Here is a 57,671-nt window from a genome sequence, read left to right on the forward strand (position 1 = left end):
AGCATCGGGTTCGACTCGGCCAGTGCGTCCACCTTGTTCTTGATTACCTCGTAGGAGACCTTCATTTCCGCTGCCATGTCGCGCATCTCCTTTTCGAAGTGCGGTACGAATTCGTGCAGGGGCGGGTCGAGCAGGCGCACCGTTACCGGATGGCCGTTCATCGTTTCGAACAGCCCTTCGAAGTCGCCGCGCTGCATCGGCAGCAACTTGGCCAGCGCTTTGCGGCGTCCCTCCTCGTCGTCTGCGAGGATCATCTCGCGGACGGCTTTGATGCGGTCGCCCTCGAAGAACATGTGTTCGGTACGGCACAGGCCGATGCCCTGCGCGCCGAAGCGGAATGCGGTTTTCGCATCGCGCGGCGTGTCGGCGTTCGCACGCACCTTCAGGTGCGCGAACTCGTCGGCCAGTTCCATCAGTTTGGCGAAATCGCCGCTCACTTCCGCGTCTTTCGTGGCTACCTTGCCTTCGTAGATCACGCCGGTCGAGCCGTTGAGCGAAATCCAGTCACCCTCTTTATAGGTCTTGGTGCCGACGGTGATCGTGCGGTTCTTGTAGTCGATCACCAGGTCGCCGGCTCCCGATACGCAGCACTTGCCCATGCCGCGGGCTACGACGGCAGCGTGCGAGGTCATACCGCCGCGTGCGGTCAGGATGCCTTCCGACAGGGTCATGCCCTTGAGGTCTTCGGGTGAGGTTTCGATGCGGACGAGGATCGTCTTTTTGCCTTCGGCAGCCCATTTTTCGGCGTCGTCGGCGAAGAATACGATCTGGCCCGTGGCAGCGCCCGGAGAGGCGGGGAGTCCTTTGCTGATGATAATGGCCTTTTTCAGTGCGGCACTGTCGAATACCGGATGCAGCAGTTCGTCGAGTTTGGCCGGCTCCACGCGAAGTACGGCGGTCTTTGCATCGATCATGCCCTCGGCGAGCATATCCATCGCGATCTTGACCATGGCCGCACCGGTACGCTTGCCGCTGCGGGTCTGCAACATCCACAGTTTGCCGCTCTGGATCGTGAATTCGATGTCCTGCATATCCTTGAAGTACTCTTCGAGGTGTTGCTGGATCTCATTCAGCTCGGTGAATGCGGCGGGCATCACCTCTTCGAGGGACGGATATTTCGTCGCACGTTCGCTTTCCGAAATGCCTTGCAGTTCGGCCCAGCGGCGCGATCCTTCGATCGTAATCTCCTGGGGGGTACGGATGCCGGCTACCACGTCTTCGCCTTGTGCGTTGACGAGGTACTCGCCGTTGAAAATGTCCTCGCCCGTTGCGGCGTCACGCGTGAAGGCTACGCCGGTTGCCGAGGTTTCGCCCATGTTGCCGAAAACCATCGACTGTACGTTCACGGCGGTGCCCCATTCGGCCGGGATGTTGTTGAGTTTGCGGTAGAGGATCGCGCGCTCGTTCATCCAGCTGCTGAACACGGCGCAGACGGCACCCCAGAGCTGTTCCCACGGGTCGGTGGGGAAGTCTTTGCCGGTCACTTTCTTCACGGCGGCTTTGAAACGCTTCACGAGTTCCTTGAGGTCGTCGGTCGTCAGGTCGGTATCGAGCTTGACGCCCTTTTCCTTCTTCACCGCATCGATGATCTCCTCGAACGGATCTTCGTCCTCTTTGCTCTGCGGCTTCATATCCATCACCACGTCGCCGTACATCTGTACGAAACGGCGGTACGAGTCCCATGCGAACCGGGGATTGTTCATCTTTTTGGCCAGTCCTTCGACCACCTCGTCGTTGAGTCCGAGGTTCAGGATCGTGTCCATCATGCCCGGCATCGACGCGCGCGCGCCGGAACGGACCGATACCAGCAGCGGGTTGGCGCTGTCACCGAACTTCATATTCATGATCTGCTCGACCCCCTTCATGGCGGCTTCCACTTCGGGTTTGATCAGTTTGACGACGCCCTCTTTGCCGAGGGTATAATATTCGGCGCACACTTCGGTCGTGATCGTGAAACCCGGAGGCACCGGAATGCCGATCAGGTTCATCTCCGCCAGGTTGGCTCCCTTGCCGCCGAGCAGCTCTCTCATCTTTCCGTTGCCTTCGGCCTGCTTGTTGCCGAAGGTATAGACTCTCTTCGTTTTTGGCATATGGTTGCGTTTTTTGATTTAAAAGGGCTTTTTAAAATTTTTTAATAAAATGGTGGCTGTATTGTTAAAATTTACACTTTCTACCGGGGAAGCAAAGGTAGCACTTTATTCGGATTTGCCAAAAAATAGACCCGGTAACGTCTTATCATTCTTGTTTTTCATCGTTTACCGGGATCGTATTCTTCCGTTCGAGTACAATCCAGACCGGCAGGTGGTCGCTGTAGCCGGCCGTGTATGTGTTCCCGTCGAAGGTGCGCAGCGGATACCCCCGCTTGGATCCCGACATGTTCAGCTGGTATTCCCGCACGAAAATGCCGTAGGTGCCTCCGAAATGCAGTTCAGTATCTGTCCCTGTTCCGGCCTTCGGAACTTCCCTCAGGTTATGGCTCATCATAATAAAATCGTACAGCAGCCTGCGGTCCCGGTAAACGTACGAACCGTATCCGCGCCGTTCGCTTTCGGTAAAAGGCGTGAAGAACCTTTCGCCCGTTACGGTGCGTCCGGCCTGGGAACGAGGCGTCGCATTGAAGTCGCCCATCACGATCACTTTGCGTTCCGGGTTCAGCCGTGCCAGCGAATCGGCCGCCGCGTGCAGCGCATCGGCGGCACGGTTGCGCAAAGCGGCGTCGTTTAGCATCGACGGCATGTGGCACACCACAACGCAAACCCGCTCTCCGTATAAGTCGCCGTCTACCACCAAAAATTGACGGCGTACCGCATTTCCGCCAACCTGGTTTACCCGTTGCGGAACGAAAGCGCTTCCGCGATAGAGCAACGCTACATCGATACCGCGAGGGTCGTCGGTATTGCGGTGGATGTAGTTGTAATCCTGACGCATCGCAAACATCAGGTCGCGCACTACCGCTTCGTTTTCCACTTCCGCGAGTCCCACGATGTCGGCATTCAGTTCGTCGAGCACTCGGGCGATACGGCCGATTTTGCATGCGTACCGCTGCGTGTCCCAGTGCCGTGCTCCCTGCGGGGTGTACTCGCCGTCCGAGATCAACGGATTGCGGATCGTGTCGAACAGGTTTTCGGTGTTGTAAAAAGCCACCTTCACCCGTTCTGGACCTCCGCTCGATGCCGTGGCCGGAATACCGGCACCCGTACAAACCGCCAGTACCGTACTCGCAGCAATGGATGGGAGTCTTTTACAAAAGCCCGTTGCATGCCGCCGGACAAGCCGGCGGATCGGTTGGGATGACAGAGGTATCGGCATAGCTTGAAATAAAGATAATAATTTTTTGCTTTCGGTGTGCGGGGCCGTGTGAAAATTTGGCGGATTTTCCGGGTTACGGGTGACGACCTGTTTCCGTGTGTTTCCGGTACGGGGGAGCGTGATATGCAATACTTAAAAAGTAATGCCATGGCTTGCACAGTATGTTGTATAAAACAGTGAGTTGTACAAGTCGCATCATATAAAAATACGTTTAATCGACCTTATAATAAATAGGTGTATCAACCGGGGGGCGATTATGTGTGGTTGTGGATGATCCGGAGTGCTGAAGCGAAGTCGGTTTTTGCCCCTTTTTAGGCGTTTTTAAGGCCTTTGGAACGAATCTTTCCTGAGGTGGAAAACCGCTTCGGCGAAAAGATGCCCCGGAATCGCATTTTAAAGGCCGTTTTTTGGTAGTTCGCCAAAAAAGCCGTAATTTAGCACAGTTATATGAATGTGAAACCATGGAAGAAACCGGAGAAAAAATTATTAAAATCAATATAGAGGAGGAGATGAAAACCGCCTACATCGACTATTCGATGTCGGTGATCGTCGCCCGTGCATTGCCTGACGTGAGGGACGGACTCAAACCCGTGCACCGCAGGATTCTCTATGACATGAGCAACGAGCTGAACCTCTACTCGGACAAGCCTTACCGTAAGTCGGCCCGTATCGTCGGCGACGTGCTCGGTAAGTTCCACCCGCACGGCGACTTGTCGGTTTACGATGCGATGGTGCGTATGGCCCAGGAGTGGAGCCTGCGCTACCGGCTCGTTGACGGACAAGGTAACTTTGGTTCGGTCGACGGCGATTCCCCGGCGGCCATGCGTTATACCGAGGCCCGCATGATGAAGATCACCGACGAGGTGATGGCCGATATCGACAAGAATACGGTCGATTTCCGTCCCAACTTCGACGAGACGATCCTTGAGCCCACGGTATTGCCGACCAAGGTGCCGCTGCTGCTGGTCAACGGCACGTCGGGTATCGCGGTAGGTATGGCGACCAATATGCCGCCGCATAACCTTTCGGAAGTGGTCGACGCCTGCTGCGCTTATATCGACAATCCCGAGATCGAGACATCCGAATTGTTGCGTTACGTCAAGGCGCCGGATTTTCCTACGGGCGGTATTGTCTACGGTTATGAGGGCGTGCGCGAGGCGTACGAAACCGGCCGCGGACGCGTGATCATGCGCTCGAAGACCGAGATCGAGCATACCTCGACCGGTCGCGAGTGCATTATCGTAACCGAGATCCCTTACATGGTCAACAAGGCCGAGATGATCAAGAAGATCGCCGACCTGATCAACGAGAAAAAGCTGGAGGGTATCGCTTATATTAACGACGAGAGCGACCGGAGCGGCATGCGTATCGTCATTATCCTCAAGACCGATGCGGTGGCCAGCGTGGTGCTGAACAACCTCTACAAATATACGCCGCTGCAGACTTCGTTCCCGGTGAACAATATCGCACTGGTGGACGGGCGTCCGATGCTGCTGACGCTACGCGACATGATCAAATATTTCGTCCGTCACCGCCACGACGTGGTGGTGCGCCGTGCGAAGTACGATTTGGAACAGGCCGAGAAGCGGGCGCACATCCTCGAAGGGTTGCTCATCGCGGTGGACAACATTGACGAGGTGATCCGCATCATCCGGGCGGCGAAAACCCCGGACGAGGCGAAAATCGGTTTGATCGAGCGTTTCTCGCTGAGCGAGGTGCAGGCCGCTGCGATTATCGACATGCGCCTCCGCGCGCTGACCGGCCTCGAGCGCGACAAGCTCAAAGCCGAATACGACGAACTGTGCAAGTGGATCGAATACCTCAAGGAGGTGCTGGTGAATACCGAACTGCAGATGAAGATCATCAAGGACGAGATGATCGAGTTGCGGGAGAAATACGGCGACGAACGCCGCACGGAGCTCGTGATGAGCGCCGAGGAGTTCAATCCGGAAGATTTCTACGCCGATGAGGAGATGGTGATCACCATTTCGCATATGGGTTATATCAAGCGTACTCCGCTGACCGAGTACCGTACGCAGAACCGCGGCGGGGTCGGCATGAAGGGCAGTGCGACGCGCGACGAGGATTTCATCGAGCATATTTATGTCACGACGATGCACAATACGATGCTCTTCTTTACCGAGAAGGGCCGTTGTTACTGGCTCAAGGTCTACGCGATACCCGAGGGTTCGCGTTCTTCGAAGGGGCGTGCATTGCAGAACGTGATCCAGATCGAGCCCGATGATAAGATCCGCGCTTACATCAACGTCCGCCGCCTCGACGACAAGGAGTATGTGGACAACAACTACATCATTATGTGTACGAAGGCGGGTATCGTTAAAAAGACCCGGCTGGAGGCATATTCCCGTCCGCGCCAGAACGGCGTGAACGCCATTACGATCAAAGACGGCGACGAGTTGATCGAAGCCAAGCTCACTACCGGTAACAGCGAAGTGCTCATCGCAGCCAAGGATGGCAAGGCGATCCGTTTCAATGAACAGGCCGTGCGTCCGATCGGGCGTACCGGGGCCGGGGTGAAGGGCATCACCATCGAGGACGGCGACGAGGTGATCGGTATGGTTTGTGTGGAACCCGATACCAAAGAGGATATACTGGTCGTTTCCGAAAACGGATACGGCAAACGTACCGACCTGGACGATTACCGCATTACGAACCGTGGCGGTAAGGGTGTTAAAACGTTGCAGATCACCGAAAAAACGGGTAAACTGATCGCGATCAAGTCGGTGACCGATGCCAACGACCTGATGATCATCAACCGTTCAGGCCTGACGATCCGCATTCCGGTAGGCGATATCCGCCTTTCGGGCCGTGCGACGCAGGGCGTCAAGGTGATCAACCTGCGCGACGGCGATTCGATCGCATCGGTGATCCCGGTGCCGAAGAGCGATGAAGAGGAGCCTGCCGGAGAAACCGGCACAACCGAGGAGCAGGCCGGTACCGGTGAAAGCGTATCTGTAGATAACGCGTCTCAGGACGGAAGCGTCTCCACACAGGATAATGCATAGGCAACACAAACAAGGAAAAATAGGTTACATTAAAAATCTGAAAATTATGAAACGATTATTGGTATTGGTTTCCGTGGCTGTGCTGGGTGCTGCCGGTACGGCTTTCGGACAGGCCGGAGTGAACGAGTCGAGCCTTTTGCAGAAGGTGGACAAGGCCGAAGCTGCGACCAAAGATCCGAAAAAGAGTGGCAAGGCTGCGACGTGGATCGCATTGGGTGAAGCCAACTATGAAGCGACTACCGCACCGACTTCCAAACTGTTTAAAGGAATGGATGAACCGACGATGAACCTGGTGCTCGGACGTCGGGATCTGACGTCCGAAACGGTGAATGATATGGAATTGGGTAAAGCTTCCTACGACTATCTCGACGTGTACCTGAAAGACGGTATCGTGGTATTTTGGAAAGAAAAGAAGACCATCAACGACGGCGGATTGGAGAAATCCCTTGCCGCTTACCTGAAGGCTTATGACCTGGACAAAGGCAATGCTTCGACGCTGAAGAAAGTGCAGGAAGGGGTGACGACGCTCTATAACGCTTACAAACAGGTCGGCGACAATAACTACACGCAGCGCTCGATGCCTGCCGCAGCGGCAGCTTTCGGCAAAGCCTACGATCTGACCAAAGGCGGTATCATCGATGTACAGGATACCACCAGCGGTTTCAATGCCGGTCTGATCTATGCGATCATTGGCGATTACGCAGACGGCGAAAAGTATCTGTCCGCAGCGCTGGACGACGGATTGTACAAGGGTGGCGATACTTACTATTACCTGAATATTTGTCAGACCGGCGAGGGTAAGAATGCCGAGGCCAAGGAGACACTGATGGAAGGTATCAAGGCTTTCCCGATGAATACGAAACTGGTCGAAGGCCTGCTGTCGGTTTATGCTGCGACGGGCGAAGATCCCAACACGATCATCCCGATCGTGGAAGAGGCTATCCAAAAAGACCCGAAAAATCCTGAACTCTATGCCGGCCTGGGCCGTGTGTACGACAAGCTGGGACAGGCCGACAAATCGATCGAGGCGTTCAACCATGCACTGAGCCTTGCCCCGGAAGATTTCGGTACCAACTTCAACATCGGCCTGATGCTGATCAAGCAGGGCGATGCCGCGAACAACATCCTCAAGGACAAACCGTTCACGAGCAAGAAGGCTTTCGACGAAGACTTGGCCAAGGTGAACAACATGTACTCCAAGGCTTTGGCTCCGCTCGAAAAGGCACATTCGCTGAATCCGAAGGATGTCAGCACGGTCGAATTGCTGAAGAACCTCTATTTCCGCCTGCGCGACGAAAGCCCCGCAAATATGGACAATTACAAGAAATACAACGAATTGCTGCAGTCGATGCAGTAACCGGACGGGATATTTTTTCAAAAAGGGCGCTCTTCGGGGCGCTCTTTTTTATTTTGGACAAAATTTTGCAGGAAAGCGGCTGAAAGATTACTTTTGTAAACCATAACTTTGGATGGAAAGCGGGTAGTTGCGGTGGGGCTGAGGTCCGCACCGGAGTACCGTTACGAAAAGCTAAGCTGGGAAAGTCACATGGAAGAACAGGATAAGATATTGTCGGAACTGACCGGTTCCGAATACAAATACGGCTTCACGACCGACATCGAGACCGAAATGATCCCGAAAGGTTTGGACGAGGAGGTGGTGCGGCTGATCTCGGCCAAAAAGGGAGAACCGGAGTGGATGCTCGAATACCGTTTGAAAGCTTTCAGGCATTGGAAGACGATGACGATGCCGCGTTGGCCGCACCTCGACCTGCCGGAGATTGATTTCGAGGATATTATCTACTACGCGGCTCCGAAACCCAAACCGAAACTGAACAGTCTGGACGAGATCGATCCGGAGTTGAAGGCTACTTTCGATAAGCTGGGGGTACCGCTCGAGGAGCAGATGATCATGTCCGGCGTGGCGGTCGATGCGGTGATGGATTCCGTATCGGTGAAGACTACTTTCCGGGAGACCCTTTCGGAAAAGGGAATTATCTTTTGTTCGATGTCCGAGGCGATCCGCGATTACCCGGAGTTGGTCCGCAAGTATCTGGGCAGCGTCGTGTCGAGTACCGATAACTTTTTCGCGTCGCTCAATGCGGCGGTCTTTTCTGACGGTTCGTTCTGTTATGTGCCTCAGGGGGTTCACTGCCCGATGGAGCTTTCGACCTATTTCCGGATCAATGCGGCCGGGACGGGGCAGTTCGAGCGGACGCTGATCGTGGCCGACGAAGGGGCCTACGTGAGTTACATGGAGGGCTGCACTGCGCCCCAGCGGGATGAAAACCAGCTGCATGCGGCCGTGGTGGAGATCGTCGTGATGAAAGATGCCGAAGTGAAATATTCGACCGTGCAGAACTGGTATCCCGGCGATAAGGAGGGGCGCGGCGGTATCTATAACTTCGTGACGAAGCGCGGCATCTGCAAGGGTGAGAATGCGCGGCTGTCGTGGACGCAGATCGAGACCGGTTCGGCGTTGACGTGGAAATATCCGAGCTGCATCCTGGCCGGCGACAATTCGGTCGGCGAGTTCTATTCGGTGGCTGTGACGAATAACCGCCAGCAGGCCGACACCGGTACGAAGATGATCCACTTGGGACGCAATACGCGCAGCCGGATCGTCAGCAAAGGGATCTCGGCGGGCGTGAGCCAGAACAGCTACCGGGGTTTGGTCAAAGTGGCGCAAAAGGCTGAAAATGCACGCAATTATTCGCAGTGCGACTCGCTGCTGATCGGCGACCGATGCGGTGCGCACACGTTCCCTTATATCGAGGCGAACAACCGTTCGGCTGTCGTCGAACACGAAGCGACCACCTCGAAAATCGGCGAGGACCAACTCTTTTACTGCAACCAGCGCGGTATTTCGACCGAGGATGCCGTCGGGCTGATTGTGAACGGATACGCTAAAGAGGTGCTCAATAAACTGCCGATGGAGTTCGCGGTCGAGGCGCAGAAATTGCTGTCGATCTCGCTGGAAGGCAGCGTGGGATAAAAATAAAACGGACGAGATATGTTAGAGGTTAAGAATTTACATGCCAGCGTAGACGGCAAAGAGATATTGAAAGGGATCGACCTGAGCGTCAAGGCCGGCGAGGTACATGCGATCATGGGGCCGAACGGTTCCGGCAAGAGTACGCTCGCGTCGGTGCTGGCGGGCAACGAGCGTTTCGAGGTGACCGGGGGCGAGGCGTGGTTCGAGGGTGAAAACCTTTTCGACAAAAGTATCGAAGAGCGTGCCCGCATGGGCCTTTTCCTCGGCTTCCAGTATCCTGTCGAAATTCCAGGCGTGAGCATGGCCAACTTCTTGCGCTATGCGGTGAACGAAAAACGCAAGTACCGCGGAGAGGAGCCCCTTTCGGCCGCTGAATTCCTGCGCATGATGCGTGAAAAGAGCGCGTTGGTCGAAATCGACAGCAAGCTCACGGGACGGGCCGTCAACGAGGGGTTCTCGGGCGGCGAGAAGAAGAAGAACGAAATCTTCCAGATGGCGATGCTTGAGCCGAAGCTGGCGATTCTCGACGAGACGGACAGCGGACTGGACATCGATGCGCTCAGGATCGTCGCCACCGGCGTGACGAAACTCAAGCGGCCCGACAACGCGACGATCGTCATCACGCACTACCAGCGCCTGCTGGACTACATCGTGCCCGATGTGGTGCATGTGCTTTATAACGGCCGCATCATTCATTCGGCAGGCAAGGAGCTTGCCCTCAAACTCGAGGAGCAGGGTTACGACTGGCTGATCAACCAATACGAGTAACGGCATGGAACCTTCGATCGAAAAAAAATTGACGGAGCTCTTCCTCTCCAACGCCGAACTGCTCGACGAGGGGCAGTCGCCGTTGCTCACGCGCCCGCGCCGGGCGGCACTCGAGGCGCTGAACCTATTGGGGATTCCGCCGAAAGGGCCGGGGAACGGCGACCGGTATCACTATACCGATTTGCGCGGGGTGTTCGGCGAAGAATGGGAGCACTATTTCACCCCGTCGCATCCCGGCGTCGCGCCCGATGACTTGCCGGGGCAGATGCACCGCATGAAATTTCTCAACGGTTTCTGCTGCGATGCGCGGCATTTGACGCGACTGGCGGACGGTGTGGTGTTCGGGTCGCTGGCCGCCGCTGCGCGCGAATATCCCGGATTGGTCGGAAAATATTACAATACCCTCCCGCACGGCCATGGCAGTGCGGTGGCCGAACTGACGGCGGCTTTCGTGCAGGACGGAGCGTTCGTCTATGTCCCCAGGGGGATTCGTGTCGAGCTGCCGTTTGCGGTCGAGTGCGGCCTCTACGGTGACGGTGAAGCGGTCGCATCGTTCGGGCGGAACCTCTTTATTTTCGAAGAGGGAAGCCAGGCGCGGCTCGTAATCGATTACCGTACGCTCTCCGGCGAGCGGAACCTGGCCTGCCGCACGCGTGAAATCTTCGTAGGGAGCGGTGCGCGGGTCGAGATGGTCGAAAGTTGCCGGCTCAACGAACGTTCGTCGCTGATTTCGGCAAGCTATGCGCGCCAACAGGGCGATTCCGTGCTGCACGGCGTATCGGTGGGACTGAGTGCCGGCCTGATGCGCAACGAGCAGACCGTCCTGCTGGAAGGGCGCGGTGCCGAAAACCACACCAACGGGCTTACGATTGCCGGAGAGCAGGAGCATCTGGATTTTGCTACGGATATCGAACACATCGCATCGGATTGTACCAGCTACCAGCTTTTCAAAGGACTGGCCGCCGACGGCGGGACGAGTGTTTTCAGCGGGCGAATCTATGTGGCGCAGGATGCGCAGCGCACGCAGGCGTTCCAGCAGAACAACAACCTGCTGTTGAGCGACGATGCGCACGTATATGCGAAACCCCAGCTCGAGATCTATGCGGACAACGTGAAGTGCAGCCACGGCGCGACGGTGGGACAGTTGGACCCCGAAGCGATCTATTACATGCGCCAGCGTGGTATCGGACTCGAAGATGCGCGACGGTTGCAGATGTACGGTTTCGTGCTCGACGTGCTCGGCGAGAGCCGCGTACAGGAGATGAACGAGTTGTTCGACCGCGAAATCGCTTCGAAGATCGAAGGATTGTAGGCGCATAGAATTCGTTGTAGGCGTATGTATCCGGATGCCGGTTTCATCGCGTACGGATGGGGATTGGAGTGATTCCCGCAAGCAGGTAAAATAGATGGCATACGATATTGCAAAAATAAGGGCCGATTTTCCGCTGCTGGGCCGCAAGGTATACGGCAGGGAGCTGGCTTATCTGGATAACGGTGCGACGGCGCAGAAACCGCTGCAGGTGATCGAAAAGATCGACTACCTGCACCGTGAGTTGAATGCCAATGTCCACCGCGGGCTGCACTACCTGAGCGAGGAGTGCACTTCGGAGTACGAGGCGGCACGGGAACAGGTGCGCGCGCTGATCGGTGCGGCATCCGTGCGCGAGATCGTTTTTACGGCCGGGGCGACCGCCGCGATCAATACCGTGGCGTACAGTTTCGGCGAGAAGTATATCCATGCGGGCGACAACGTGATTACCACCGAAATGGAACATCACGCGAACATCGTTCCGTGGCAGTTGATCTGCGAGCGTAAAGGGGCTGAACTGCGAGTCGTACCGTTCGACGATGCGGGGCGCCTGATGACCGAAAAACTGCCGGAACTGCTCGACGAACGGACGCGGATCGTCTGCATCACGCAGGCGTCGAACGTGCTGGGGACGCGGCCCGACCTGTCGCCGGTGATCGACCTGTCGCACCGGGCCGGGGTGCCGGTGCTGGTGGACGGTTGTCAGGGTATTGTGCACGGCGGGGTCGATGTGCAGGCGCTCGATTGCGATTTCTATGCCTTTTCGGGACACAAACTTTACGGACCTACCGGAATCGGCGTGTTGTACGGCAAGGAGAAATGGCTGGAACAGATGCCGCCGTTCATGGGCGGGGGAGACATGGTCGGTACGGTCCGTTTTTCGGGTACTACATACGCCGAACTGCCGCTCAAGTTCGAGGCGGGGACTTCTAACTACATCGGTGCGATCGGCCTCGGCGAAGCGATCCGTTACCTCGGTACGCTGGATGCCGGGGAAGTGGCGCGCCGCGAACACGAATTGCTGGTTTATGCGACCGAGCGGCTGCAACGGATCGACGGGTTGCGCATTTACGGCACCCAGCCCGATAAGTGCAGTATCGTTTCGTTTACGGTCGAGGGGACGCATCCTTACGATATCGGGATGATTCTCGACAAAACGGGTGTTGCGGTGCGTACCGGGACGCATTGTGCCGAACCCGTGATGACCCATTACGGCATTACGTCGATGGTGCGTGCTTCGTTTGCGCTGTACAATGAATTTTCGGAGATCGACCGGCTCGAGGCCGGATTGCAACGCGCGGTCGGGATGTTGCGGGCGTGACGCTTTTTCCGGTAGCTCCCGATGCAAGCGATCCCGTGGACAGGTAGTTCGGATCCGGTCATCTGAAAAACCGACGCCCCGGCAATTTAAGGATTCGATTTGATGCTTCAACAAAATCGGAGGGCCGGGTATACGACCGATCATCCGATCATCCGTTTCAGGAACTACATAAACCCGTTATAATATTATGCCCTTTATTGTTCTCGAAGGCCTCGACGGGGCCGGCAAATCCACCCAGGTCAGAATGTTGCAGGAGCGGCTTTCCGCCCAGGGGTTCGCATATGAATACCTTCATTTCCCGCGTTTCGACGCACCGGTTTACGGTGAATTGGTCGCACGTTTCCTGCGCGGCGAACTGGGGGCGCTCGATCAGGTCAACCCTTACCTTGTGGCGCTGATTTATGCGGGCGACCGTGCCGAAGCCGCCCCGATGATCCGCCGTTGGCTCGAAGCGGGTAAATTCGTGATCGTCGACCGCTATGTCTATTCCAATGTGGGTTACCAGTGTGCGAAGATTGACGATCCGGCCGACCGCGAGCGGTTGAGGGAGTGGATTATCGATCTCGAGTATGGGCATAACGGTATCCCGCAGCCGGACCTGTCGCTTTTCCTCGATGTGCCGTTTTCGTTTACGCAGCGCAAACTGACCGAGCAGCGCGAGGGCGATGACCGCGACTACCTGAAGGGCAAGGCGGACATTCACGAGGCTTCGCTGTCGTTGCAGGAGCGCGTGCGCCGCGTCTATCTGGAACAGGCGGCGCTCGATCCCTGTTTCTGCGTGATCGAATGCACCGATCCGGATGGGGAGATGCGTGCCCCTGAAGCGATCTTCGAACGAATTTCGGCCCGGTTGTCTCCTTTGTTCTAATTCCCAGACAGGTCGTCCGGCTCTTTTCTCAACCGGGATTTCCGTGCGGTTCCCATGCGGCGGCGTTGATCCCGATAGCCCGAATTACGTTACTGTCTTTTCTGTTGCGGTAGTTCTGGGGCGGTGCTGTTTTGCCCCTTGCTGTTTCTCCTCCCCGTAGTGTGAATTTGCCGTAACGCACCTCCTGTGCATCGTGTCCGGATGGTTCTACCGGACGGGATGGGTGAAGATTCTTTCCGTTTTCGAACGCTTTTTCGACCGTTTTGTACCGTAAAATGGCGGATAAGCTAAAAATTGGTTATATTTGTCTCAGTACAACTGTTTGACAACGAACCGGTATGCGAATCAGGAACGGATTGGTGGCTTTGTGCAGGATAGCTTTGGCGCTGGTGTTTATCTTTTCCGGCTTCGTCAAGGCGGTCGATCCGTGGGGTACGGCCATCAAGTTGGGCGAGTATTTCCATGCTTTCGGGATGGATGCGCTTTCCGGGGGCCGCTATGCCTTTTCGATCCTGCTCTCATCTGCTGAAATGCTGTTGGGTTTCTGCCTGCTTTTCCGGTTCGGTTTCGTCCGCCGGAGATTGCCGGGGCTGATGCTGATCGTGGTGGGTTTCTTCACGCTGCTGACCCTCGTGCTGGCCCTTTGGAACCCGGTTTCGGACTGCGGCTGTTTCGGCGATGCCGTGAAACTCACGAATTGGCAGACCTTCTATAAAAACCTGATTCTGTTGTTGCTGGCTGTTGTGGTTTGGTTCGGCAGCTACCGCAAGAAAGAGTGCTGGGATTGGAATCCCGACGTTCCGGAACACGATAGCGGTCACCTGATCGAATGGAGCCTCGGATTGTTGTTCCTGCTCTTTTCGCTCGGAGTGGGGCTGTATAGTTTGCGTCACCTGCCGTTGATCGACTTCCTGCCGTTCAAAGCCGGGGTAAACCTGGCCGTACAGGGGAATAAATCCGGAACCGATTTGGTCACGACGTTGATCTACAAGGATAAAACGACGGGACAAAATCACGAGTTTTCGCTGAGCGATACGACCTGGTACGATTCGACGCGCTGGGAGTTCGTCGATACGCGCTTTGTCGAACGTGCCGAACCTTCCGGCGGGGAAACCGATCCTGCGCTGGCCGAATTCTCGATTTTCAATGCGCAGGGAGACCGTACGGCCGAACTGCTTGCCCGGCCGCAGGAGTGGCTGCTCGTGACGCTGACCGATCCGGCGGAACTGTCCGGGTCATGCCGCGACAAGCTCGCGGACGCGGCCGATTACGCCCTGGCCCGGGGAGTGCTGATGATCGGCGTTACGCCGATTGCACTTGCCGATTCGGTATTGTCGCTCGGTGTCCGGCATATTCCGCTGTACAATATCGACGGTACGACGCTCAAGTCGCTGATCCGCGCGCACCAGGGGCTCGTCGTGATCAAGGAGGGAACGATCCTTGCCAAATGGAACTGCCGGGACATCCCCGATCTGAACGGGGAAAATGCGGAACAGAGCATCCTTTCGCTCGTGGCCGCACATGCCGTGCAGGTGAATATCTCCTGGTTGCTGGGCGTATGCGGTGTGGTGTTGGTGCTGCTCTACGCGGTCTATTTCATCCACCGCCGGCACGTATAAGTGCGGATTTTTGCCGCAGCAGTTGGAAGTCTCCCTGCCGGAAGCTGGAATCCGGGGAAAACCGTTATCTTTGCCTCCCGGAGCGCACGAGCGGTCCCTTACAATACCATTTTATGCACCTCTCACCCTCCGACATACCTGCTGCTTATATCCTGATGGCTTAGCTGCCTTGCAGGATGCAGGTATATCGGTTCCGCTGCCGGATTCCTCCCGGTACCGGACGTGCCCCGCGTATGCGGTCGGCCTTTGGTTATTTCTTTAATATTTTCTACGGTTTTTAATTTAATTCAGTTATTATGAACGACTGGAAAAGGAAGTTCATCATTATATGGATGGGACAGCTCTTCTCGATTCTTACGAGTACCGTCGCGCAATTCGCTATCATTCTGTGGGTCAGTGTCGAAGCCGGGCCTGCCGAGGTGCTTTCGCTGCCTGCCGTGATCGGGTTGACGGCTACGGGACTGGTGGCCGATAGTATCGGGATTCCGGCCATGTTCCTGCTGGGCGGAGTGGCTGCCTCGCTGGTTGCATTGGTCTCGTTTTTTATGCCGTCGCTGCGGGCCCTGGAGCGTTCCTGAGCCTCTTTTTGTGCCTGTTTTACGTGCCGGGGAACAACCGTTCCCCGGCACGTTGTTTTCGAATGGTACAGGAATGCCGTCCGGATACATGATCTTGGGATTGAACGATGATTTTCACCAGGATGTGGCATGATTGTTGGCTTAGCTTCAACACGATAAACCCGTCGTGGGGGACTTTAATCCGAATGAATGTATGAAACTGAAAGCTATCATGACCGGTGCACTGGCAGCCGTGCTGCTCGCAGGTTGCGGCTCGGGCGGAAAGGCTTCCGCTCCGGTCGTCCGTCCGGTCAAGGTGTATCGTGTCGAGCCGCTCGGCGCCGTGGATAAGGATTTTGCCGGGATGTCCACTGCGGATAGCGTGTCGAACCTCGCATTCCGCGTGTCGGGACAGATTATCAAGGTTTATGTACAGGACGGCCAGACGGTGCGGCAGGGGGCGATTATCGCCGAGATCGATCCGCGCGAGTACCGCCTGCAGATGGAGGCCGACAAGGCTACTTTCCTCACCGCCCGGTCGCAGATGGACCGCAACAAGCGGTTGCTCGACCGACAGGCCATATCGAGGCAGGATTACGAGATCGCCGACGCCGCTTATGTGCGTGCCCGCTCGGCCTACAATAATTCGCAGAGCATTCTTGCGGATACCAAACTGCGCGCTCCCTTCTCCGGAGCGATTGAAAAGATGTTCGTCGACAATTTCCAGCGCGTGCAGGTCGGGGAACCGGTGGCCCGGTTGGTCGATCCGCTGACCCGCACCGTCAAATACACGATGCCTGAAACGGCTTTGCAGATGCTCAAGATGCCGGGGCTTTCCTTTACGGTCTGGTTCGACGCTTACCAAAATACCCCGTTTCCGGCCCGGCTCAAGGAGTATATGAAGAGTTCGACACAAGCGACCGGAATCTCGGTGGCGCTGACGCTCGAACCGTTCGATGAAAAGAGGTACGATATCGCGCCGGGAATGTCCTGCACGATCAACATGAAGGTCGAATCGCCGCAGCACGATACGGTGACTGCCGTGCCGCTGACCGCCGTGTTCAGCCGGGATAACCGCGAGTGGGTATGGATCGTGGGAACCGGCCGCCGGGTAAAGGCGCAACCGGTCAAGCTCGGCCAGCTTTTCGGCAGCGATATGGTGATGATCGACGATGGCCTCAAGGCCGGGGACGAAGTGGTGACGGCCGGGGTGTACCAGATTGTCGAAGGTGAGGAGGTCAAACTTCTTCCGTAATTGAGCAGTCGATCTTTTTGTGCTCCGGAGACGGCAAAGATTCGGAAACCCGGAGACCCCCAGAAATTACTGACCTCCCCCGGCATGTCGTGAAATCCGGGAAATCACCGGTCGATTTTGAATTCTCTGCAGTGCTCGAATGTTTGGAAATGCCTGAATGGTAAAGAAATACTAACCGAATAGAGTCCGTAATACTATGAATCTTCCCAGATATTCCCTCGATAACGCTAAGGTGATTTACTTTTTCCTGGCGCTGTTGCTCGTCGGCGGCCTGATTTCGTTCGGCCGGCTCGGCAAGAAAGAGGATTCGCCGTTCGTCATCAAAAGCGCTTCGATCGTTACCCGTTACCCGGGAGCGACGCCCGAGGAGGTCGAAAAGCTGGTGACCGAACCGATCGGGCGTGAAATTCAGTCGATGCGTCGCGTCTATAAGATCACCTCCGAATCGTATTACGGGCTTTCGAAGATCATGATCGAGCTGGATCCGGCCACGCCGGCCGACGAGATGCCGCAGATGTGGGACGAGCTGCGCCGCAAGGTGCTCAATATACAGCCCCAGATGCCCCAGGATGCGTCGCCTATCTCCGTGAGCGACGATTTCGGCGATGTGTTCGGGATTTATTACGGCCTTTCGGCGGGAGAAGGGTTTACCTATGAGGAGATGCGCGGCTGGGCGCAGCGGATCAAAACGGCGCTCGTGACCGTCAAGGGCGTGCAGAAAGTGACCCTTTTCGGCGAGCAGAGCGGGGTGGTGAACGTTTATGTGAGCCTTTCGACGCTAAACAATCTTTTTATAACTCCGTCGGAAGTGATTCAGACGCTTCAGGCGCAGAACACGCTTGTTTCGAGCGGCGAAAAACTCGCGGGCGAAATGCAGATCAAACTGATCGAGACGGGAACTTACAAGAACCTCGACGACATCCGCGACCAGATTCTCACCTCGTCGCAGGGAAGGCAGATCCGCCTGGGGGATATTGCCCGTGTCGAACAGGGATATGCCGAACCCCCGTCGACGCTGATGCTGCTCAACGGCCGGCCCGCCATCGGGATCGGCATTTCGACCGATGCGTCGAAAGACGTGGTCAAAACCGGTAAACTGATCGAAGAGCGCCTCGGTACGTTGATGCCGCTGATCCCGATCGGGATCGACCTGGTGACGCTCTATCCGGAGAACCGTATCGCGCAGGAGGCCAACAATGCGTTTGTGATCAACCTGCTGGAGTCGGTGGCGATCGTTATCGCCCTGATTATGCTGATTATGGGTCTCCGTTCGGGAATGCTGATCGGCAGTTCGCTGATCTTCTCGATCGGCGGTACGTTGCTTATTATGCAGTTCCTCGGCGTGGGCCTGAACCGTACTTCGCTGGCCGGATTCATCATTGCGATGGGGATGCTGGTCGACAATGCGATCGTGGTGACTGACAATGCGCGTAACGGCATGCTGCGCGGCGTAGCCCGGCGCAAGGCGCTGATCGACGGCGCGACGGGCCCCCAATGGGGCCTGCTCGGGGCTACCTTCATCGCCGTCTGCTCGTTCCTGCCGCTCTACCTGGCGCCGTCGGCGGTGGCCGAGATCGTCAAACCGTTGTTCGTCGTGCTGGCCATTTCGCTGACGTTGAGCTGGGTATTGGCGCTGACACAGACGCCGCTGTTCGGCGAATTTATCCTCAAACAGGACACGGCGGCCGAACCGCGCGATCCGTATGCCGGCAAGTTTTACCGCCGGTTCGACCGACTGTTGGAACGGCTGATCGCCCGCCGTTATCTAACGGTCGGAATTGTGGCGGGCCTCTTCGCCGTATCGTTGTTGGTGATGGGGGCTCTCCCGCAGAACTTCTTTCCGAACCTCGATAAACCTTACTTCAAGGCCGACTGTTTCCTGCCCGACGGTTACAATATTCGTGATACGGAACGTAATATGGCGGGTATCGAGACCTGGTTGCGCCAGCAGCCTTCGGTCAGGAACGTGTCGGTGACGATGGGCGCTTCGCCGCCCCGCTACTATCTGGCGAGTACGTCGTTCGGGCCCAAGCCCAATTTTGCCAATATCCTGGTCGAACTGACGACGAAGGATTCCACGGCGGCCGTCGAAGAGCGCTTCAACCGTTATGTGCGGGAGAATTATCCCGATGTACTGGCCCGTTCGTCGCTGTTCAAGCTTTCTCCGGCCGTCGAGGCGGCGATCGAGATCGGGTTTATCGGCAGCAACATCGATACGCTGGTAAAATTGACGACACAGGCGCAGGAGATTATGCGGGGCATTCCTGCCGTGGGTGACATTCGTAACAGTTGGGGCAACCCGGTTCCGGTCTGGACTCCGGTTTATTCGCAGGAAAAGGGCCCGCGTATGGGTATTTCGCGCTCGGCAATGGCCCGCGAGATGAATTTCGCCACTTCCGGGTTCCCGTTGGGCGAGTACCGTCACGAGGATCAGTTCCTGCCGATCGTGCTGGCCGACGAGAACCAGGAAGGCTTCAACCTGAATAACCTGCGTTCGCTGCCGATCTATTCCGCTTCCGGGAATGTCTATCCGCTCGAATCGGTCGTGGACAGCGTTTACCTGAGTTACCACTACAACGTGATCAAGCGCTACAACCGCGAGCGGGTGATGATGGCCCAGTGCGATCCGGTGCGTGGGGCCAATACCAAAGCGGCTTTCACGGAGGTATTGAAACAGGTTCGGGAAAAGATCAGCCTGCCGGAGGGGTACCGTATGCAGGTCTTCGGCGAGGAGCAGTCGCAGGAGGAATCGAATGCGGCGCTCGCGGCCAATATGCCGCTTACGTTCATCCTGATCTTCATTACGCTGCTGCTGCTGTTCCGGGCGTATAAGAAGCCGATCGTGATCCTGCTGATGGTGCCGATGATCTTTATCGGCGTGGTGGCGGGACTCGTCGTGACGGGCAAGCAGTTCGATTTTTTCGCGATGCTGGGCCTGTTGGGTCTCGTGGGGATGAACATCAAGAATGCCATCGTTCTGGTCGACCAGATCGGCGTGGAGACCTCTTCCGGCAAATCGCCCTACGAGGCGGTAACGATCGCGACGCGTTCGCGCATCGTACCGGTGATGATGGCCTCCGGGACGACGATCCTCGGGATGCTGCCGCTGCTCTTCGACTCGATGTTCGGCGGTATGGCCGCGACGATCATGGGAGGGCTTCTGGTCGCATCGCTGCTGACTTTGCTCGTACTGCCCGTTACGTACTGTATCTTTTTCCGGATTTATCCCACTAAAGAGACAAACTCATGAACAGACCGACATATATTTCTTTGATTGCGCTGGCGTTGTTGCTCGGCGGTGCGTGGAGCGCTCCGGCGCAAGGGCCGATTTCGCTGGACGAGTACCGGGAACGGGTGCTCGATTACAGTTATACGTTGAAAATGGCGCGTGAAAACCGTGCTGCCGCAGAAGCGGGCGTCCGGCAAAGCTATACGGGATTCCTTCCCGCGCTGAGTGCGGCGGGGGATTTCTCGGTCAATTTCAAGGATCGTTATGCGGTATCGAACGGCGCAAGCCAACTGTTGCATCCTTATGCGTTTTCGTTGCAACCGGCCCTCGTGCAGAACATCTACACGGGAGGTGCGGTGCGGAACAGTTACGAACAGGCGAAGATCAGCTCTGAGATCGCGCGTTACGGCGAGGAACAGTCGCAACTCAGCGTGGCTTACCTGGCCGAGTACAACTATTGGAACCTCGCTTCGAACGAGGCACTGCTCGCCATCGCGACGCGGTACGAGGGGATCGTGCGCAACATGTACAACGTGGTACGTACCCGCTTCGACGACGGGTATGTGGCCAAAAACGACCTGCTGATGATCGAAACGCGGCTCAGGGAGGCCGAATACAGCCGGGTCAATGCCGATAACCTGTACCGTGTGTCGCTGCAGAATTTCAATATCCTGATGGGCGCCGTGCCGCTGACGCAGCACACCGTTGCCGATTCGGTGACGATGCCGGTCCAATTGCCGATGTATGCGGGCGTTCAGGAGGCGCTGAGCCGCCGTCCCGACTACCTGTCGGCCGACCGCCGGGTCGAATACAACCGGTACGGCGTCAAACTCGCCTCAGCGAAGTTCAACCCGCAGCTCTCGGCGGGTGTGCAGGGGCTTTGGCGCAACAACACTCCCAACCTCGGCGGAACCGATCTCGACGGACTGGCTTTCCTGCGGTTGAGCGTGCCCATCTTCCACTGGGGCGAACGGCGGCATGCCGTGACGGCTTCGCAGGCGGCGGTGCGGTCTTCGGAGTACGAAAAATTGCAGCTGATCGACAACATCACCCAGGAGATTATGACCGCCTGGACGAATATCGTGGAATCGGCCTCGCAGATCGACATCGCTCGGGCGAACCTCGAAGTGGCCCGGGAAAATCTCAGCCTCAATACGTTCAGTTATAACGAAGGCTTGTTGACCATTCTGGATGTGATTTCGGCCCAACTCTCGTGGTTGCAGGCTTACACGAATACGATTACCGCCAACTTTAATCAGAAAGTGGCTATTGCTGCTTACCACAAGGCCATTGCCGATACCGGCATTCAGCAGGAGTATGGTACGACTTCGGCTGTTCCCTAAGAGCCGGTGGTAAAATTCTCCTGGCGCTGTAACGCCTGATGGCAGCGCGGCGTCGCAAGCGTAACGGCAACCCAACCGCCTTTTTCGCTTTATTCTGACTTAGTCCTTCTTGACGGTCATTTTCGGCGCGCGGGTGAACGGTTTTTCGCGGTCGAACAGGTAGCGGTAGGTCGTGTGCATCTTGTGCTTTTTCGCGCAGACGAGCGTCTCTACCATGCGCATCATCAGCGGGTTGAAATCGCCGATCCAAGCCAGTTCGAGGCTCTTGTACCGTTTCAGGTGAGGAGTGTTCACCTGCTGTTCGAAGTTATAAATCATGCCCGATTCGATCCCTTTTCCCTGGAACTCGGGAATGACCCCGAAGATCAGTGCAAAAATGCGCGTCGCTTTGCGGCTTACCTTCAGCCGCCACAGGAACCGCAGCTTGTCCCAGGCTCCGAAATGCCCTTTCAGCGGTGCGATCACGCCGTTCAGGTCGGGAATCATCAGGTAGAAACCGATCGGTTTTCCATCGTAGTACGCGAAATACATGAGCCGTTGGTCGATGATCGGGCGCAGCGAATTCATCAGCGCGAGCGCATGTGCCCTCTCGATCGGCTTGACGCCGGTGAATTTCGCCCAGGCTTTGTTGTATACGGTACGGAAATCTTCGGCATACTGCTGCAGGCTCCGTTTACGCTTGTCCATGTGCTCGAAGCTGTAACGTGGCTCCTCCTGCAGGCGCTTGACACGTTCGTAGACGTTGTCCGGGAAGAGTCCTTCGGCCAGTTCACGCAGGTAGGTGTGCTGGTTGAAGTAGTTCTGGAACCCGTAGTTTTCGAACAGGCGGATGTAGTATTCGAAATTATAGGGATTGGTATACAGCGGCGTGAATTCGAAGCCTTTCGTAAGCAGGCCCCACCACTGGTCGCGGTCCCCGAAATTGACGGGGCCGTCCATCGCCTCCATCCCTTTCTTGGCGAGCCATTCTTTGGCTGCGTCGAACATCAGGTCGGCTACCTGCTGGTCGTCGATCGATTCGAAGAAACCGCAGCCACCCGTCGGCTGTCCATCTGCAGCGGCAGCCAGTTCCGGGTTATAGAACGCCGCGATGCGTCCGACGGTGCGGCCCTGCGTGTCGAGGGCGAGCCAGCGGATCGCCTCTCCGTTCCGCAACAGTTCGTTGTATTTGGGGTCGAAGCGGCGTTCGATGTCCTGGTCCAGCGGACAGATCCAATTCGGTTCGTCGCGGTAAAGCCGTTTGGCGAAGTCGAGGAATTCGCGGGCATCGTTCCGGGTGGTTACTTCTTTGAGGCTGTATTTCTCCATCTTTTATCCGTTGGGTAGTTGTAGGTTGGAAACCATGGCAAAAATAGCAATAATTTGCCGCTTTTGCACCTTTCGTAAAGTTGTTTCGTTGGCGGGACGATTCCTCACGGACGGTTCCGCGGCCATCCCGATTGTGTCGGTTTGGCGGCAAAGACCCGCCGGAAATGTCCGGTTACGGATGTTTCCTTGTTGTGTGGAATTCGTTTTCCGGTTACAGCCGGACCTCCAGTGGCACTGCCGAGGTGTAGCTTTTGCCGCGGAATTTTGCGGTGCTTCCTTGCGGCACTTCGACTTTCAGCTGGTTATCCCGCAGCCAAACCCGGATATCGCCGTACGGGGTGGGGATAGTCGCTTCGAGCGGCTGCATCGAAGCGGGAACCTGCGGGTCGATCTCGAAGGTCGCCCAACCGTCGCTCAACGGGCGGATGCCCAGCAGTTCGGACGGGATCAGCGCTGCCGGGCCGCTGCTCCAGGCATGGCAGAGGCTCTTGCCGAACGGACGCCCGTAAAAACCGTACTGTTTCACTTCGTCTTCATTCGCATCGTAGCCTTCCCAGAAACTTGTCGCTCCCTGGGCGATCATACCGCCCCAATACTCTTTCATCTGCTTCAGCATCCGTTCGGGAGCACGCATCCGGGAGAGGGCCATGTATTCGAATCCGGCCATGTAGGGGGTTCCGACCGCTGTCACGGTCGTATCCCCCAAAATGTTGAGGATGCCCGGGTATTGCGACGGGGTGGCGAGACCCGATATTACCGCGAGGAAGTTCGCGTGGCGGTTCGGCTTGCTCTCCCCGTCGGGTTTGCCGCGCCATGCCTGCCGCACGGGATCGTAACCGCGTGCGAGCAGTACGCTTTTGAGCGCGTCGGATTTCTTCTGCCAATAGGCCGCCAACGGTTTGTCGCCCATCCGTTCCGCGAGCGATACGGCGCTTTGCTGCGCCCACCACCAAAGCACCTGCAAGGCGTTTTCCTTCTCGACATCGACCCAGTCGATGAAGAGCCAGCGGATGCTGTCGGTCAGAATGCCGTTTTGATCGCAGCGGCTTTCGAGTACATTGAGGGCTTTTTTGATGCGCGGCCATTCGCGTTGCAGGTGGAGCCGGTCGCTGAAGAACAGTTGGTAGCGATCCTGTGCGATCAGCCACCAGAGCGAGTAGTCGGCGATGTCGTTGATGTCGGTCTGTGCGATTCCTTCGCGGCCGAGCATTGCGATCGTGCGCCGTACGATCTCCCGGTCGGCAAACGTGTAGGCGTTTACCATCATGCTCATCGCCAGGTCGCCCGCCCAAGGCAGGCGGTCGCGCTTGATGCCGTCCATCAGGAATTCGTGCATGCAGAGGCGCAGCGTGTAGGCGCTTTTGAACCAAATGTCGTTGAGCAGTGTGTCTGCGGAGTGGAAATCGCCCCGGTAGCGGGCCGGGTGGGCGTAGGCATCGCATGCGACCGTTTGTACCGAGGCTCCGTCCGGCAGGTAAGCGTAGCGGAACGCCACCGGCGTCACCGAACGCCAAAGGCCTTTGCCGGCCGCTTCCAGATCGAAGCTCTGTTCACGCGGGCGCGCTGCGGTATCGACTGCTTCGAGTATCGATTCGCCGGCAAAGAATTGCGGCTTGCTGTCGGCTTTCAGTACGATAAAACCGAACAGCTCCCGGCCGAAATCGTAGAGGGTGTCGTTTTGGAACGCCGGTTGCAACCGGACGGTAGGGGTTTCGAACCTGTGCGGCAGCGTCCCGTCTTTATGGCGGGGATAAGCGCACGGATAACTCCAGGAGAGGCTGTCCGCAGAAGCCTGCCAGAGCGGGTTGCCGGTGGCGAACTCACCTTTTTCGACCCATAGTGCGGGCGGTTCCTGTTCGGTCGTGAGTGCGACCATCAAGGTTCCCGGTGCGGAGAGCTTGAATTTGTGCGGGGAGGTGCTGGCTGCACCGGTATAAATCGTCTGTCCGTCCATCATGACGCGTACGTTGCCGTATGCGTTGAGCGATACCCACCTCGGGTAGTGTGCGTCGACCGATGCCGGGATGCGGAAATAGGCCCGGTTACTGGGCTCGTAGTAGTTGCCGGGATACCTGACCCGCAGCCGGGCCTCCTTGACCCGCTGGCGCATCAGGTGCAGCCGCCACGCTTCCAGTTCCGTATCGGCATACAACCACGGTGAACCCGGCAGGGTGTCCGGGGCGGGGGCCGGTGCAGTACGTGAATAGAGCGGATCGACCCCAGCGGCAGGACGGTTTTCCGGGCGGCGGCTGTTGCCGACATCGGCGGATCCCGCTGTGCCGGGCAGGTCTGTAGTTCGGGTACCGGTTGCTGAAACGGGGGAAGAGGCTGAGGCACCCAACAGCAGTACGGCTGTGAGCGCGGCAAGTCTGGATCGGTTTATCATGCAAAATTTTGTATTAGTACATGGCTGATTATCCGCACGAAGGAACCGGGAGCCTTGCCGGAACCATCTGTAGGGATACTAGCAAAGATAAACTTTTTGCATCGGAAAAACAATGTTTCAATTGGAGATCATCGGGGGCATGATCGGTAAAGGGGCCGTAGGAATAGAACGGGGCAACTCTATCGGGAACGGAAGCCGGCAGACGGCGGGATGAGTGCGGCAGAACAGCTCCTGCCCCTTTAGCGGGATGAAACCGTACCGGTTAGGGAATCCGATCCGGAGCCGGGCGCCGTTTTGCGTGTTTTCCAGTGCGGGGTGATGCTGAGGAAGAAGCCGTAGTTGCGGCCGGGCATCGGGCGCGAGAGCACCGATACGTATTTCTCGTTGAAGAGGTTGTAAACCGAGAATTTTAGCGAAAGCTCGCCGGCGCGTGAGATGAAGACCTTTTCGAGCGAGGCGTCGTTCATGTAATAGGGTTTCAGTACGCCGAGCCGCCCCGAATCGTTGCTCGAAGTGGTATAGCGTTCGCTGTAGTGGTTGTATTTGTAGAGGAGCGTAAAGCGTTTCCAGCTGAGGCGCCCCGTCACAGATGAGGAGTATTCGGGAATGTAGACCAACTGTTTTCCGATCGACTGGTCGGCCCAGCTCTGCGGTTCGCCTTGGTTGATCGAACGGGTCTTGGCCCAGTTGCCGTCGAAGCGGATACCCCATTGGCGGCCCAGGTCGACGCTGAGCCGGCCGCGCAGCTCGAAGCCGTAGCTGTGCACCTGCTTCACGTTGCTCGGCGTCCAGTAGCCTTTGGCTGTCGGAAGCCAGAGGATCCAGTCTTTGATTTTCGAATTGTAGACGGTCGCCTCGCCCCGGAAGGTGAAGCGTCCCGCTTCGAATCCCGTTTCGATGCCTCCGTCATAGGTGAAACCCCGTTCGCACCGCAGCGAATCGTTGCCGCCGGGCAGGAAATAGAGGTCGTTGAGCGACGGGTAGCGGAAGTTGCGCGCGACCGAAGCTTTGACGACCAGGCCCGCTTGCGGCCAAAGGACGTATTCGGCGAAAAAAGCGGGAATCAGCGGGGTGAGGTGCTGTCCGTAGCTCTCGGCGCGCAGGTCCGCGGCAAAGCTCAGCCCTTTGGCCGGGCGGTATTTGGCCGTGGCGAAGAGCGATGCTTCGGCGCGCTGCTTGTCGTAACCCGTTTTGTCGTATTTGTCGTAGCTGTTCACGGCGTTGAGGTTCACCGACGCATTGGCTTTGAACATCCATTTGGGCGAAAGATACCAGTCGGCGGAGAACTGGGCGTAGCCGGTGTGGATACGGCTCAGCGAGTGGATCATCTCGACCAGTTCTTCGGTGCCGTTCTCGCCCTTGTAGGTGTACAGCATGTTCGAATAGCTGTATCCGGCCTTCGCGGAGAGTTTCCACAGGTCGTTGTAGCGGTCCCAGGTGCCGACCAGCCGTACGGTCGTTTCGTCCTGCTGGTTTTTGGACTGGTCCTCTTCGCGGTAGTTCACGTTGAGCATCGGTACGCCGCGCCGCGAATCGAGGAACCATCCGGTAAAGCCGTATTTGTTGTTGTTGCGCCCCTGCCAATAGAGTTCCTGCAACAGGTGCAGGTCGCGGTACGAACCGTTTTTGTTGCGTTCGGTGGGGTAGGTGCCGTCCTCGTTGCGCTTGTTGAAGTTCACGTACGGGAAGTCGTTCTTCGCGTTGGCGTAATAGAAACGGGTCGAGGATTGGAATTTCGGGCTGCCGTACTGCACCCGCAGGAATTCGTCGTAGGTGTTGAAACTGCTGATGCCCTGGATGAAATTGAGTTTTATGCCGTCGAGTCCCTGTGTCGGTTTCGTGTCGAGCGCGACGGCACCGCCGAGTCCTCCTCCCGAGACACCCACCGAGCTGGCCCCGTGGTAGAGGCTGCCGCGGTCGATGAAAAACGACGGTATCATCGAGAAATCGACCATGCCGAGCGTCGGCGAGTTGAGCTTCAAGCCGTTCCACAACACTTGCGTGTGCGACGGGGAAGTACCCCGAAACGATGCGGTGGCGAGGGACCCGCGTCCGTACGATTTGATGAATATGGGCGTGTTTTGCGAGAGGACGTCCGCCATGCTGTTGACCACCGTTTCGCGCAGCGTCAGGGTATCCAGGTTGGTTTTGGTGGTTCCCACGTCCGTAAGCGGCCGTTTACCGGTAACCGATACCTCCTGCAACTGCACGAGCCGTTTCGGGGCCTGGCCCTGAAGCGGGCCGGCCCCGATGGCGGCAAGTGTCATGCAGAGTATGAACGCGGTTCTGTTCACGTTTTTCCTCAGTTCAATGCGTTATTCCGGTTGCAAGCTATTCGGTCTTGAAGAATACACCGGCCGGGAAGGAGGTCTTGTCCGAATAGGTCTTGACCAATTTGCCCTGGTTGCTGAACGAGTGGATGCTGTTGGTCAGGTAATCGGTGCCGTATCCTTTGATGGAATTTACGAAAAGCTGGTTGGTGAGCGGATGTACGCCCATGCCGCCGTATATCAGGTAATTGCCGTCTTTAGCCGTTTCAGACAATGAAATGAACTTTTCGGTTTTCCCGGTCGTGCAGTCGTGCTTGTAGATCGGATAGTCGTAGTGGCTCCAATCCGGGGATTCGTCTTTCCAGAAATAGAGAACGTTGTCGGTTTTCGAAGCGCAGAGGCCGATAGAAGGTACCCAGCCGCCAGAGAGGTTGATGTCCTTGACCTCGTTCTTGACGCCGATGGCGTCCGTTGCGGTCAGTATCTGCACCATGTAGGACGGCGTGCCTGCGCAGGACGACCAGATGTTGCCGTCTTTGCCCAGCACGATGCCCGAAGAGGTACCCGGCAGGTCGATTGTTTTCGTGACGGCGTCGCTGGCCGGGTCGATCACCAGCAGTTTGGAGCCCGCTGCGGCGTATACCTTGCTGCCGGTATTGACCATCTTGATTTTCAGGGCGCCTTCCGAACCTGCGATTTTGCCGTTGAGCTTGCGGTTCTTCAGGTCGGCGACGTAGATTGCACGGCCGTCTCGGATATAGGCTTTGTCGGCGCTGACTACCGCGAGGTGGGTCGGTGCGCTCAGGTCGCTGAACTCGTCGTTCGTGTAGTCGGTCACATAGGTCATCGTCTCGGCGTTCGTAACGGTCAGGTAACCGTCGAATCCTTCGGCCTTTTTGCCGTTCTGGGTGAGGATGTAGGCTTTACCGCCGAAGAAGCACATGTCCTGCGCCGTGATACCGAGTTTGCGCGTCGGATTGGCCTTCGTATAGACCGATTCGGTGACCTGTCCGTCGTCGCCGATGAAGATGAGCGAGCTGGGCACGGAGGTAAAGTTGCCTTCGTTGAGGATGAAGGTGCCGGTGTGGTAGGGGCCGTAAACGGTTACTTCGCATCCTACGGTGTTGCCGGTGCCTTCGGCGTTGAAAACGGTCACGTTGACGATGTAGTTACCCAATTCGGTTGCCGTGAAGGTGTACTCCTGGGCTTGTCCGACCTGTTCGTTGTTGACTTCCCAGAGGTAAGTAGCCTCGTCGGTGTTGGCGCTGACTGCTTTGAGGGTCAGCGTGCCGCCCAGTGTCAGTGCGATGGGTTGGGTCGGATCGGTGCCTGCAGGCGCTTCGATCGAAACCTGCGGAGTGGGGAGCGGTTCGTGCTCCTTGCTGCAGGAGGTGATGACCAGCAGTCCGAAAAGGGCGAATAATAGTTTTTTCATAAATAGATTGAGAAATGAATGATTTTATGTGGTGGTTGGGTCTGTCGGTTTACGGAGGGGGCCGATTGCGGGAAATGCACGACTTTGTCCGGGTTTATTTTCCTGCATGGAGGTCCTTGACATCGAGCACTTCGGTCGATAGTTCGCCGATGGATTCGGTGGTGAAATGTACGCCTGTCTGGATCTTGACGAAGTCGATGTGGCGCAGGCCGGCCGGGGTGCCGTCGGCCTTCACGGCGTTGTCGATCTCGAAATTATTGACTCTCGCGCCGGTGCCGTCGGCATTGCTGCCGGTCCCGTCTTTCGGGCTGAAGTTATCCGCATAGCCCCAGTCGTAGGCTTTGTTGACCCAACCGGTACCCTCCTCCCAATCGGAATTTGTAGCGAGGCGAGTGCCGCTGAGCGTGTAACTGTCCGCAGTGATCCAGGCCGGATAATAGGTGTCTTGTTTGTGGAAACCGGGCAGGTAATAGACCATCCCTTCGTTGCCTTCGTTGTCTTCCCAACGGATGTCGGTTCCTGCGGACTGCGGCTTGTAATAGGTGACGCTGTAATCTTTCAGTGTTTCGGGTTTGCCGTATTCGCTGCCTTTGAGTTCGTACCAGGTGTCGTCGGGTTTGCCGTTGCCGTTTTCATCCTGCATGACGTAGACGATTCCCGGTTCGGAACTGCCCGAGAAAGAATTTCCCGCGATCGAAAAGTCCGCCCCTTTTTCGTTGTAGATGCTGTGGTCGAAGCCCACGATCAGGTAACCGCCGAATCCGCCCAGCGAAACATATGCGCTTTTCCCCATTCGTTCGAGCGCATAGGCGCAGGCCGCTTCCGGGGTGTTTTCATTCTTGAAGCCGGATTGGGGTTCGTTGATGAACTGGCCCGGGGCCGGGGTGTATTCGTATACGGCATTGCAGGCCGCCAGGCTGTTCTGCGTGGCGGGACGGTAGTGCACGTCCACCGGCTCGACCGTGACCGAAAGTTGTTGGGTCGCTTCACCGCCTGCGGTTTTGACCGTCAGGGTCAGCGCATAGGTTCCTGTCTCGTCCGACTGGAACGTATAGGTAGCCGACGTGCCTACCTGCTGTCCGCCCAGCGTCCAGCTATATTGTGCTCCGTCGCCGTTTTCGACCTGCGGGGTGATGGTCAGCGGAAAGCCCGCTTTGGCGTAAAACGTTCCGTCGGTGTTATCCTTAAACGAGATCGAAGGGGCTTCGGGCGTATTGTCTTCGTTGTTGCATGAGCTGAAAACGGCTGCGCTCAGGCAGAGGGCCAGTGAGAGGATTAAAAACTGTTTCATAGCAGTGCGTAGTGTTAGGTTATGTCGTTATATTTTCGAGGTCATCGGGAAACGTTTGCAGCGGGGTGAGGGCCTTCCTGTCATTCGGCAAAACAGAAGGCTCCGGGGGTGATGCCGACCCGCAGTGTGTCGAGCGGAACAGCCTGTGGCGAGAAACGGTAGACCACACCGTTCTGGACATAGTCGATCGCGTCGGCGACGTATACCTCCGAGGTTTTCGGGTCGACCGTAAGGCCGTAATAGATCGTATTGTTGTATTTGAGGAACGGTTCTCTGGGTACGGCATCGGCCCTTACGTCCATACGCCAGACGGCCTCGTTGATAAAATAGAGCGTGTCGCGCGTTCCGTTGAGGCACACCTCCGAAGGGGCGTCGTTGAGGTCGAACACGATCCGTTTTTCGATTTGCCGGGTTTCCGCGTCGATCCGGTAGAGGCAGGGCTCCTCGTGCCCGTAGGGACTGCCTTTGTATCCTCCGTCGGTGATCGTCCAGATTTTGTCGTACTTGTCGATCACCAGCGATGTGGGCTGGATGCCGACCTCGATCGAATCCACGACGCTGTCCGTATCGGAGTCGATCACCAGGATCTTGTTGTCGTATGACCAGCAGTTCGTAAAGACGAAGTTTTTGTATTGCACCATCTGTTCGGTAGGATGCTGCCGTCCGTAGCCGTTGTTGACGTCGATGCGGCCGGTAATCTGGCAGCTTTCGGGGTTGACGATCGTGATGGCCCGTGCGTAGAGGTCCGTGACGTAGGCTTTCGTGTCGCTCAGAAAGTGCATGTAGCGGGGCGAAGTGAGTCCCCGGATCGTGCCGGTGATTTTGGCCGTCCGCCGGTCGATGGCGAAAATGACGCCCGAATTGTTGATGATTACATAGACCGTGTTGCCCCGTACGATCGCCGATTGCGCCACGTCGCCCAACGGGATTCCGTTGGCACTGTAAAAAATATCGTTCGATCCGTCTTCGTTGGTGACCAGCGCGCTGTGCGTGATATCGTAGTAGCTTAGCGATGCGTTGCCGTATGTGAAATTTCCTTCGTTGGAAATAAACAGCCCCCGCCCCGGCAGCGTGATGTCGATCGGTTCGACGGGGCCGTACTCCATACAACCCGCAAGCGGAAGCGACAGACCCAGGCACAGCAATGCCGCGCTTGCCGGTTTACGGATGCGGCAGGCTCCCGCTTCCGTAAAGCAGGTCCGTAAGATACGCCGTATAAGGAGTAATGGAATACGCATCGCTGTTGTTTTTGTTCCATAGATTTTTCAACAGCGACGGAAAATCAGAGAAAGTCGGGAAAATACCGGAATTGCCGTCGGGGACTTCGCCAACCCATATCGCCGCAGGTTGTAAAATCTATGTCGCAGCGGCAGGTCTTCTGACTTGTCCCGCTCTCCGCGCCTTCCCGTCCTGTCGCTGTGACAGAATAGTGGCTTGTGCGGAGAGCACCGGCCCTTGCGGGCGGGACTTACAGCAGCGGGAACTGTTGCCGAATCGCACGGCATTCCCTTTTAATCCCCGGGCGGAGAGCCCCAGCGGGAACCATTGCGACGCAAAAGTGCGTTTTTTTTCGGACAAAAACAAATTCACCTGCACAGGTTGACGTTTATTTCTTATCTTTGTTATTGGAATAACAAAACCCGCACGGGTGACCAACAAATGCATATTGATATGGCAAAGAAAATTTTGATCCGGGATCTGACTCTTCGTGACGGTCAGCAATCGTCGTTCGCCACGCGCATGAACCAGAATCAGGTGGACAGGGTGCTACCTTATTACAAAGAGGCCGGTTTTTACGCAATGGAAGTATGGGGCGGAGCGGTGCCCGACTCGGTGATGCGTTACCTGGGCGAGAACCCGTGGGACCGCCTGGAGAAGATCAAGGCGGTAGTGGGTGATGTCTCGAAGCTGACGGCCCTTTCGCGCGGGCGAAACCTGTTCGGGTACAGCCCCTATACCGATGAAATTATCGAAGGATTTTGCCGCAATGCGATCGAATCCGGTCTCGGCATCATGCGTATCTTCGATGCGCTGAACGATGTGGAGAACATCAAATCGACCGTCAAATATGTAAAGAAATACGGTGGACTGGCCGATTGTGCGGTTTGCTATACGATCGACCCGCACTTTTCGGTGGGCGAGCGGTTTACGTCGCTGCTCAAGGGCAAGAAGCTGCCGGGCAAAGTTTTTACCGACGCCTATTTCCTGGATAAAGCCAGGCAAATGGAGGCGCTCGGCGCCGACATGATCACGATCAAGGACATGAGCGGCCTGATTCCTCCCAAACGGGTGGCCGGGTTGATACGCCTGTTCAAACATAATCTTAAAGTGCCGGTGGATTTCCATACGCACTGCACGCCGGGTTACGGCCTGGCTTCGGTGCTGTCGGCCATCGTCAGCGGGGCGGATATCGTGGATACCAACATTTGGTATTTCGCGGGCGGTCCCGCCGCTCCGGCCATCGAGCTGATCTACATCTTCTGTCAGAAGATGGGTGTCGAGCTGGATATCAACATGGGAGCCGTAGCGAAGATCAACAGCGAGCTGCTGCGCATTCGCAAGGAGCTGGAGCAGTTCGACGCCGTCAAGCAGTTCCCCAATCCGTTCAATCCGCTTACCGATACGTTGCCTGCCGAGGTGGACAAGGAGTTCGACCGTGCGATTGAGGCGGCCCGCAACATGAACGAGGCCGACCTGATCGCTGCCTGCCATGCTATCGAACGCCATTTCAATTTCCCGGCCCCGAACGAACTGGTTAAAAAAGCAGAGATTCCGGGCGGTATGTATACGAATATGGTGGCGCAGCTCAAGCAACTCAAGGCCGAGGATATCCTCGAGAAGGCGATGGAGTTGATTCCGCGCGTGCGCCTCGATGCCGGGTTGCCGCCGCTGGTGACGCCCACGAGCCAGATCGTAGGGGCGCAGGCGGTGAACTGTGCGTTGGATGCCCGCAGCGGCAAACCGATGTACTCGAATGTTTCGAACCAGTTCGTAGGGCTCGTCAAGGGCGAATACGGCAAAACGCCCGTTCCGGTCGATCCGGAGTTCCGGCTGAAGATTGCCGGCGTGCGCGAGGAGACCCCGTACGATACATCCAAGTACCGGATGCAGCCCAACCCGGTACTCGACGAGTGCGGCGGCGTGAAACTGGCCGAGAACGAGAAAGAGGTACTGTTACTCGAACTGTTCCCGTTGGTAGCCAAAGGTTTCCTGACCGACCAGAAAAAGAAACGTTACGAAGAGAGCAAACCCGCAGTTGCGGCCGAGCCGGAAGGGACGGCTGCGAAGGCCGGCGAGACTTCGTCGGCCAAGGCCAAAGAGCCGATTACGGGACGGGTGGTGAGTGCGCCGATGCCGGGCCGTATCATCCGGGTGCTGGTGAAGCCGGGCGATAAAGTGGAGGCCGGGCAGGACGTGGTTATCCTCGAGGCGATGAAGATGGAGAACAGTATCATGGCCAGTGCGGGAGGAACGGTCAAGCAGTTGTTGGTTGCCGAGGGCGATACGGTGGCTGCCGACGCGCAACTGATCGAGATCGTCTGATTCCGTTCGTCCATAGGCGGGGTATCATACCTAAACCGGTCGGTTTCGCCGTAATTTCGTACTTGAGGCCGAAGGTCCGCGCGCGTTGTATTCATTGAGGTATATGTTCCGGGTGACTTATTTCGGATGATAGCTCTGGAAACTGTCCGGATGATTTTGGGAAGGCTGCGATTTGATCGCGGCCTTCCTTAATTTTTTCGTCTATCCGATTGTTTTTGTATTCGAAATATTGTGGTTGGAAAATTTGGGCTGTTTGCCACCTGCTGTCGTTTCGGCGCGGATGCAATTTGTCTTTTCGGGAAAGAGGCGGATAGGGTATTGCACTGCGGTCTTGGCTATGATCGTGTGCGGCTGATAGATGCAGTGAAGAAGGGCGCGTGTGCCGGAAGGCCGTGGTGGTGGAAGAAAAAGGTTTTTTTGTTGGTGGTTCCGCGAATATTTCTGTATATTTGCGCCGCGTGTCGTGTTTCCCGGCCGGAAATTGCGTTCCGGGGGATGTCGGTTCCGTTTTTCACTCTTTGATTACCAATAAGATACCATAATCTATGAATCTGACGTTGTTTGTTACCGTTTTGATTACGGCGGTGATGCTTGTCGTAGCGGCGCTGGGTATAGCCCTGCTCATTTCGCCCCGCTCGTTCAACAAGCAGAAGGGCGAAGCCTACGAATGCGGTATTCCCACGCGGGGTAAGTCGTGGATGCAGTTCAAGGTGGGCTACTACCTGTTCGCCATCCTTTTCCTGATGTTCGACGTCGAGGCCGTGTTCCTCTTCCCGTGGGCGGTGATCCTGCGTGAAGTGGGCGTAGAGGGCCTCGTAACGATCATCTTCTTCTTGTTTATCTTGGTTCTGGGTCTGGTTTACGCCTGGAGGAAAGGAGCTTTGGAATGGAAATAAAGATCAAATCGATGAAATACGAGGACTTCAGGGACAACGAATACCTGGAGACCTATGCAAAACTGCAGCAAGAGGGCGTGCCTGTCGCGATCGGCGTTCTGGACGAACTGATCAACTGGGGGCGTTCCAATTCGCTCTGGCCGCTGACGTTCGCTACGAGCTGCTGCGGTATCGAGTTCATGTCGGTCGGCGCCGCCCGGTATGACTTCGCCCGGTTCGGGTTTGAAGTGGCCCGCGCCAGCCCGCGCCAGGCCGACGTAATTATCGTTGCCGGTACGATCACGCACAAGATGGCGCCTGTGCTCAAACGGCTTTACGACCAGATGGCCGAGCCGAAGTATGTGATCGCGATGGGGGCCTGCTCCATCTCCGGCGGTCCGTTCAAAAAGTCTTACCATGTGGTGCAGGGCGTCGATACGATCATTCCGGTGGACGTTTATGTGCCGGGGTGTCCCCCGCGTCCCGAGTCGCTGTTGTACGGCATGATGCAGTTGCAGCGCAAAGTAAAGGCGCAGCGCTTCTTCGGCGGTGCGAACCGCAAGGAGAAGATGCCCGCAGAGTTGAAGGAAATGGAACAGGAAGGAGGCGACAATGAGTAACCTGATACAAGATAAGATACTGGCACTGGCTCCCGCCGCGACGGTGAAAGAGGGCGAAGTGCTGACCGTGACGGTTCCGGCGGAGAATTTCCACGCCGTGGCGGAGATGCTGCGCGACGACCGTGAGACGCAGTTCGATTTTCTGGTTTGCATGACCGGAGCCGACTGGGGCGAAACCCTCGGTGTGGTGTACCACCTGCGTTCGACTACGCTGGGCCACGAAGTGGTGCTGCGTATCGAGACGGCCGACCGTGAACATCCGGTTTTGCCCAGTGTATGCGACTTGTGGCATTCGGCCAACCTGAACGAGCGTGAAGTATACGACTTCTACGGCATCCGGTTTACGGGCCATCCCGATATGCGCCGGCTGTACCTGCGCAACGACTGGGTCGGCTATCCTTTCCGCAAGGATTACGATGCGAACCCGGAGATCAATCCGGTACCGGAGACCAATGAACCGACCGAGGACGAGGCTCCCTGCTACGAGCTCAAGGACGGTAAGATCGAAAAGGGAGAACATGTGCTCTTCGACGAAGAGGAGTATGTGGTCAACATCGGCCCCCAGCACCCTGCGACGCACGGCGTACTGCGCTTCCGTACCTCGCTCGAGGGCGAGATCATCAAGAAGATCGACGTGCATTGCGGTTATATCCACCGCGGTGCGGAGAAAATGTGCGAGAGCATGACCTATCCGCAGACGCTCTCGCTGACCGATCGTTTCGATTATCTGGGGGCGCATCAGAACCGCCATGCGCTTTGTATGTGTATCGAAAAGGCGATGCAGCTCGAGGTTCCCGCCCGTGCACAGTACATCCGCACGATCATGGACGAGCTGCAGCGTATCGATTCGCACCTGCTGTTCTATGCCACGATGTGTATGGACATGGGCGGTCTGACACCGTTCTTTTACGGTTTCCGCGACCGTGAAATGGTGCTCGATATTTTCGAGGGTACCACCGGCGGCCGCCTGATCCAGAATTACAATGTGATCGGAGGCGTGATGGCCGACCTGGCTCCCGATTTCGTGGAGAAGGTTAAAAAATTCATCGCTTACCTGCCCGGTGTGCTGAAAGAGTACCACGCGGTATTTACCGGCAACGTGATCGCACAGCAGCGTCTCAAGGGCGTCGGCGTCCTTTCGAAGGAGGATGCGATCTCTTACGGTGCGACGGGTCCCACGGGCCGAGCTTCGGGGTGGGCCTGCGATGTGCGCAAGGTACATCCTTACGGCGTTTACGACAAGGTAGAATTCAAAGAGGTAATCCATACCGAAGGCGACTCGTTCGCCCGCTACATGGTGCGTATGGAGGAGATCCTCGAGTCGCTGCACATTATCGAACAGCTGATCGACAACATCCCGGAGGGCGATTACGCTGCCAAAACCAAACCCATCATCCGCCTGCCGGAAGGGGAGTATTTCGCAAGCGTTGAAGCGCCCCGCGGCGAGTTCGGCGCGTATATCGAAAGCCGTGGCGACAAATACCCCTACCGCATGAAGTTCCGTTCGTCATGCCTGCCGCTGGTGTCGGTGGTAGACCCGCTTGCGCGCGGCGCGAAGATCGGCGACCTGATCGCGATCGGTGGGTCGCTCGACTATGTGGTACCCGACGTGGACCGCTAACCCAAGTTTAACCTGATAATTAAAACAAATATGTTTGATTTTTCAATCGTGACTCAATGGGTCGACACGCTGTTGCGGAGCTGGATGTCCCCGACGGCGGCCGTGATCGTTGAGTGTGTGCTGGTAGGGGTTTGCCTCTTGTTGGGTTATGCCGTGATCGCGCTGGCGCTGATCTACATTGAGCGTAAAGTCTGCGCATTCTTCCAGTGCCGCCTCGGGCCGAACCGCGTGGGACCCTATGGAGTGATCCAGAGCGTTGCCGACATGTTCAAGATGCTCATCAAGGAGATCATCCACATCAACCATATCGATAAGTTCCTGTTTGGTTTAGCACCTTATATCGTTATTATTTCCTCGGTGCTGGCATTCAGTTGTATTCCCTTTGCCAAGGGGCTGCAGGTGCTCGATTTCAATATCGGTATCTTCTTCCTGCTGGCCGTTTCGTCGATCGGTATCGTCGGAATCCTGCTGGCCGGATGGTCGAGTAATAACAAGTATACGCTGATCGGCGCCATGCGAAGCGGTGCGCAGATGATCAGTTACGAGCTTTCGATCGGGCTTTCTATCCTGACGATGGTGATGCTCGCGGGCACGATGTCCCTTTCGGGGATCGTCGAGGCGCAGGCCGGAGGCTGGTTTATTTTCACGGGGCATATTCCCGCGATCATCGCATTCCTGATCTATATCATCGCCGGTACGGCCGAAACCAACCGCGGCCCGTTCGACCTTCCCGAGGCCGAATCGGAGCTGACCGCAGGTTACCATACCGAATATTCGGGTATGCACTTCGGATTCTTCTACCTGGCCGAGTACCTGAACATGTTTATCGTCGCTTCGGTGGCCGCGACCCTCTTCTGGGGCGGCTGGATGCCGCTGCACATCTCGGGTTGGGACGGTTTCAACCAGGCGATGGACTACATTCCGTCGATTATCTGGTTCCTCGGCAAGGTCGCTGTGATGATCTTCATCATCATGTGGTTCAAGTGGACTTTCCCCCGCCTGAGGATCGACCAGCTCCTGAAACTCGAATGGAAGTACCTGCTGCCGATCAACCTGATCAATTTGTTGCTGATGGCGCTGATTATTGTCTTCGGTTTACATTTTTAAACATGACGAGCTATGACATTTAAAGAATACATCACTTCATTTTTCAGCGGCCTGCGCTCCCTGCTGGTGGGTATGGGCACCACGATCAAGGTCTTTTTCCGGCGCAAGACGACGGAGCAGTACCCCGAAAATCGTGCCACGCTGAAGATTTCGGACCGCTTCCGCGGCGAGCTGGTCATGATCCACAACGACAAGAACGAGCATCGTTGCGTTGCCTGCGGCATCTGCCAGATGAACTGTCCCAACGGAACGATCAATGTCGTCACCAAGCAGGTGACCGACGAGGAGACGGGTAAGGCCCGCAAGGTACTCGACCGTTACGAATACGATCTGGGCAGCTGCCTTTTCTGCCAGTTGTGCGTGCGTACCTGCCCGCACGATGCGATTAAGTTCATCAATACTTACGAGCACGCCGTCTTCACGCGCGGCAAACTGCGCGAGCAGCTCAATCACGAAGGTTCAACTCTTGCAAAAAAATAGACGTCTATGGAACTTACATCACAACAGATAGTCTTCTTTATCCTTGCCGCGGTGATTTTGGTCTGCTCGGTACTGACCGTCACTACGCGCCGGATCCTGAGGGCGGCGACCTACCTGCTTTTCGTGCTTTTCGCCACGGCAGGCCTCTATTTTCAAATGAACTATTCGTTCCTCGGTGCGGTACAGCTCACCATCTATGCGGGCGGCATCATCGTGCTGTACGTATTCTCGATCCTGCTGACCAGTTCCGATGCGGATAAGAAGGAGCCGCTGCGCAACCGCCGCAAGGTGGCCGGCCTGGCCGCTTCGGCCGTGGGCGTCGCGCTGAGCCTCTTCCTGTTGCTGACACATACCTTCCCGGCCGTTTATGCGTTGCCGGAGACGGAGCTGCCGATGAAGGCGATCGGTTATACGATGATGGGCACCGGCAAGTACCAGTACCTGTTGCCGTTCGAGCTGGTGAGTATCCTGCTGCTGGCCTGCATCATCGGAGGAATTATGATTGCACGAAAAAGACAATAAGCTATGATACCAATGCAGTTTTACCTGATCGTCAGCGCGGTGATGCTTTTCGCGGGCATCTACGGTTTCATCACGCGCCGCAACCTGCTGGCCATCCTTATCTCGATTGAGTTGATCCTCAATGCGGTGAACATCAACTTCGCGGTGTTCAACCATTATCTCTATCCCGGTGCGCTCGAAGGGCTCTTCTTCGCGCTGTTTTCCATTGCCGTGGCCGCTGCCGAAACGGCCGTCGCCATCGCCATCATCATCAATATTTACCGGAATATCCGCAATATTGAGGTGAAGAAACTCAACGAACTGAAAGACTAAACCGAAAATAGAAGATGGAATATACGATACTCATCCTGATCCTGCCGTTGCTGAGTTTCCTCTGCCTCGGCCTGCTGGGTACCAAGCTCCGGCCGTTCGTTTCGGGCTGCATCGGTTCGATCGTGCTGGCTGCGGTCGCTGCGATGTCCTATACGGTAGCGGCGCAGTACTTTTCGACGGCACGCGTCGACGGCATCTACCAGCCGTGGACGGTGTTCAACGTCGAGTGGCTCGGTTTCACGCAGAACCTGCACATCGACCTGGGCATCCTGCTCGATCCGATTTCGGTGATGATGCTGGTGGTCATCTCCACCGTGTCGCTGATGGTACATATCTACAGCCTCGGCTACATGAAAGGCGAGGTGGGCTTCCAGCGTTATTACGCATTCCTGTCGCTGTTCACCTTTTCGATGCTGGGGCTGGTCGTGGCCACCAATATTTTCCAGATGTACATTTTCTGGGAGTTGGTGGGCGTTTCCTCCTACCTGCTCATCGGGTTCTACTATACGAAGCCCGAGGCGATCGCCGCATCGAAAAAGGCTTTTATCGTGACGCGATTCGCCGATATGTTCTTCCTGATCGGTATCCTGCTCTTATCGTACTTTACCCAGACATTCAACTTCGGGGAAATTACCTCGAGCGCAGCCGGTAACGGCAGCATCTTCGCAGGAGCTGCGGGCAAGACCTTCATGGGGTGCTCGGTGATGGCCTGGGCGATGGCGCTGATCTTTATCGGCGGTGCCGGTAAATCGGCGATGTTCCCGCTGCATATCTGGCTGCCCGACGCGATGGAAGGTCCGACCCCGGTATCGGCGCTGATCCATGCCGCGACGATGGTCGTGGCCGGCGTCTACCTGGTCGCACGCCTCTTTCCGGTGTATTACTTCCAGACTCCCGAGGTGCTCGTGGGCATTGCGGTGGTCGGAGCGTTCACCTCGCTGTTCGCGGCGGTGATCGCCTGTGTGCAGACCGACATCAAGCGCGTGCTCGCCTTCTCGACCATTTCGCAGATCGGTTTCATGATGGTGGCCCTCGGCGTATCGGGTTACGGCGGACACCACGGCCTCGGTTACATGGCCGGTATGTTCCACCTCTTCACGCATGCTATGTTCAAGGCGCTGCTGTTCCTCGGTGCCGGTGCGATCATCCATGCCGTACACAGCAACGAAATGAGCCACATGGGCGGCCTGCGCAAACAGCTTCCCATTACGCACATCACCTTCCTGATCGCCTGCCTCGCGATTGCGGGTATTCCGCCCTTCTCGGGCTTCTTCAGCAAGGACGAAATCCTCTCTGCGGCATTCATGTTCAGTCCTGCGATGGGCTGGGTGATGACCTTCATCGCTGCGCTGACGGCCTTCTATATGTTCCGTCTTTACTATCGTATTTTCTGGGGCACTCCTTCGGAGCACGAGCATACGCCGCATGAAGCCCCCGGTACGATGACCACGCCGCTGATTATTCTCGCTGCCATTACCTGTGTGGCCGGATTTATACCTTTCGGTAAATTCGTTACCAGCGACGGAGCGCCTTACATCATCCACCTCGATCCGGCCGTGGCCATCACCAGCGTAGTGATCGCCTGCATTTCGATCGGTATCGCGACGTGGTTCTACCGCCGCCAGAATCCGATTCCCGGCAAACTCGAATCTACTTTCAAAGGACTCTATACCGCAGCTTATCACCGTTTCTATATCGATGAGGTATATATGTTCGTCACCAAGAAGATTATCTTCGGCGGGATTTGTTCGGGTATCGCCTGGTTCGACCGCCATGTGGTGGACGGCTCGCTCAACGGCATCGCCGCGGTTACGCAGCGCCTCTCGCTGGCTATTCGCGGCCTGCAGTCCGGCCAGGTACAGTGGTATGCTTATGTATTCCTGATCGGCACGCTGGCGCTGACGATCCTGATCGTGTTTTGTTAACGGATAAAATATAAAGACTGGATATGAACTTCTTATCGTTATTTGTGCTGATACCCATCCTGATGCTCGGCGGGCTGTTCCTTTCCCGCAACATGAAGCAGATCCGTTGGGTAGCTGCTACGGGAGCCTCGCTACTGCTGGTGCTCTCGGTCGTGCTGACGTTCCTCTTCCTGGGTGAACGCGCCGCCGGGAACGATGCCGAAATGCTTTTCATGGCCGAAATGCCGTGGTTCACGCCGCTCAATATCAATTATTCTGTCGGGGTAGACGGAATTTCGGTAGCGATGCTGCTGCTTTCGTCGGTGATTGTGTTCACGGGTGTGTTTGCGTCGTGGAAGATCGATCCGCTGCCCAAAGAGTTTTTCTTGTGGTTCTGCCTGCTCTCGACGGGGGTTTACGGCTTTTTCATTTCGATCGACCTCTTCACGATGTTCCTCTTCTATGAAGTGGCGCTGATCCCGATGTACCTGCTGATCGGGGTGTGGGGCACGGGCCGCAAGGAATACTCGGCCATGAAGCTGACCCTGATGCTGATGGGCGGTTCCGCGCTGTTGCTGGTGGGTATCCTCGGTATCTATTTCTTCACCGGTGCCGAAAGCGGTTACTACACGATGAACCTTCTGGAGATCGCCCGGGGAACCATTCCCGTAGGCGTGCAATATTACTTATTCCCGCTGACTTTCATCGGTTTCGGCGTGTTGGGAGCGCTTTTCCCGTTCCACACCTGGTCTCCCGACGGTCACGCTTCGGCTCCTACGGCGGTGTCGATGCTCCATGCGGGGGTGCTGATGAAGCTGGGCGGTTACGGCTGCTTCCGGGTTGCGATCTACCTGATGCCTGAAGCTGCAAATGAACTGGCGTGGATCTTCCTGATCCTGACCGGGATCAGCGTTGTATACGGAGCTTTCTCCGCCTGCGTACAGACCGACCTCAAGTATATCAACGCCTACTCTTCGGTGAGTCACTGTGGTTTGGTTCTCTTTGCGATCCTGATGCTGAACCAGACGGCGATGACCGGTGCCGTGTTGCAGATGCTCTCGCACGGTCTGATGACGGCCCTCTTCTTCGCACTGATCGGTATGATCTACGGACGTACGCACACGCGTGACATCCGCGAGATGGGCGGCCTGATGAAAATCATGCCGTTCCTCGGTGTGTGCTACGTGATTGCGGGTCTCGCATCGCTCGGCCTCCCGGGCCTGAGCGGTTTCGTGGCCGAAATGACCGTTTTTGTCGGTTCGTTCGAACATCACGATACATTCCATCGCGTGCTGACCATCGCGGCCTGCACATCGATCGTCATCACCGCGGTTTATATCCTGCGCGTGGTGGGCAAGCTGCTTTACGGCAAAGTATACGACCAGCATCACCTGACGCTTACCGATGCCGTATGGTACGAGCGTTTCTCGGTCGTGACGCTGATCGTTGCGATTGCCGGTCTGGGTATGATGCCGTTGTGGGTGTCGGACATGATCCAGCAGAGCCTCTTACCCGTAATTGAACAATTAACCCGATAACGTCCTATGGATTACAGTAGTTTTTTGGAGATGAAAGCGGAGCTGTCACTCGTCGCGGTGATGGTGATCCTGTTGATATACGACCTGTTCGCCGGGGAAAAGGGCATGCGCTGGTTCCAGCCGCTGGCCTGTATCCTGGTGGCCGCCCAGATCCTCTATAACATTGTTCCTACGGGCAATGTCGAGATTCTCGGCGGGATGTACCAGTCCACTCCGATGGCGAGCGTTCTCAAAACCATCCTCACGATCGGTACGTTGATCGTCTTCCTGCAGGCCCGTAATTGGCTCGAAAGGGATGCTATTATCCGGCGCGGGGAGTTCTATTTCCTGACGCTCTCTACGCTGTTGGGTATGTATTTCATGATTTCGGCGGGCAATTTCATGCTTTTCTATTTAGGGCTGGAAACCGCGTCGATCCCGATGGCTACGCTCGTGGCTTTCGATAAGTACAAGCACAAATCGGCCGAAGCCGGTGCGAAATATATCCTGAACGCCGCCTTTGCATCGGGTTTGTCGCTGTACGGCCTGTCGCTGCTTTACGGTACGACCGGAACGCTCTATTTCGCCGACATCCCGATGATGCTCGACGGCAGCGCACTGCAGATCATGGCGATGATTTTCTTCCTCGTGGGCCTTTTCTTCAAGATTTCGCTTGTGCCGTTCCACCTCTGGACGCCGGACGTCTACGAAGGTGCGCCGACGAGCGTGACCGCTTACCTGTCTGTCATCTCGAAAGGTGCGGGAGCATTCGTGCTGCTGACGATCCTGATCAAGGTGTTCGCCCCCTTCGTACTGCAATGGCAGGCGATGCTATACGGGCTGATCATCCTGACGATCACCGTGGCCAACCTTTTTGCGATCCGCCAGAAGAACCTCAAGCGTTTCCTCGCTTACTCATCGGTGTCACAGGCCGGTTACATCATGCTGGGCGTGATCGGCGGCAACCCGCTGGGCATGACCGCACTGGTGTATTATGTACTGGTCTATCTGGTTTCGAACCTCGCTGCATTCGGCGTGATTTCGGCTGTGGAGTACAAGACCGGTAAGGTGACGATGGACGATTACAACGGCCTGTACCAGACCAACCCGAAGTTGAGTTTCGTGATGATGATCGCGCTCTTTTCGTTGGCCGGTATTCCGCCGTTCGCCGGGTTCTTCAGTAAGTTCTTCATTTTCGTGTCGGCCGCTCAGATGGGCTTCTACGTATTGGTGTTCATCGCACTGCTCAATACGATTATCTCGCTCTACTACTACCTGTTGGTGGTTAAGGCGATGTTCATCAACAAAAACGACGCGCCGATCGAAAAATTCCGCAGCGACAATTACATGCGCCTCAGCCTCGTGGTCTGCAGCGCCGGTATTATCCTGCTGGGTATTCTGAGCGTGGTGTACGACAGTCTGGTTCCGCTGAGCTTCGGCATGTAGGCCGTACCCGTGCGGTGTCGGTATTCGTCCGGGAGATTTCCGGTATACCGTCATCGTTTTCTGATAACATAGTTTTACCGACTGTTTGAGTGCAGCCTGTATAATAAAGATAACGCCCCGGAATGAATTGCATTCCGGGGCGTTATCTTTATCGTTGCTTCGTGTCTAAAGGTTCGGCTGTATCTGCCCACATGACCGGATGAGGGCCGGGTCGGCCTTTTTGTCCTTGTCTCTTGGGGTTATTGTTCGTCCTGGGTGTGCAGGTGTTTCATCACTTTAGCATCCAGGTAGAAAATGATGTCCTCGGCGATGTTGTTGCAACGGTCGCCGATACGTTCGATACGCCGGATGGCCGAATGCAGATAGAGGCCGTCCAAGATTGCGTCCGGGTTCTGTTCCATGTAGGTGGCCAGCCGGTGTACATTTTCGGTGTTGAGCCGGTCCACGACGGTGTCTTTGGCGAATACCTTTCCTGCCATGTGGCTGTCTTCGTTCGCGAGTGCCGATTTGCAGAGTTTGAGCATGCAGATCACCTCGTCGAACATTTCGCGGATCTGTAGTTGTCCGAGTAGTTCGGTATTGATCTTTTCGGTCTGGTTGTGGATGACGAAGTGTGCGATGCCGTCTGCGAAGTCGCCGATTCGTTCGAGGTTGTTGTTGATTTTGATGATCGAAAGGATCATCCGCAGGTCGACGGCTACGGGCGTGAGCAATGCGAAAAAGTTTTCACACTCCCGATCCACGGTCAATTCGTAGGAATCGACCAGCTTTTCGCGGCTGGTGATCTCGTGCGCGAGTTCTTTGTTACCGTCGAGCAGTGCGGCGGATGACTTCTCCACCTGGCTTTGCACGAGGCTCCACATCTCGGCCAGGGATTTTTTGATGTTGCGGATCGAATCTTCGGTATGTTTCATAGCGGTCGGTTTTTTGATGGGAAGGTATCGGCGGATTTGGGATACAGCTGGGGTGTCTGTCCTGTCGGGGACGATTTTGGGGGGATCAGCCGAAACGCCCCGTGACGTAATTTTGGGTGGCCTCTTTGGTCGGGCTGACGAATATCTTTTGCGTATCGTCGTACTCGATCAGCTCGCCGAGATAAAAAAATGCCGTGCGGTCGCTGACACGTGCCGCCTGTTGCATGTTGTGCGTCACGATCACGATCGTATACTCTTTTTTCAGTTCGTAGATCAGGTCTTCGATCTTGGTGGTCGAGATGGGATCGAGTGCCGAGGCCGGTTCATCCATCAGCAGGATCGACGGTTCGACGGCCAGGGCCCGGGCGATGCAGAGCCGCTGTTGCTGGCCCCCGGAGAGTTCGAAAGCCGATTTTTTTAGTTTGTCTTTCACTTCGTTCCAGAGGGCCGCGCCCTGTAAAGAGCGTTCGACGCGCTCGGCGATCAGCGCCCGGTCTTTTATGCCGTTTACGCGCAGGCCGTATGCTACGTTCTCGAAGATCGATTTCGGAAAAGGATTGGGTTTCTGGAACACCATGCCCACCTTTTTGCGCAGTTCGACCACTTCGGTCTGGCGGGCATAGATGTTCTCGCCGTCGATCAGGATTTCGCCGGTGAGCCGCGTGCCGGGAATCAGGTCGTTCATTCGGTTCAGCAACCTCAAAAAAGTCGATTTGCCGCAGCCGGACGGACCTATGAACGCCGTGACGGTGTTGCGTTCCATCTCCATTGTGATGTTTTTCAGCGCGTGGAAATCGCCGTAATAAAAATTTACCTCTTTGGCATCAATGGTTATCATGGGGTATGGATTATCCGGTTTAATTCATTTTTACCTTTTTGTTGAAATAGCGTCGCAGTCCGTTTGCCGCCAAGTTGATCACCAGTACGATGGCGATCAGCACAAGCGCTGTGCCGTAAGCCATCGGGCGCGTCGCTTCGAGGTCTGTGCCGCTGGTGGCGATCACGTACAGGTGGTACGGAAGGGCCATTACCTGGTCGAAAATACTCGAAGGCAGTTTCGGCAGGAAATAGGCTACCGCCGTGAAGAGGATCGGGGCGGTTTCGCCCGAAACGCGCCCTACCGAAAGGATCAGCCCGGTGATGATGTTGGGCATGGCCATCGGCAGCAGTACGCGGCGGATCGTTTGCAGTTTGGTGGCCCCGAGTGCGAGGCTGCCGAGCCGGTACGAGTCGTCGATGCGGCGCAGCGCTTCTTCGGTGGTACGGATCACGATGGGCAGTACGAGCAGTGCGAGGGTGAACGATCCCGCTATGATCGAATCGCCGAAGCCGAGCGTATTGACGAACAGCGCCATGCCGAACAGGCCGAACACGATCGACGGCACGCCGCTGAGGTTGTTCGTCATGATGCGGATAAGTTTGACGAGCCAGTTGTCGCGCGTGTACTCGCTGATATAGATGCCCGAGAGGATTCCCAGCGGGAAGGCGATCACTATGCTTCCCAGGGTCAGGCATAGCGTCCCGACGATGGCGGGCAGGATTCCCCCGGCGGTCATGCCGTCGCGCGGCATACCGGTGAGGAATTCCCAGCTGATGACCCCGATGCCTTTGACGATGATGAAACCCTGTATCCAGAAGAGTACGCCGACCACGGCGATACTCATCAGCCGGAAGAGCCAAAATGCGGCCTGTTCGGAGAGTTTTTTACGGCGGATGCCGGACGTGTGTTGGGGAATGGTCATGGCTTAGACGGATTGCTTGGGGCGTTTGGCATTGATCATTTCGACGCTGATGCTGATCACGAGCGTCAACAGGAAGAGGATGCAGCCCAGCAGGAAGAGTGCTTCGTAATGCGCTCCGCCGGCGGGAGCTTCACCCAGTTCGGCTGCGATCGTCGCGGGGATCGTGCGTAGCGGTTCGAGCAGCGTGTGCGGCATGACGGCGGCGTTGCCGGTGACCATCAGTACGGCCATCGTTTCGCCCAATGCGCGGCCGATTCCGAGTACGACTGCGGCCGTGATGCCTGAAATCGAGTAAGGAATCACCACTTTGCGGATCGTCTGCCAGTGGGTCGCGCCGAGTGCCAGGCTCGACTCCTTCATGGCCCGCGGGGTATTGCGGATAGCGTCTTCGGCTACGGTAATGATCGTCGGCAATGCCATAATCGCCAGAATGACGGCCCCGGCCAGTCCGGTTTCTCCGACGGGCAGCGAGAAAGTGCGCTGCACGAGCGGGACGATCACGACCAGTCCGAAGAAACCGTAGACGACGGACGGAATGCCGGCCAGCAGTTCGATGACCGGTTTGAGCAGGTTGCGCAGCCGGTGGCCGGCCAGTTCGGCCATGTAGATGGCGACGGCCAACCCGAAGGGCAGTGCAATGAGGATTGCGGCGATCGAGACCCACAGCGTGCCGAGGATCAGCGGCAGTACGCCGAATTGCGGCGCGGGTTGTGCGGTGGGGTACCACAGTTTGCCGCCCAGAAAACTCGCAGGCGTGATTTTGCCTTCGTCGAGTATGCGTCCGGCGAAATCCTCGGCGATCAGTTGTTTCGGCAGGTAGGCGATGATGTTCTTGTGCGAGGCAACGATGCGGCTTAGGCATTGCGGAACGTTTTCCAGTTTCTCGCCCAGTTCTTCGGGCGTCGCGTAGGCGGTGATGTCGTCGAGCCGGAACAGGCGGATCGAATCGCCGCCGCCCCAGCCGAGGGTTCCCCAGGAGGCGATGTCGCCGTCGAATACCTGCATCACCTGCTGCGGGGAGAGCTTCTGTACCGGATTCTCGCGGTTCACGGCCAGTACGTATCCTTCCTCGATGTCGGGCGTGTTGAACAGTCCGGCTCCTTCGCGGAAGAGGAACACGACCATCAGGATGATCGTGATGCTGGTGATGTAGCCGCTGGCCATCAGCAATTTTTCGGTGATCGTTTCGAGGACTTTGCGAAGTGTTTTCATGGGTGCCGGAAGTTTGCCGCGCTTGGAATTTCAGGATGAGAGGGGGTATCTTATCGGGTATTTGCGTTATTTGACAGGGATAAAACCGGTTTCGGCGACCATCCGCTGCCCCTGGTCCGAGAGCAGGTAGTCGAGGTAGGGTTTGATCCGCTTTTCATTGGCCTGGTCGTAATAGAAATAAAGGGGCCGTACGACCGGATAGGTACGGTTTTTCGAGTTTTCGAAGTTCGGCGCGACATAGTTTTTTCCGCCGTCGTAGGAGATGCTGACCGGTTTGATGTTTTTCTTACCGAGGTAAGCGAGGCCCACATAGCCGATTGCGCCGGGCGTCTGGCTGACGGACTGGATCACGGCGCCGGTAGCCGGCATACTGAGGATCGAAGCCATGTAGTTACGGTGGCGGAGGACGCTCTCTTTGAAGAATTCATAGGTGCCGGAGCTCGTCTCGCGCGAATAGACCACAATGCGCATGTCAGGGCCGCCTACTTCTTTCCAGTTCGTGATCTTGCCGCGGAAAATTGCTTCGAGCTGTTCGCGCGTAAGTTTCGAGACCGGATTGGCCGGGTTCACTACTACGGCCAGCGCGTCGAAGGCTACCGTAACCTCGACGGGCGGGTGTCCGGCCGCCTGCAGTTTCATCCGTTCGTCGAATTTCATGCGGCGCGAGGCCATTGCAATGTCGGTGGTGCCTTCCCTCAGCGCTGAGATACCCACGCCGCTGCCGCCGCCTGTGACGGTAATTTCGGCGCCGGGATGTGAGTGGAAGTAGCTTTCGGAGGTCTTTTGCACGAGCGGCAGCAGCGTGTCGCTGCCCTTGAGCTTTTGGGCGGAAGTCCCGGCAATCCCTGTAGCCAGGGAAAGGAGTGTGCAAAGAGCTGTAAAGCGGTGTTTCATATAGTTCTGTTGTCCGGTATGCGGTATCTGGCAGGTTGCATGGGCTGTGGCATCGTTCTGTCGTCCGGATGGCTTACCGGATCGTGTTCGTCCCCTGTACTGCAAGTTTGCGGCAAAAGTAATCGGACAACGTTAAGCTAATCTTAAAATCGTGTTAAGATATGATTAACAACGTACCCCGGAAGGGATTTCCCTTCCGGGGTGCGTTGAAAAGGTGCGTTGAAAAGCGGTATTTACAGGAATGAGGACCTGCGGGTGCGCCGCTTCCGGATCAGGATCAGGCTCCGGGCGGATCGGTCGGTGCGCGAGCGGGGGCTATTCCAATTCCTTGACCGCTTTGAGGGCCGCTTCGTAATTGGGCTCCTGTGCAATTTCGGGGACGTATTCGATGTAGCGGATAATGCCCTTTTTGTCGATTACGATTACGCCGCGGGCCAATAGCCTCAGTTCCTTGATTACGAAGCCGTACTTCATACCGAAGTCGAGGTCGCGGTAATCGGAATATACATGCACGTTGTCGATGCCTTCGGCAGCGCAAAAACGTTTTTGTGCAAAGGGCAGGTCCACCGAAATCGAAAGGATTTCGACATCGCCTTTCAGTTTGCTGGCCTCTTTGTTGAAACGGATGTTCTGCAGGGCGCAGACCGACGTGTCGACCGACGGGAAAACGCTTATGATGAGGTTTTTGTCTTTGTACTGCGACAGGGATACCGGTTGCAGGTCCCCGTCGAGTACCGTAAAACGCGGAGCTTTGTCGCCTGTTTGCAGGTGCGTCCCCACTAACGTGACGGGACTGCCTTTGAAGTTGACTTTTACATTGTCCATAACATTGGGTTTTAATCTATTTATAAAGATACAATTCTGATACCAATTATGCATCCGGAATGCTCTTTGTTTATCCCGGAGGCGGCCGGAGCGGAGGAATCAGGATGACGGGCGACCGAAAATTCCGGTTTTTTGCCGGGAGTCCTTTGCAAAATGGGGCGTCGGGTATAATGGCTGCCGGCTGGTATGCAGTGCAGGTTTTTTAATTGTGGGGTAAATCCGCTATCTTCGCCGTTGCGGTGTGGAACGTGGGGAATATTTGTCTGCCGGCTCGAGCCGCGGATTTTTTGTATTATACGTAAATAAACCTATTCGACCGATCAACAGCGGTCGTTGTGATGGGAATGAAAATCAATAAGACCAATGCAGCCCGGTTATTGGACCGGGCGCATATAGCGTATGAACTGGTGCCGTACGAGGTGGATGAGGAGCATCTCGCCGCGGCGCATGTGGCAGAACAACTCAATGAAGATATCGCGCAGGTGTTTAAAACGTTGGTATTGAGAGGCGACCGGACCGGCATTTTGGTTTGTGTCATACCGGGCGACGGCGAGGTGAACCTCAAGCTGGCGGCGAAAGTGTCCGGGAACAAAAGCGTCGAAATGTTGCATATGAAAGAACTGCTGCCTACGACAGGATATATTCGCGGTGGTTGTTCGCCGATAGGGATGAAAAAGAGTTTTCCCACGTATATCCATTCGAGTTGCAGGGATTTCGACCATATTTATGTGAGTGCAGGCGTACGCGGACTGCAATTGCGGATGGCTCCGGACGACCTGGTGCGTTATGCGGATGCCGTGGTGACCGACTTGCTCTGAGAATTTGTAAGACGGGCGGCTGTTGGAAAAGGACGGAACGGAGACGGGTAACGGCGAATAAAATGGCCGGATACGACAGGATACGGAGACGGAGGAAAACGATGGAGGAAGGTAAGCAATCGCTACCCAATGAGATAAGCGCAGTATTGATTCGGTGGTACGAAACCCACCGCAGGGAGTTGCCCTGGCGTGAGACTACCGATCCCTACCGGATCTGGATATCGGAAATTATCTTGCAACAGACGCGGGTTGCGCAGGGATTGGAGTATTACCTGCGTTTCGTGGAACGTTTTCCCGACGTTCGGTCGCTGGCCGGGGCGCACGAGGACGAAGTGATGAAGTTGTGGCAGGGTTTGGGGTATTACAGCCGCGCCCGGAACCTCCATGCGGCGGCCCGTGAGGTCTCCGGGAAATATGCCGGTCTGTTCCCTGCCGATTATGCTAGCGTGCGGGCCTTGAAAGGGATCGGCGACTATACTGCAGCCGCGATCTGCTCGTTTGCATTCGGTCTGCCTCATGCGACGGTGGACGGGAATGTTTACCGCGTACTGGCACGCTTATACGGGCTTGAGACGCCTATCGATACTCCTGCCGGCAAGCGGGAGTTTGCCGTTTTGGCCGGTTCGCTGCTCGATCCGGCGCGGGCGGGACTGCACAACCAGGCGATGATGGAGTTCGGAGCCCTGCAGTGCGTACCGCGCTCGCCCGATTGCACGGTTTGCCCGCTGGCAGGCCGGTGTGCCGCGCTCAGGCAGGGGCGTGTAGATGAACTTCCGGTCAAAGCGGGGCGGACGGAGGTGAAGCCGCGCTATTTCAATTACCTGCATCTGCGCAACGGCGGCCGTACCGTGCTGGTCAAGCGGACCGGAAGCGATATCTGGCGCAACCTGTATGAGTTTCCGTTGCTGGAGACCGGGACTCCGGTAGCGTTCGACGTATTGCGGGACGATCCCCGTTTCCGGGCGTTGCTCGGCGGCACGGAATATGCCGTGTTGCACCGTGTGGCGATGCCCAAACACCAGCTTTCCCACCGGACTATCCACGCCTGTTTTTATGAAATCGAAGTGGAGGCATTCCCGCACCCGTTGCCACCGGACGGCTGTGTAGTCGCTGACGGCGAGGTATCCGACTATGCCGTGTCGCGCCTTACCGAACTCTATCTGCAACGGCGCGGATAAACGACGGTTAGAAAATAAAGATCATGTCAGGTTTTATTTAACAATAAGGAGAATTATGAAAAATATGACGAAGATCGATCCGAAACAGATCGATGAAAATGTGATCCGGTTGATCGGCAGCCAGTGGATGTTGGTAACGGCCGGAAATCCCGCGCATTTCAATACGATGACGGCCAGTTGGGGCGGCCTTGGGTTCCTGTGGAACCGGCCAGTGGCTTTCGTGTTTATCCGGCCGCAGCGCTATACGTTCCAGTTTGCGGAGGAGAACAGCGGACTCACGCTCTCTTTTTTCGGGGAGGAGTACCGCGACGCATTGAAAATATGCGGTTCGCGCTCGGGACGGGATACCAATAAAGTGGCCGAAGCCGGACTGACGCCGGAGCCTACTCCGGGCGGGAATGTCGCTTTCGGTGAGGCGTCGCTGGTGTTGGAGTGCCGCAAGCTTTACGCCGAAATGCTCCGGCCGGAGGCATTTGCCTTACCGGGCATTCTGGAGCAGTGGTACCCGACGGGAGACCTGCACAAGATGTACGTGGTCGAGATTGTCAACGTCTGGCGACGCTAGGGCGTCCGCTGTGACGATCTTGGGAACCACAACCCAAGTCGGTCGTGGGCAAATAGTCCCCCGCGACTAAGGGCCAGATTCCGGAATGTTTGGCGTAAAGTGTGGCCGAAATGGATCGGAGAGGGCGCTGAGCCGTTCTTTGGTCTGAAATTTGGAACATCTTTTCTCGTAAACTAAAACCGGGAAGCTATGAAGATGGAACATATCCGCGGGGACCGCAAAGGGTTCTTTCGCGCCGTTGACGGGAGCGTGGAAGCAGGATTGATATCGTATGTGGATGCTGAACCGGATCGGATGATTATCGACCACACCGAAGTGGCGGGACATTACTCCGGAGAGGGTGTCGGTAAATTGTTGGTGGTGACGCTGGCGGAATATGCGCGTGCGAACAGCCGCAAAGTGATCCCGCTCTGTTCGTTCGCCCGTGCCGTGTTCGATAAGATGCTCGGCATCCGGGATGTGCTGGTGAGATAGCCGGGGCGGAAGGAAGGTCGATGTTGTTTGTCCTTCGTTACGGATTATAATAAAACCGTCCTCGGTAGGACAGTTTTATTATAATGTGCTTTATTGTTCTATTGGGTTATTCTGTTTTGTATCCCGTCAGGCTTCCGTTATGGAAGGAGAGGACGCCTGTGCGGGTGTTGCAGGTTGGGCGCTACCGGCCCCGGCGTCTGTATTTACCGCCGTATCGTTGTTTCCGGTGGTTTCCGTGGTTTCTGCGCCTGTTTCGGCAGCGGCCGTGCCGCGTCCCCGACCGCCGCGGCGGCGTCCGCCGCGTGAACGGCTGCGGGTTGCAGCACCTTCGGCGTTTGTAGCCTCATCAGCGGTGTCAGTGGATACTGAAGCGTGTTCGGGAGATGCCGGTGTGGGCTTATCCGCGCCTTTCCTGCCGGCACCTGTATGTCCCGGTGTCTGATCCGGAGTAGATTTTTCCGGATCCTGTTTTTTCGTATTTCTGCCGCTGCGTGTACGATCCGAACCGGATGCCGCTGCATTTTTCCCGGAAGATTGCTCTTTGGCTGTCTCTTTGCCGGTGCTGTTCCCTCGGTTGGCGCGGTTGCTGCCGGAGGCCGACGTGCTGCGGGAATTTCCTGCTGCTGTGGCGCTGCGACGACGTCCCGGCTCAATGTCGCCTTCGCGTCCGGTAGTGGCCGTGAGCGTCTTCATCCGTTCCAGGGTGTCGAGGTGTATTTCGAGCGCCTTGACCGAAATGAGCAGTTCGCGGATCGAGATGCCGAGCGAAATCACCAGCAGGACCAGCGCGACGCCGAATGTGTAGACGGCTGCCATTTGCAGGCCGATGTAGATCAGGAAGGTGCAGACGACGCACAGCAACAGGCTGCTCACGCCGAAAAGCTGCATTTGCCGGGCCATGTAAAGCCTCCGGCGCAGGTTGGCCAGCTGCAGGCGCGTGATGGCCGACGGATTTTTGTCGTGGTCGGCTTTCAGGTTGCGCACGACCTGTGCGTAAGAGAGGAAACGGTTCGTATAAGCCAGCAGGATCAGTGAAATGGCTGAAAAGAGAATCGAGGGCGTTGAAAGAGTAAGTTCTGTCATTGACTTTTTATATTTTTTTGTTTTGCCAGTTTGCTTTGGTGAGGTAAAGATAGGTAAATAATAGCAATACGATGCTATAGATGTGATCGACTGTCCAACATACGGCAATATCGGGACGGTGTACGATGATGATTTGCCAGATGGCGGCCACGTACACGGCCAGTGCGACCAGTTCCATCAGCATGGCTGCACGCGTATTACCGGTGCCCGACACGGCGCAGAACAGCATGTTGCTCGGGATGAGGGTGAAGTAGATCGCCACCATCACCCACAGCGAGGCGATCGACGCGGAGATCAGCGATTGGTCGCCGGTATAGATGTGCAGCACGAGGGATGGGAAGAGGGCCATCAGGGCCATGACCGGAAGGGCGGCCCAATAGGACATCCGGACGATTTGCCAGACGGTCGGCATTACCAGTTTCGGCTCGCCGCGGCCCATCAGGGTACTGACGAGGGCGCTCGTGGTTGAACCGAATGCGCTGATCGTTACGAAAAGGATCGACGAGAGGCTGCGCACGATGTTCGAGATGGCGAGTTGCCGTTCGCCGAGGTGTTCGACGGCCAGGAAGAAAAGGAACCAAGTGGCGGTGGAGATGAATGCCTGCATCATGGTCCAGATCGAAACGTTGAAAATCAGGCCCAGTTCACGGAAGTTCACGCCCCGGAAACGGAACAGCCTGTAACGGCGCGGATTGCCTTTCAGGCGGGTGTAGATAGCGAAAAAAAGCAATGAAACCAATTCCGCTGCCGACGAAGCGATCGCCGCACCGGCGATGCCGAGTGCAGGACAACCCAACTTGCCGAAGATCAGGATGTAGTTCAGAACGACATTCGTGAGTACCATTACGACCGAGTTCGCGGTAAGGATACGGGTGTTGGTCGTGCCGACGTAAAAGGCGCGGAACAGGACGGCCGCGAACGAGAAGAAGAAGCCGTAGATGCGCCAGTCGAGATAGCTGATCGCAGCGGTGTAAACGGCATCCGAATCGATTAGTCTGCGCAGCAGCAGCGGCGTGAAACTTTTCGAAACGAAGAACATCACCGCGGCAAAAAACAGCAAAAAGAGCAGTCCTTGCTGGAAAATCGGTCCGATCTCGCGCAGGCGGCCTTCGCCGTTACGCCGGGCGATCAGGATTTGCACGCCGATACTGAATCCGAAGCCGAGCATGAAGATGGCCATGTAATAAACGCCGGCCAGGGCCGATGCGCCCAGTTCCACCTCTCCCACACGTCCCAGGAAAGCCGTGTCGGTCAGCCCGATCATATTCTCCATCAGCAGGCTGATGAGGATCGGGTAGGTGATTTGCCAGATATGCCGGTTGCTGTAAGCTTTCATGCGGGGTGTTGCGGGACGGGTTTGTATATTTCCGGCACCTGTGGATTGCGGTTGGCCGCAAGGTCATGCCGGGGCCGATCGTTGTTTATTTATGAAGGGGGTGACTTGACTTCGGTTTCAGTTCGGTGCGGTGCGGTTCAGTTCAGTTCAGTTCAGTTCAGTTCGGGTTATATCCGTAGTGTATTCCGTGAGCGCTGCCGGGGGACAAAGGTAGGATTTTATTTCCAAAAGCTTAACTTTGGGTATTATTTGTGCAGTCCGTACGGGTCGGTGCGGAGGTGTTTCCGGGATATGGCCGGAGTTGCCGGGATCCGTGTCCCCGGCGGATAATCCGGATGGTCCGGTACTTAATTCGTGAAGCAGAGAGTAAAATAAAAAGTAGAGATAGAAGGAATAAAATGGCAACGGTCAAAAAGAATTTTCCGGTATTGGAGATGAGCTGCGCATCGTGTGCAATGAGCGTCGAAAGCATGGTGCGGAGCATTCCCGGCGTGGAGGCGGCCTCGGTAAATTTTGCATCGAACCTGCTGAACGTGGAGTACGATCCGGTGCAGGTGACTCCCGGGCGGTTGCAGGAAGCGGTGCGCTCGATCGGGTACGATCTGATTATCGACGAAGACCATGCGGCTGAAGAGCAGCAACAGGCCCAGCAGTCTCATTACCGCGCTTTGCGCCGCGATGCGGTCGGAGCATGGATTTTTGCATTGCCGCTGATGGTGGCCGGCATGGCTTTTATGCACGATGGCTGGGCTGCGTGGCTGATGCTGGGACTTTGCGTGCCGGTGTTGTGGTTCGGACGTATTTTCTTCGTAAATGCCTGGAAGCAGGCGCATCACCGTACCGCGAATATGGATACGCTGGTGGCCCTCAGCACTTCGATTGCTTTCCTGTTCAGCCTTTTCAATACACTGTTCCCGCAATACTGGCTGGCGAGAGGACTCGAACCGCATGTTTATTATGAAGCGGCCGGGATGATCGTCGCATTCGTGCTGCTTGGTAAATTGCTCGAGGAACGGGCCAAGGGAAATACTTCGTCGGCGATCCGCAAACTGATGGGACTCCAGCCCCGCACCGCGCGGGTCGTGTTGCAGGACGGTACCGAACAGGATGTGCCCGTAGCCCGGTTACAGGCCGGAGAGCGTATCAGCGTGCGGCCCGGGGAGAAAATCCCGGTCGACGGGACGGTGGTTTCGGGCGGTTCGTTTGTCGATGAGAGCATGATTACCGGCGAGCCGCTGCCGGTGGAGAAGGAGCCGGGGGCCGCGGTGTTGGCCGGGACGGTCAACCAGCGCGGTGCATTCGTGCTGGAGGCGTCGAAAGTGGGTAGCGATACGCTGCTCGCTCAGATCATCCGCATGGTGCAGGAGGCACAGGGCAGCAAAGCCCCGGTACAGCGTATCGCCGACCGTATTGCGGCTGTATTCGTGCCGACAGTGATTGCACTGGCGGTGTTGACTTTCATCCTGTGGTTGGTCTTCGGCGGCGGCGGAGCGTTTACCTACGGGTTGTTGGCAATGGTCTCCGTGCTGGTGATCGCCTGTCCGTGCGCATTGGGATTGGCGACTCCTACGGCCCTGATGGTGGGAATCGGCAAGGGGGCCGAGCATCAGATCCTGATCAAGGATGCTGCCGCCCTCGAAAGGATGTGCAAAGTGGATACGGTAGTGCTCGATAAGACCGGCACGCTGACCGAGGGGCGGCCCGAAGTGACGGGATGGCTGTGGACCGGCTGCTCGGACAGCGGGCAGGAGGTCGGCAATGTCGGCGGGGCCGGATCCGCCGTACGTGACGACGACCGGCGCTCACCCGGAACCGAACGGCCCAGAAACCGTTGGCGCGACCTGTTCTATTCCGCTGAACTGCGTTCGGAGCATCCGTTGGGAGAGGCGGTCGTGCGTTACCTGGAGGGGCAGGGGGCGACTGCCTGTCCGCTCTCGGGCTTTGAAAGCCTGACGGGAAAGGGAATTAGGTTCAGGGAGCCGGAAGGTATTCCCGCAGCGGGAGAGAATCCTGTTTCCGGTCCGGATACGATTCCGGATGGACGTTCCGTTTCGGACACGGTTTCCGGGGTGGAGTCGGAGGAGGGAAAAACCTACTGGATCGGCAGCCGTAATCTGCTGGCCGCATACGGAGCCGCAATGGATGACGCACTTTCTCGGCAAATTACCTCCTATGAACAGGAGGGGCGCAGCACTGTGTTTTTCGGGAGCGGTACACGGTTGTTGGCGGTAGCTGTAATCAGCGACCGGATTAAGCCGACGACACCTGCCGCATTGTCCGAATTGCGGGCATTGGGGTTGGAAATCTGCATGCTGACCGGGGACGGACGCAAAACGGCCGCTTCGATTGCGGCGGAATTGGGGATCGGACGTTATGAAGCCGAAGTGCTCCCTGTGG

At 56.5% G+C, this 57,671-nt stretch carries 43 protein-coding genes, 1 pseudogene and 1 riboswitch (2 of these 45 cut by a window edge); of the genes and pseudogenes, 28 read left to right on the top strand and 16 right to left on the bottom strand.

From position 1 onward, the window contains the following. Together ppdK and NQ495_RS10905 are read right to left on the bottom strand one after the other, a co-directional pair. Positions 1–2,090: the 5' portion of a pyruvate, phosphate dikinase gene (ppdK, locus tag NQ495_RS10900; RefSeq protein ID WP_009133294.1), read on the bottom strand. It extends 637 nt beyond the left edge of the window; 2,090 of the gene's 2,727 nt are visible here — the first part of the coding sequence; its start codon is at positions 2,088–2,090; its stop codon lies off the left edge, out of view. Positions 2,091–2,235: 145 nt separating this feature from the next. Continuing rightward, on the bottom strand, positions 2,236–3,309 hold the full coding sequence (locus NQ495_RS10905; RefSeq protein WP_009133295.1) for an endonuclease/exonuclease/phosphatase family protein: 1,074 nt from the start codon (positions 3,307–3,309) through the stop codon (positions 2,236–2,238). Positions 3,310–3,770: 461 nt separating this feature from the next. Here NQ495_RS10905 and gyrA point away from each other — a divergent pair, with 461 nt between their 5' ends. The 12 genes from gyrA to NQ495_RS10965 all read left to right on the top strand — a co-directional run bounded on the left by gyrA (position 3,771) and on the right by NQ495_RS10965 (position 21,596). Beyond that, a complete protein-coding gene (gene gyrA / locus NQ495_RS10910) occupies positions 3,771–6,335 on the top strand; it encodes a DNA gyrase subunit A (protein ID WP_009133296.1) in 2,565 nt (854 codons plus the stop codon). 46 nt (positions 6,336–6,381) lie between these two features. Next, positions 6,382–7,692: a tetratricopeptide repeat protein gene (locus NQ495_RS10915; protein WP_009133297.1), complete on the top strand. Its 1,311-nt coding sequence runs from the start codon at positions 6,382–6,384 to the stop codon at positions 7,690–7,692. A gap of 189 nt (positions 7,693–7,881) precedes the next feature. Then, positions 7,882–9,327, top strand: coding sequence for a Fe-S cluster assembly protein SufB (gene sufB, locus NQ495_RS10920; RefSeq protein ID WP_009133298.1), 1,446 nt, complete (start codon positions 7,882–7,884; stop codon positions 9,325–9,327). 18 nt (positions 9,328–9,345) lie between these two features. Then, the gene (sufC, locus tag NQ495_RS10925; RefSeq protein WP_009133299.1) at positions 9,346–10,095 is read left to right on the top strand and encodes a Fe-S cluster assembly ATPase SufC; all 750 of its coding nucleotides are present in this window, start codon (positions 9,346–9,348) and stop codon (positions 10,093–10,095) included. 4 nt (positions 10,096–10,099) lie between these two features. Further along, positions 10,100–11,407, top strand: a complete 1,308-nt coding sequence (gene sufD, locus NQ495_RS10930) for a Fe-S cluster assembly protein SufD (protein WP_009133300.1) — start codon at positions 10,100–10,102, stop codon at positions 11,405–11,407. A gap of 94 nt (positions 11,408–11,501) precedes the next feature. Beyond that, positions 11,502–12,725 (top strand): cysteine desulfurase, encoded by a 1,224-nt coding sequence (locus NQ495_RS10935; protein ID WP_009133301.1) that lies wholly within the window; start codon positions 11,502–11,504, stop codon positions 12,723–12,725. Between the two features lie 187 nt (positions 12,726–12,912). Further along, positions 12,913–13,593 (top strand): dTMP kinase, encoded by a 681-nt coding sequence (locus NQ495_RS10940; RefSeq protein WP_009133302.1) that lies wholly within the window; start codon positions 12,913–12,915, stop codon positions 13,591–13,593. Between the two features lie 338 nt (positions 13,594–13,931). Further along, positions 13,932–15,212: a BT_3928 family protein gene (locus NQ495_RS10945; protein WP_009133303.1), complete on the top strand. Its 1,281-nt coding sequence runs from the start codon at positions 13,932–13,934 to the stop codon at positions 15,210–15,212. Positions 15,213–15,508: 296 nt separating this feature from the next. Continuing rightward, entirely contained in the window at positions 15,509–15,790 is a 282-nt protein-coding gene (locus tag NQ495_RS10950) for a hypothetical protein (protein WP_009133304.1), read from the top strand. 193 nt (positions 15,791–15,983) lie between these two features. Next, entirely contained in the window at positions 15,984–17,024 is a 1,041-nt protein-coding gene (locus tag NQ495_RS10955; RefSeq protein WP_232208881.1) for an efflux RND transporter periplasmic adaptor subunit, read from the top strand. 196 nt (positions 17,025–17,220) lie between these two features. Further along, positions 17,221–20,274, top strand: coding sequence for an efflux RND transporter permease subunit (locus NQ495_RS10960; protein WP_009133306.1), 3,054 nt, complete (start codon positions 17,221–17,223; stop codon positions 20,272–20,274). Next, positions 20,271–21,596, top strand: a complete 1,326-nt coding sequence (locus NQ495_RS10965) for a TolC family protein (protein ID WP_009133307.1) — start codon at positions 20,271–20,273, stop codon at positions 21,594–21,596. Before NQ495_RS10960 ends, NQ495_RS10965 begins: the two co-directional genes overlap by 4 nt. A gap of 99 nt (positions 21,597–21,695) precedes the next feature. Here the strand turns inward: NQ495_RS10965 and NQ495_RS10970 are convergent, their stop codons facing one another. The 6 genes from NQ495_RS10970 to NQ495_RS10995 form a co-directional block, all read right to left on the bottom strand. Continuing rightward, positions 21,696–22,904 carry a hypothetical protein gene (locus NQ495_RS10970; protein WP_009133308.1) on the bottom strand — a complete coding sequence of 403 codons (1,209 nt, stop codon included), beginning with the start codon at positions 22,902–22,904 and terminating at the stop codon, positions 21,696–21,698. 211 nt (positions 22,905–23,115) lie between these two features. Next, entirely contained in the window at positions 23,116–25,290 is a 2,175-nt protein-coding gene (locus NQ495_RS10975; protein ID WP_009133309.1) for an alpha-L-rhamnosidase-related protein, read from the bottom strand. Positions 25,291–25,529: 239 nt separating this feature from the next. After that, the gene (locus tag NQ495_RS10980) at positions 25,530–27,584 is read right to left on the bottom strand and encodes a TonB-dependent receptor plug domain-containing protein (RefSeq protein ID WP_147513018.1); all 2,055 of its coding nucleotides are present in this window, start codon (positions 27,582–27,584) and stop codon (positions 25,530–25,532) included. A 37-nt stretch (positions 27,585–27,621) separates the two neighbouring features. Beyond that, a complete protein-coding gene (locus tag NQ495_RS10985; protein ID WP_009133312.1) occupies positions 27,622–28,995 on the bottom strand; it encodes a DUF5074 domain-containing protein in 1,374 nt (457 codons plus the stop codon). A gap of 94 nt (positions 28,996–29,089) precedes the next feature. Further along, on the bottom strand, positions 29,090–30,286 hold the full coding sequence (locus NQ495_RS10990; protein ID WP_009133313.1) for a PKD-like domain-containing protein: 1,197 nt from the start codon (positions 30,284–30,286) through the stop codon (positions 29,090–29,092). 80 nt (positions 30,287–30,366) lie between these two features. Further along, a complete protein-coding gene (locus NQ495_RS10995) occupies positions 30,367–31,392 on the bottom strand; it encodes a YncE family protein (RefSeq protein ID WP_040294142.1) in 1,026 nt (341 codons plus the stop codon). Between the two features lie 245 nt (positions 31,393–31,637). Then, positions 31,638–31,848: riboswitch (cobalamin riboswitch) on the bottom strand. A gap of 109 nt (positions 31,849–31,957) precedes the next feature. Between NQ495_RS10995 and NQ495_RS11000 the strand changes: the two genes are divergently transcribed. From NQ495_RS11000 to NQ495_RS11050, 11 genes are all read left to right on the top strand, one after another. Then, positions 31,958–33,829 (top strand): biotin/lipoyl-containing protein, encoded by a 1,872-nt coding sequence (locus NQ495_RS11000; RefSeq protein ID WP_009133315.1) that lies wholly within the window; start codon positions 31,958–31,960, stop codon positions 33,827–33,829. A gap of 545 nt (positions 33,830–34,374) precedes the next feature. After that, on the top strand, positions 34,375–34,725 hold the full coding sequence (locus tag NQ495_RS11005) for an NADH-quinone oxidoreductase subunit A (RefSeq protein ID WP_009133316.1): 351 nt from the start codon (positions 34,375–34,377) through the stop codon (positions 34,723–34,725). Then, positions 34,716–35,324 carry an NADH-quinone oxidoreductase subunit B gene (locus tag NQ495_RS11010; protein ID WP_040294143.1) on the top strand — a complete coding sequence of 203 codons (609 nt, stop codon included), beginning with the start codon at positions 34,716–34,718 and terminating at the stop codon, positions 35,322–35,324. The genes NQ495_RS11005 and NQ495_RS11010 overlap by 10 nt, the downstream gene beginning before the upstream one ends. After that, a complete protein-coding gene (locus NQ495_RS11015) occupies positions 35,317–36,945 on the top strand; it encodes an NADH-quinone oxidoreductase subunit D (RefSeq protein WP_009133318.1) in 1,629 nt (542 codons plus the stop codon). The genes NQ495_RS11010 and NQ495_RS11015 overlap by 8 nt, the downstream gene beginning before the upstream one ends. Positions 36,946–36,975: 30 nt before the next feature. Continuing rightward, positions 36,976–38,052, top strand: coding sequence for an NADH-quinone oxidoreductase subunit NuoH (gene nuoH, locus NQ495_RS11020; protein WP_009133319.1), 1,077 nt, complete (start codon positions 36,976–36,978; stop codon positions 38,050–38,052). A 12-nt stretch (positions 38,053–38,064) separates the two neighbouring features. Further along, positions 38,065–38,532, top strand: coding sequence for a 4Fe-4S binding protein (locus NQ495_RS11025; protein ID WP_009133320.1), 468 nt, complete (start codon positions 38,065–38,067; stop codon positions 38,530–38,532). A 6-nt stretch (positions 38,533–38,538) separates the two neighbouring features. Next, positions 38,539–39,054, top strand: a complete 516-nt coding sequence (locus tag NQ495_RS11030) for an NADH-quinone oxidoreductase subunit J family protein (protein WP_009133321.1) — start codon at positions 38,539–38,541, stop codon at positions 39,052–39,054. Between the two features lie 3 nt (positions 39,055–39,057). Then, positions 39,058–39,366, top strand: a complete 309-nt coding sequence (gene nuoK / locus NQ495_RS11035; RefSeq protein WP_040294144.1) for an NADH-quinone oxidoreductase subunit NuoK — start codon at positions 39,058–39,060, stop codon at positions 39,364–39,366. Positions 39,367–39,380: 14 nt separating this feature from the next. Next, positions 39,381–41,291 carry an NADH-quinone oxidoreductase subunit L gene (nuoL, locus tag NQ495_RS11040; protein ID WP_009133323.1) on the top strand — a complete coding sequence of 637 codons (1,911 nt, stop codon included), beginning with the start codon at positions 39,381–39,383 and terminating at the stop codon, positions 41,289–41,291. 23 nt (positions 41,292–41,314) lie between these two features. After that, entirely contained in the window at positions 41,315–42,808 is a 1,494-nt protein-coding gene (locus tag NQ495_RS11045; protein WP_009133324.1) for a complex I subunit 4 family protein, read from the top strand. Between the two features lie 6 nt (positions 42,809–42,814). After that, the gene (locus NQ495_RS11050; RefSeq protein WP_009133325.1) at positions 42,815–44,233 is read left to right on the top strand and encodes an NADH-quinone oxidoreductase subunit N; all 1,419 of its coding nucleotides are present in this window, start codon (positions 42,815–42,817) and stop codon (positions 44,231–44,233) included. Between the two features lie 239 nt (positions 44,234–44,472). Here NQ495_RS11050 and phoU read toward each other — a convergent pair whose 3' ends face one another. From phoU to tpx, 6 genes are all read right to left on the bottom strand, one after another. Further along, the gene (gene phoU / locus NQ495_RS11055; protein WP_009133326.1) at positions 44,473–45,147 is read right to left on the bottom strand and encodes a phosphate signaling complex protein PhoU; all 675 of its coding nucleotides are present in this window, start codon (positions 45,145–45,147) and stop codon (positions 44,473–44,475) included. 85 nt (positions 45,148–45,232) lie between these two features. Further along, positions 45,233–45,985 (bottom strand): phosphate ABC transporter ATP-binding protein PstB, encoded by a 753-nt coding sequence (gene pstB, locus NQ495_RS11060; protein WP_009133327.1) that lies wholly within the window; start codon positions 45,983–45,985, stop codon positions 45,233–45,235. 19 nt (positions 45,986–46,004) lie between these two features. Beyond that, positions 46,005–46,889 carry a phosphate ABC transporter permease PstA gene (pstA, locus tag NQ495_RS11065; protein WP_009133328.1) on the bottom strand — a complete coding sequence of 295 codons (885 nt, stop codon included), beginning with the start codon at positions 46,887–46,889 and terminating at the stop codon, positions 46,005–46,007. A gap of 3 nt (positions 46,890–46,892) precedes the next feature. After that, complete coding sequence (gene pstC / locus NQ495_RS11070; RefSeq protein WP_009133329.1) at positions 46,893–48,101, bottom strand: phosphate ABC transporter permease subunit PstC; 1,209 nt, start codon at positions 48,099–48,101, stop codon at positions 46,893–46,895. Positions 48,102–48,167: 66 nt separating this feature from the next. Continuing rightward, entirely contained in the window at positions 48,168–48,995 is an 828-nt protein-coding gene (locus tag NQ495_RS11075; RefSeq protein ID WP_009133330.1) for a phosphate ABC transporter substrate-binding protein, read from the bottom strand. 315 nt (positions 48,996–49,310) lie between these two features. Next, entirely contained in the window at positions 49,311–49,820 is a 510-nt protein-coding gene (gene tpx, locus NQ495_RS11080; RefSeq protein ID WP_009133331.1) for a thiol peroxidase, read from the bottom strand. 344 nt (positions 49,821–50,164) lie between these two features. Here tpx and ybaK point away from each other — a divergent pair, with 344 nt between their 5' ends. From ybaK to NQ495_RS11100, 4 genes are all read left to right on the top strand, one after another. Continuing rightward, positions 50,165–50,638, top strand: a complete 474-nt coding sequence (gene ybaK, locus NQ495_RS11085) for a Cys-tRNA(Pro) deacylase (RefSeq protein WP_040294353.1) — start codon at positions 50,165–50,167, stop codon at positions 50,636–50,638. A 101-nt stretch (positions 50,639–50,739) separates the two neighbouring features. Then, positions 50,740–51,816 (top strand): A/G-specific adenine glycosylase, encoded by a 1,077-nt coding sequence (gene mutY, locus NQ495_RS11090; RefSeq protein WP_009133333.1) that lies wholly within the window; start codon positions 50,740–50,742, stop codon positions 51,814–51,816. Between the two features lie 55 nt (positions 51,817–51,871). Further along, positions 51,872–52,381 carry a flavin reductase family protein gene (locus tag NQ495_RS11095; RefSeq protein ID WP_009133334.1) on the top strand — a complete coding sequence of 170 codons (510 nt, stop codon included), beginning with the start codon at positions 51,872–51,874 and terminating at the stop codon, positions 52,379–52,381. Between the two features lie 189 nt (positions 52,382–52,570). Further along, positions 52,571–52,855: a GNAT family N-acetyltransferase gene (locus NQ495_RS11100; protein WP_009133335.1), complete on the top strand. Its 285-nt coding sequence runs from the start codon at positions 52,571–52,573 to the stop codon at positions 52,853–52,855. 693 nt (positions 52,856–53,548) lie between these two features. On the opposite strand, the pseudogene NQ495_RS11105 reads toward NQ495_RS11100, so the two are convergent. Both NQ495_RS11105 and NQ495_RS11110 read right to left on the bottom strand, forming a co-directional pair. Then, positions 53,549–53,938, bottom strand: a pseudogene (locus tag NQ495_RS11105) (DUF2721 domain-containing protein); the annotation flags it as partial. A 7-nt stretch (positions 53,939–53,945) separates the two neighbouring features. Next, the gene (locus NQ495_RS11110) at positions 53,946–55,274 is read right to left on the bottom strand and encodes an MATE family efflux transporter (RefSeq protein WP_009133337.1); all 1,329 of its coding nucleotides are present in this window, start codon (positions 55,272–55,274) and stop codon (positions 53,946–53,948) included. A 398-nt stretch (positions 55,275–55,672) separates the two neighbouring features. On the opposite strand from NQ495_RS11110, the gene NQ495_RS11115 reads away from it, so the two are divergent. After that, positions 55,673–57,671, top strand: the 5' portion of a protein-coding gene (locus NQ495_RS11115; protein WP_009133338.1) for a heavy metal translocating P-type ATPase. Its footprint extends 395 nt past the window's final position; only the first 1,999 of its 2,394 coding nucleotides appear in the window; it begins with the start codon at positions 55,673–55,675; its stop codon lies off the right edge, out of view.

The organism is Alistipes indistinctus YIT 12060, assembly GCF_025144995.1.
GTDB lineage: Bacteria > Bacteroidota > Bacteroidia > Bacteroidales > Rikenellaceae > Alistipes_A > Alistipes_A indistinctus.

Excerpts from the sequence above, each read along its gene's own strand:
- NQ495_RS10940 (WP_009133302.1), top strand. The coding sequence starts at position 12,913 with ATGCCCTTTATTGTTCTCGAAGGCCTCGACGGGGCCGGCAAATCCACC.
- NQ495_RS11030 (WP_009133321.1), top strand. The coding sequence starts at position 38,539 with ATGGAACTTACATCACAACAGATAGTCTTCTTTATCCTTGCCGCGGTG.
- NQ495_RS11045 (WP_009133324.1), top strand. The coding sequence starts at position 41,315 with ATGAACTTCTTATCGTTATTTGTGCTGATACCCATCCTGATGCTCGGC.
- NQ495_RS10905 (WP_009133295.1), bottom strand. The coding sequence starts at position 3,309 with ATGCCGATACCTCTGTCATCCCAACCGATCCGCCGGCTTGTCCGGCGG.
- NQ495_RS10960 (WP_009133306.1), top strand. The coding sequence starts at position 17,221 with ATGAATCTTCCCAGATATTCCCTCGATAACGCTAAGGTGATTTACTTT.
- phoU (WP_009133326.1), bottom strand. The coding sequence starts at position 45,147 with ATGAAACATACCGAAGATTCGATCCGCAACATCAAAAAATCCCTGGCC.
- ybaK (WP_040294353.1), top strand. The coding sequence starts at position 50,165 with ATGAAAATCAATAAGACCAATGCAGCCCGGTTATTGGACCGGGCGCAT.
- NQ495_RS10935 (WP_009133301.1), top strand. The coding sequence starts at position 11,502 with ATGGCATACGATATTGCAAAAATAAGGGCCGATTTTCCGCTGCTGGGC.
- sufB (WP_009133298.1), top strand. The coding sequence starts at position 7,882 with ATGGAAGAACAGGATAAGATATTGTCGGAACTGACCGGTTCCGAATAC.
- NQ495_RS10970 (WP_009133308.1), bottom strand. The coding sequence starts at position 22,904 with ATGGAGAAATACAGCCTCAAAGAAGTAACCACCCGGAACGATGCCCGC.
- NQ495_RS10955 (WP_232208881.1), top strand. The coding sequence starts at position 15,984 with ATGAAACTGAAAGCTATCATGACCGGTGCACTGGCAGCCGTGCTGCTC.
- NQ495_RS11110 (WP_009133337.1), bottom strand. The coding sequence starts at position 55,274 with ATGAAAGCTTACAGCAACCGGCATATCTGGCAAATCACCTACCCGATC.
- pstC (WP_009133329.1), bottom strand. The coding sequence starts at position 48,101 with ATGAAAACACTTCGCAAAGTCCTCGAAACGATCACCGAAAAATTGCTG.
- NQ495_RS10915 (WP_009133297.1), top strand. The coding sequence starts at position 6,382 with ATGAAACGATTATTGGTATTGGTTTCCGTGGCTGTGCTGGGTGCTGCC.
- sufC (WP_009133299.1), top strand. The coding sequence starts at position 9,346 with ATGTTAGAGGTTAAGAATTTACATGCCAGCGTAGACGGCAAAGAGATA.
- NQ495_RS11015 (WP_009133318.1), top strand. The coding sequence starts at position 35,317 with ATGAGTAACCTGATACAAGATAAGATACTGGCACTGGCTCCCGCCGCG.
- nuoK (WP_040294144.1), top strand. The coding sequence starts at position 39,058 with ATGATACCAATGCAGTTTTACCTGATCGTCAGCGCGGTGATGCTTTTC.
- NQ495_RS10985 (WP_009133312.1), bottom strand. The coding sequence starts at position 28,995 with ATGAAAAAACTATTATTCGCCCTTTTCGGACTGCTGGTCATCACCTCC.
- NQ495_RS11025 (WP_009133320.1), top strand. The coding sequence starts at position 38,065 with ATGACATTTAAAGAATACATCACTTCATTTTTCAGCGGCCTGCGCTCC.
- sufD (WP_009133300.1), top strand. The coding sequence starts at position 10,100 with ATGGAACCTTCGATCGAAAAAAAATTGACGGAGCTCTTCCTCTCCAAC.
- NQ495_RS11010 (WP_040294143.1), top strand. The coding sequence starts at position 34,716 with ATGGAAATAAAGATCAAATCGATGAAATACGAGGACTTCAGGGACAAC.
- mutY (WP_009133333.1), top strand. The coding sequence starts at position 50,740 with ATGGAGGAAGGTAAGCAATCGCTACCCAATGAGATAAGCGCAGTATTG.
- gyrA (WP_009133296.1), top strand. The coding sequence starts at position 3,771 with ATGGAAGAAACCGGAGAAAAAATTATTAAAATCAATATAGAGGAGGAG.
- NQ495_RS10965 (WP_009133307.1), top strand. The coding sequence starts at position 20,271 with ATGAACAGACCGACATATATTTCTTTGATTGCGCTGGCGTTGTTGCTC.
- NQ495_RS11050 (WP_009133325.1), top strand. The coding sequence starts at position 42,815 with ATGGATTACAGTAGTTTTTTGGAGATGAAAGCGGAGCTGTCACTCGTC.
- nuoL (WP_009133323.1), top strand. The coding sequence starts at position 39,381 with ATGGAATATACGATACTCATCCTGATCCTGCCGTTGCTGAGTTTCCTC.
- nuoH (WP_009133319.1), top strand. The coding sequence starts at position 36,976 with ATGTTTGATTTTTCAATCGTGACTCAATGGGTCGACACGCTGTTGCGG.
- pstA (WP_009133328.1), bottom strand. The coding sequence starts at position 46,889 with ATGACCATTCCCCAACACACGTCCGGCATCCGCCGTAAAAAACTCTCC.
- pstB (WP_009133327.1), bottom strand. The coding sequence starts at position 45,985 with ATGATAACCATTGATGCCAAAGAGGTAAATTTTTATTACGGCGATTTC.
- tpx (WP_009133331.1), bottom strand. The coding sequence starts at position 49,820 with ATGGACAATGTAAAAGTCAACTTCAAAGGCAGTCCCGTCACGTTAGTG.
- NQ495_RS10990 (WP_009133313.1), bottom strand. The coding sequence starts at position 30,286 with ATGAAACAGTTTTTAATCCTCTCACTGGCCCTCTGCCTGAGCGCAGCC.
- NQ495_RS10945 (WP_009133303.1), top strand. The coding sequence starts at position 13,932 with ATGCGAATCAGGAACGGATTGGTGGCTTTGTGCAGGATAGCTTTGGCG.
- NQ495_RS11005 (WP_009133316.1), top strand. The coding sequence starts at position 34,375 with ATGAATCTGACGTTGTTTGTTACCGTTTTGATTACGGCGGTGATGCTT.
- NQ495_RS10995 (WP_040294142.1), bottom strand. The coding sequence starts at position 31,392 with ATGGAGTACGGCCCCGTCGAACCGATCGACATCACGCTGCCGGGGCGG.
- NQ495_RS11075 (WP_009133330.1), bottom strand. The coding sequence starts at position 48,995 with ATGAAACACCGCTTTACAGCTCTTTGCACACTCCTTTCCCTGGCTACA.
- NQ495_RS11000 (WP_009133315.1), top strand. The coding sequence starts at position 31,958 with ATGGCAAAGAAAATTTTGATCCGGGATCTGACTCTTCGTGACGGTCAG.
- NQ495_RS11100 (WP_009133335.1), top strand. The coding sequence starts at position 52,571 with ATGAAGATGGAACATATCCGCGGGGACCGCAAAGGGTTCTTTCGCGCC.
- NQ495_RS10950 (WP_009133304.1), top strand. The coding sequence starts at position 15,509 with ATGAACGACTGGAAAAGGAAGTTCATCATTATATGGATGGGACAGCTC.
- NQ495_RS11095 (WP_009133334.1), top strand. The coding sequence starts at position 51,872 with ATGAAAAATATGACGAAGATCGATCCGAAACAGATCGATGAAAATGTG.
- NQ495_RS10975 (WP_009133309.1), bottom strand. The coding sequence starts at position 25,290 with ATGATAAACCGATCCAGACTTGCCGCGCTCACAGCCGTACTGCTGTTG.